General features: G+C 59.4%; 48 protein-coding genes, 1 tRNA gene and 1 rRNA gene. 29 read left to right on the plus strand and 21 right to left on the minus strand.

Translation table 11 applies throughout. The features are described 5' to 3' along the window. Positions 1 to 64: ribosomal RNA gene (locus BMZ36_RS12575) — 16S ribosomal RNA — on the minus strand; the annotation flags it as partial. A gap of 414 nt (positions 65 to 478) precedes the next feature. Here BMZ36_RS12575 and BMZ36_RS12580 point away from each other — a divergent pair. After that, positions 479 to 563: transfer RNA gene (locus tag BMZ36_RS12580), tRNA-Leu, on the plus strand. 80 nt (positions 564 to 643) lie between these two features. Then, positions 644 to 2311 carry an energy-dependent translational throttle protein EttA gene (gene ettA, locus BMZ36_RS12585; protein WP_091197256.1) on the plus strand — a complete coding sequence of 556 codons (1668 nt, stop codon included), beginning with the start codon at positions 644 to 646 and terminating at the stop codon, positions 2309 to 2311. Between the two features lie 216 nt (positions 2312 to 2527). On the opposite strand, the gene BMZ36_RS12590 is transcribed toward ettA, so the two are convergent. Further along, complete coding sequence (locus tag BMZ36_RS12590) at positions 2528 to 4207, minus strand: P-loop ATPase, Sll1717 family (RefSeq protein WP_091197259.1); 1680 nt, start codon at positions 4205 to 4207, stop codon at positions 2528 to 2530. Positions 4208 to 4406: 199 nt separating this feature from the next. On the opposite strand from BMZ36_RS12590, the gene BMZ36_RS14825 reads away from it, so the two are divergent. After that, positions 4407 to 4541, plus strand: coding sequence for a hypothetical protein (locus BMZ36_RS14825; RefSeq protein ID WP_281242254.1), 135 nt, complete (start codon positions 4407 to 4409; stop codon positions 4539 to 4541). A gap of 287 nt (positions 4542 to 4828) precedes the next feature. Here the strand turns inward: BMZ36_RS14825 and BMZ36_RS12600 are convergent, their stop codons facing one another. Together BMZ36_RS12600 and BMZ36_RS12605 are read right to left on the minus strand one after the other, a co-directional pair. Further along, the gene (locus BMZ36_RS12600) at positions 4829 to 5785 is read right to left on the minus strand and encodes an SPM autocatalytic domain-containing protein (protein ID WP_091197265.1); all 957 of its coding nucleotides are present in this window, start codon (positions 5783 to 5785) and stop codon (positions 4829 to 4831) included. Between the two features lie 606 nt (positions 5786 to 6391). Continuing rightward, positions 6392 to 6607 (minus strand): hypothetical protein, encoded by a 216-nt coding sequence (locus tag BMZ36_RS12605; protein WP_091197269.1) that lies wholly within the window; start codon positions 6605 to 6607, stop codon positions 6392 to 6394. A gap of 272 nt (positions 6608 to 6879) precedes the next feature. Between BMZ36_RS12605 and BMZ36_RS12610 the strand changes: the two genes are divergently transcribed. Next, complete coding sequence (locus BMZ36_RS12610; protein WP_091197274.1) at positions 6880 to 7443, plus strand: hypothetical protein; 564 nt, start codon at positions 6880 to 6882, stop codon at positions 7441 to 7443. Between the two features lie 386 nt (positions 7444 to 7829). Here the strand turns inward: BMZ36_RS12610 and infA are convergent, their stop codons facing one another. The 3 genes from infA to BMZ36_RS12625 all read right to left on the minus strand — a co-directional run bounded on the left by infA (position 7830) and on the right by BMZ36_RS12625 (position 9182). Next, a complete protein-coding gene (gene infA, locus BMZ36_RS12615; RefSeq protein WP_091197430.1) occupies positions 7830 to 8090 on the minus strand; it encodes a translation initiation factor IF-1 in 261 nt (86 codons plus the stop codon). Positions 8091 to 8199: 109 nt separating this feature from the next. Continuing rightward, complete coding sequence (locus BMZ36_RS12620) at positions 8200 to 8406, minus strand: cold-shock protein (RefSeq protein WP_091197279.1); 207 nt, start codon at positions 8404 to 8406, stop codon at positions 8200 to 8202. Between the two features lie 296 nt (positions 8407 to 8702). Further along, on the minus strand, positions 8703 to 9182 hold the full coding sequence (locus BMZ36_RS12625; protein WP_091197283.1) for a single-stranded DNA-binding protein: 480 nt from the start codon (positions 9180 to 9182) through the stop codon (positions 8703 to 8705). A gap of 255 nt (positions 9183 to 9437) precedes the next feature. Between BMZ36_RS12625 and BMZ36_RS12630 the strand changes: the two genes are divergently transcribed. The 4 genes from BMZ36_RS12630 to lgt are packed head-to-tail and all read left to right on the plus strand — an operon-like array spanning position 9438 to position 15927. Continuing rightward, positions 9438 to 10310: an ABC transporter substrate-binding protein gene (locus BMZ36_RS12630; RefSeq protein ID WP_245747926.1), complete on the plus strand. Its 873-nt coding sequence runs from the start codon at positions 9438 to 9440 to the stop codon at positions 10308 to 10310. Between the two features lie 9 nt (positions 10311 to 10319). After that, on the plus strand, positions 10320 to 12236 hold the full coding sequence (locus BMZ36_RS12635) for a sensor domain-containing diguanylate cyclase (RefSeq protein ID WP_091197288.1): 1917 nt from the start codon (positions 10320 to 10322) through the stop codon (positions 12234 to 12236). A gap of 56 nt (positions 12237 to 12292) precedes the next feature. Next, on the plus strand, positions 12293 to 15142 hold the full coding sequence (uvrA, locus tag BMZ36_RS12640) for an excinuclease ABC subunit UvrA (protein WP_177187882.1): 2850 nt from the start codon (positions 12293 to 12295) through the stop codon (positions 15140 to 15142). Then, entirely contained in the window at positions 15136 to 15927 is a 792-nt protein-coding gene (gene lgt, locus BMZ36_RS12645; protein WP_091197290.1) for a prolipoprotein diacylglyceryl transferase, read from the plus strand. Before uvrA ends, lgt begins: the two co-directional genes overlap by 7 nt. A gap of 305 nt (positions 15928 to 16232) precedes the next feature. Here lgt and BMZ36_RS12650 read toward each other — a convergent pair whose 3' ends face one another. Both BMZ36_RS12650 and BMZ36_RS12655 read right to left on the minus strand, forming a co-directional pair. After that, positions 16233 to 17369, minus strand: a complete 1137-nt coding sequence (locus tag BMZ36_RS12650) for a PilT/PilU family type 4a pilus ATPase (RefSeq protein WP_091197294.1) — start codon at positions 17367 to 17369, stop codon at positions 16233 to 16235. A 6-nt stretch (positions 17370 to 17375) separates the two neighbouring features. Beyond that, the gene (locus BMZ36_RS12655) at positions 17376 to 18419 is read right to left on the minus strand and encodes a type IV pilus twitching motility protein PilT (protein ID WP_091197299.1); all 1044 of its coding nucleotides are present in this window, start codon (positions 18417 to 18419) and stop codon (positions 17376 to 17378) included. A gap of 34 nt (positions 18420 to 18453) precedes the next feature. On the opposite strand from BMZ36_RS12655, the gene BMZ36_RS12660 reads away from it, so the two are divergent. The 4 genes from BMZ36_RS12660 to BMZ36_RS12675 are packed head-to-tail and all read left to right on the plus strand — an operon-like array spanning position 18454 to position 20873. Continuing rightward, positions 18454 to 19164: a YggS family pyridoxal phosphate-dependent enzyme gene (locus BMZ36_RS12660; protein ID WP_091197304.1), complete on the plus strand. Its 711-nt coding sequence runs from the start codon at positions 18454 to 18456 to the stop codon at positions 19162 to 19164. Continuing rightward, positions 19161 to 19979, plus strand: coding sequence for a pyrroline-5-carboxylate reductase (gene proC / locus BMZ36_RS12665; RefSeq protein ID WP_091197307.1), 819 nt, complete (start codon positions 19161 to 19163; stop codon positions 19977 to 19979). Before BMZ36_RS12660 ends, proC begins: the two co-directional genes overlap by 4 nt. 16 nt (positions 19980 to 19995) lie before the next feature. Then, positions 19996 to 20589, plus strand: coding sequence for a YggT family protein (locus BMZ36_RS12670; protein ID WP_091197310.1), 594 nt, complete (start codon positions 19996 to 19998; stop codon positions 20587 to 20589). Next, the gene (locus BMZ36_RS12675) at positions 20589 to 20873 is read left to right on the plus strand and encodes a DUF167 domain-containing protein (RefSeq protein WP_091197313.1); all 285 of its coding nucleotides are present in this window, start codon (positions 20589 to 20591) and stop codon (positions 20871 to 20873) included. Before BMZ36_RS12670 ends, BMZ36_RS12675 begins: the two co-directional genes overlap by 1 nt. Here the strand turns inward: BMZ36_RS12675 and BMZ36_RS12680 are convergent. Then, the gene (locus tag BMZ36_RS12680) at positions 20863 to 21273 is read right to left on the minus strand and encodes an FxsA family protein (RefSeq protein WP_177187883.1); all 411 of its coding nucleotides are present in this window, start codon (positions 21271 to 21273) and stop codon (positions 20863 to 20865) included. The two genes, BMZ36_RS12675 and BMZ36_RS12680, sit on opposite strands and share 11 nt — an antisense overlap. On the opposite strand from BMZ36_RS12680, the gene cutA reads away from it, so the two are divergent. Both cutA and dsbD read left to right on the plus strand, forming a co-directional pair. After that, positions 21272 to 21601, plus strand: a complete 330-nt coding sequence (cutA, locus tag BMZ36_RS12685) for a divalent-cation tolerance protein CutA (RefSeq protein WP_091197441.1) — start codon at positions 21272 to 21274, stop codon at positions 21599 to 21601. The genes BMZ36_RS12680 and cutA overlap by 2 nt on opposite strands. Further along, positions 21598 to 23193 carry a protein-disulfide reductase DsbD gene (gene dsbD / locus BMZ36_RS12690; protein WP_091197321.1) on the plus strand — a complete coding sequence of 532 codons (1596 nt, stop codon included), beginning with the start codon at positions 21598 to 21600 and terminating at the stop codon, positions 23191 to 23193. Before cutA ends, dsbD begins: the two co-directional genes overlap by 4 nt. Positions 23194 to 23333: 140 nt before the next feature. On the opposite strand, the gene gloA is transcribed toward dsbD, so the two are convergent. Genes gloA through BMZ36_RS12705 form a run of 3 tightly spaced genes read right to left on the minus strand, consistent with a single transcriptional unit; the run spans position 23334 to position 24787 of the window. Then, the gene (gene gloA, locus BMZ36_RS12695; RefSeq protein ID WP_091197325.1) at positions 23334 to 23741 is read right to left on the minus strand and encodes a lactoylglutathione lyase; all 408 of its coding nucleotides are present in this window, start codon (positions 23739 to 23741) and stop codon (positions 23334 to 23336) included. 30 nt (positions 23742 to 23771) lie between these two features. After that, a complete protein-coding gene (locus tag BMZ36_RS12700; RefSeq protein ID WP_091197328.1) occupies positions 23772 to 24464 on the minus strand; it encodes a class I SAM-dependent methyltransferase in 693 nt (230 codons plus the stop codon). A gap of 14 nt (positions 24465 to 24478) precedes the next feature. Next, positions 24479 to 24787 carry an ArsR/SmtB family transcription factor gene (locus BMZ36_RS12705; RefSeq protein ID WP_245747933.1) on the minus strand — a complete coding sequence of 103 codons (309 nt, stop codon included), beginning with the start codon at positions 24785 to 24787 and terminating at the stop codon, positions 24479 to 24481. Between the two features lie 284 nt (positions 24788 to 25071). On the opposite strand from BMZ36_RS12705, the gene gpmI reads away from it, so the two are divergent. From gpmI to BMZ36_RS12730, 5 genes are all read left to right on the plus strand, one after another. Beyond that, on the plus strand, positions 25072 to 26604 hold the full coding sequence (gene gpmI / locus BMZ36_RS12710; protein WP_091197332.1) for a 2,3-bisphosphoglycerate-independent phosphoglycerate mutase: 1533 nt from the start codon (positions 25072 to 25074) through the stop codon (positions 26602 to 26604). Beyond that, positions 26601 to 27896 carry a murein hydrolase activator EnvC family protein gene (locus BMZ36_RS12715; protein WP_091197336.1) on the plus strand — a complete coding sequence of 432 codons (1296 nt, stop codon included), beginning with the start codon at positions 26601 to 26603 and terminating at the stop codon, positions 27894 to 27896. The genes gpmI and BMZ36_RS12715 overlap by 4 nt, the downstream gene beginning before the upstream one ends. 19 nt (positions 27897 to 27915) lie before the next feature. After that, positions 27916 to 29346 (plus strand): S41 family peptidase, encoded by a 1431-nt coding sequence (locus BMZ36_RS12720; protein ID WP_091197339.1) that lies wholly within the window; start codon positions 27916 to 27918, stop codon positions 29344 to 29346. A gap of 143 nt (positions 29347 to 29489) precedes the next feature. Further along, positions 29490 to 29876: a hypothetical protein gene (locus BMZ36_RS12725; protein ID WP_091197342.1), complete on the plus strand. Its 387-nt coding sequence runs from the start codon at positions 29490 to 29492 to the stop codon at positions 29874 to 29876. A 67-nt stretch (positions 29877 to 29943) separates the two neighbouring features. Then, complete coding sequence (locus BMZ36_RS12730) at positions 29944 to 30726, plus strand: HesA/MoeB/ThiF family protein (protein WP_091197345.1); 783 nt, start codon at positions 29944 to 29946, stop codon at positions 30724 to 30726. A gap of 314 nt (positions 30727 to 31040) precedes the next feature. On the opposite strand, the gene BMZ36_RS12735 is transcribed toward BMZ36_RS12730, so the two are convergent. From BMZ36_RS12735 to BMZ36_RS14420, 3 genes are all read right to left on the minus strand, one after another. After that, positions 31041 to 31538 (minus strand): GNAT family N-acetyltransferase, encoded by a 498-nt coding sequence (locus BMZ36_RS12735; protein WP_091197349.1) that lies wholly within the window; start codon positions 31536 to 31538, stop codon positions 31041 to 31043. An 8-nt stretch (positions 31539 to 31546) separates the two neighbouring features. Further along, positions 31547 to 32179, minus strand: a complete 633-nt coding sequence (locus BMZ36_RS12740; RefSeq protein WP_091197354.1) for a glutathione S-transferase family protein — start codon at positions 32177 to 32179, stop codon at positions 31547 to 31549. Between the two features lie 95 nt (positions 32180 to 32274). Next, positions 32275 to 33795: a hypothetical protein gene (locus BMZ36_RS14420; protein WP_143086062.1), complete on the minus strand. Its 1521-nt coding sequence runs from the start codon at positions 33793 to 33795 to the stop codon at positions 32275 to 32277. Between the two features lie 359 nt (positions 33796 to 34154). On the opposite strand from BMZ36_RS14420, the gene BMZ36_RS12765 reads away from it, so the two are divergent. Both BMZ36_RS12765 and BMZ36_RS12770 read left to right on the plus strand, forming a co-directional pair. Then, the gene (locus tag BMZ36_RS12765; RefSeq protein ID WP_091197373.1) at positions 34155 to 34529 is read left to right on the plus strand and encodes a hypothetical protein; all 375 of its coding nucleotides are present in this window, start codon (positions 34155 to 34157) and stop codon (positions 34527 to 34529) included. A 33-nt stretch (positions 34530 to 34562) separates the two neighbouring features. After that, the gene (locus BMZ36_RS12770) at positions 34563 to 35198 is read left to right on the plus strand and encodes a hypothetical protein (protein WP_091197377.1); all 636 of its coding nucleotides are present in this window, start codon (positions 34563 to 34565) and stop codon (positions 35196 to 35198) included. A gap of 190 nt (positions 35199 to 35388) precedes the next feature. Here the strand turns inward: BMZ36_RS12770 and gatB are convergent, their stop codons facing one another. From gatB to gatC, 4 genes are all read right to left on the minus strand, one after another. Further along, a complete protein-coding gene (gatB, locus tag BMZ36_RS12775) occupies positions 35389 to 36831 on the minus strand; it encodes an Asp-tRNA(Asn)/Glu-tRNA(Gln) amidotransferase subunit GatB (RefSeq protein WP_091197380.1) in 1443 nt (480 codons plus the stop codon). Between the two features lie 146 nt (positions 36832 to 36977). Beyond that, positions 36978 to 37598 carry a LysE family transporter gene (locus BMZ36_RS12780; protein WP_091197383.1) on the minus strand — a complete coding sequence of 207 codons (621 nt, stop codon included), beginning with the start codon at positions 37596 to 37598 and terminating at the stop codon, positions 36978 to 36980. 138 nt (positions 37599 to 37736) lie between these two features. Continuing rightward, positions 37737 to 39188: an Asp-tRNA(Asn)/Glu-tRNA(Gln) amidotransferase subunit GatA gene (gene gatA / locus BMZ36_RS12785; protein WP_091197388.1), complete on the minus strand. Its 1452-nt coding sequence runs from the start codon at positions 39186 to 39188 to the stop codon at positions 37737 to 37739. A gap of 56 nt (positions 39189 to 39244) precedes the next feature. Continuing rightward, positions 39245 to 39532, minus strand: a complete 288-nt coding sequence (gatC, locus tag BMZ36_RS12790) for an Asp-tRNA(Asn)/Glu-tRNA(Gln) amidotransferase subunit GatC (RefSeq protein ID WP_091197395.1) — start codon at positions 39530 to 39532, stop codon at positions 39245 to 39247. Positions 39533 to 39690: 158 nt separating this feature from the next. Between gatC and BMZ36_RS12795 the strand changes: the two genes are divergently transcribed. The 6 genes from BMZ36_RS12795 to BMZ36_RS12820 all read left to right on the plus strand — a co-directional run bounded on the left by BMZ36_RS12795 (position 39691) and on the right by BMZ36_RS12820 (position 46270). Continuing rightward, positions 39691 to 40734 (plus strand): rod shape-determining protein, encoded by a 1044-nt coding sequence (locus BMZ36_RS12795; RefSeq protein ID WP_091197400.1) that lies wholly within the window; start codon positions 39691 to 39693, stop codon positions 40732 to 40734. A 90-nt stretch (positions 40735 to 40824) separates the two neighbouring features. Next, the gene (mreC, locus tag BMZ36_RS12800) at positions 40825 to 41721 is read left to right on the plus strand and encodes a rod shape-determining protein MreC (RefSeq protein WP_091197404.1); all 897 of its coding nucleotides are present in this window, start codon (positions 40825 to 40827) and stop codon (positions 41719 to 41721) included. Beyond that, the gene (gene mreD / locus BMZ36_RS12805) at positions 41721 to 42227 is read left to right on the plus strand and encodes a rod shape-determining protein MreD (RefSeq protein ID WP_091197408.1); all 507 of its coding nucleotides are present in this window, start codon (positions 41721 to 41723) and stop codon (positions 42225 to 42227) included. Before mreC ends, mreD begins: the two co-directional genes overlap by 1 nt. A gap of 65 nt (positions 42228 to 42292) precedes the next feature. After that, positions 42293 to 44182 carry a penicillin-binding protein 2 gene (mrdA, locus tag BMZ36_RS12810; RefSeq protein WP_245747928.1) on the plus strand — a complete coding sequence of 630 codons (1890 nt, stop codon included), beginning with the start codon at positions 42293 to 42295 and terminating at the stop codon, positions 44180 to 44182. Then, positions 44175 to 45290 (plus strand): rod shape-determining protein RodA, encoded by a 1116-nt coding sequence (gene rodA, locus BMZ36_RS12815; RefSeq protein WP_091197415.1) that lies wholly within the window; start codon positions 44175 to 44177, stop codon positions 45288 to 45290. Before mrdA ends, rodA begins: the two co-directional genes overlap by 8 nt. Positions 45291 to 45310: 20 nt before the next feature. Further along, positions 45311 to 46270 (plus strand): septal ring lytic transglycosylase RlpA family protein, encoded by a 960-nt coding sequence (locus BMZ36_RS12820; protein ID WP_177187884.1) that lies wholly within the window; start codon positions 45311 to 45313, stop codon positions 46268 to 46270. A gap of 177 nt (positions 46271 to 46447) precedes the next feature. Here BMZ36_RS12820 and BMZ36_RS12825 read toward each other — a convergent pair whose 3' ends face one another. Next, a complete protein-coding gene (locus BMZ36_RS12825; protein ID WP_091197423.1) occupies positions 46448 to 49267 on the minus strand; it encodes an EAL domain-containing protein in 2820 nt (939 codons plus the stop codon). A 182-nt stretch (positions 49268 to 49449) separates the two neighbouring features. Between BMZ36_RS12825 and aas the strand changes: the two genes are divergently transcribed. Both aas and BMZ36_RS12835 read left to right on the plus strand, forming a co-directional pair. Further along, positions 49450 to 51618: a bifunctional acyl-ACP--phospholipid O-acyltransferase/long-chain-fatty-acid--ACP ligase gene (gene aas / locus BMZ36_RS12830; RefSeq protein WP_091197427.1), complete on the plus strand. Its 2169-nt coding sequence runs from the start codon at positions 49450 to 49452 to the stop codon at positions 51616 to 51618. Positions 51619 to 51744: 126 nt separating this feature from the next. Further along, positions 51745 to 53027, plus strand: a 1283-nt coding sequence (locus BMZ36_RS12835) for a type VI secretion system Vgr family protein (protein WP_143086063.1), incomplete at its 3' end; no start/stop codon positions are given.

Genomic DNA, 53027 nt, shown 5'->3' on the forward strand with positions numbered 1-53027 from the left:
CGACTTGCATGTGTAAAGCATGCCGCCAGCGTTCAATCTGAGCCAGGATCAAACTCTTTAGTTGAAATACTAAGTGTTCGATCCATGCACAAAGTTATTACTGGCGATGACTCTTGCGAGCCATTCGCTGTATTTCTTGGTGCAGGTATCAATTTTGGTTACCCAATCAGATACCCACACTCATCGGTTGCATTCTGTTAAAGATCGTTGTTGTCCACCCGAAAAACCCTGTAAAATCAGTCCTTCGCGCTTCAAACTTCGCTGCGTCAGCAGCAGAGAGGCCGAACTATACCGACCCACCCCAAACCCGTCAACACCTTCTTCTCACCTTTATCGCCACAAAGTCGATAAACCCCTGATCCGCAAGGATTCATCAAAAACACTTCCCGCCCTCAAATCAGTGGATCGCTGCAGCGGCGGCTATAAAAAACGCGCGGGCTTGTATCTTGCACCAACAAAACCTAGAATCCGCCTCTCTGCCCGGGTGGTGAAATTGGTAGACACAAGGGACTTAAAATCCCTCGGCGCAAGCTGTACGGGTTCGATTCCCGTCCCGGGCACCATCATCCCCTTCCCCAAGCGCCCCACGCGCACGCCCTTTTGCTACACTTGCGCCATTGCCAACCACATACCTATATAAGCAATGGCCCAATATGTCATGTCCATGCTCCGCGTGAGCAAGATCGTCCCCCCGAAACGCCAGATCATTAAGGATATTTCCCTCAGCTTCTTCCCCGGTGCCAAGATCGGCCTGCTGGGCCTGAACGGTTCGGGTAAATCCACCGTGATCCGCATCATGGCCGGTGTGGATAAAGAATACGACGGCGAAGTGCAGCATCTGGCCGGCACCAAGATCGGCTACCTGCCGCAGGAACCGCAACTCGATCCGGAAAAGACCGTGCGCGAGGAAGTCGAATCCGGCATGGGCGATGTGATGGACGCGCAGAAGCGCCTCGAAGAAGTCTATGCCGCCTACGCCGAGCCCGATGCCGACTTCGATGCGCTGGCCGAAGAACAGGCTCGCCTCGAAGCGATCATCTCTGCCGGCGCGGGCGACAACACCGCGTTGCAACTGGAACTCGCCGCCGACGCGCTACGCCTGCCGCCGTGGGATGCCAAGATCGGCCACCTCTCCGGCGGTGAAAAGCGCCGCGTGGCGCTGTGCAAGCTCTTGCTCTCCAAGCCCGACATGCTGCTGCTCGACGAGCCGACCAACCACCTCGACGCCGAATCGGTCGAATGGCTGGAGCAATTCCTCGTGCGCTTCCCCGGCACCGTGGTCGCCGTGACCCACGACCGCTACTTCCTCGACAACGCCGCCGAATGGATTCTGGAACTCGACCGCGGACACGGCATCCCCTGGAAGGGCAACTATTCCTCCTGGCTGGAACAGAAGGAAGCCCGACTGGAGCAAGAAAACAAGCAGATAGACGCCCACATGCGCTCAATGAAGCAGGAACTCGAATGGGTGCGCCAGAACCCCAAAGGCCGCCAAGCCAAGTCCAAGGCGCGTCTAGCGCGCTTTGAAGAGCTTTCCAGCGTTGAACACCAGAAGCGCAACGAAACGCAGGAAATCTTCATCCCCGTCGCCGAACGCCTCGGCGACAAGGTGATCGAATTCAAGGGTGTTTCCAAGAGCTTTGGCGACCGCTTGCTGATCGACAACCTCAGCTTCAACGCCCCGCCCGGCGCGATTGTCGGCATCATCGGCCCGAACGGTGCCGGTAAATCCACGCTGTTCAAGATGATCGCCGGCAAGGAACAACCGGATTCCGGCGAAATCGAAATCGGCCAGACCGTGCAGATGGCCTTTGTTGAGCAGACCCGCGAAGGTCTGGAAGCCGACAAGACCGTCTTTGAAGATGTAGCCGCAGGTTCCGAGCTGGTGCAGGTGGGCAAATTTGAAATGAGCAGCCGTGCCTATCTGGGCCGCTTCAACTTCAAGGGCGGCGACCAGCAGAAGAAGGTCGGCATGCTCTCCGGCGGCGAACGCGGCCGTCTACATCTGGCCAAGACGCTACTCAAGGGCGGCAACGTGCTGCTGCTCGATGAGCCGTCCAACGACCTCGACGTGGAAACCCTGCGCGCGCTGGAAGATGCCCTGCTGGAATACGCCGGCACCGTGTTTGTGATCAGCCACGACCGCTGGTTCCTCGACCGGATCGCCACGCATATCCTCGCCGCCGAAGGCGACAGCCAGTGGACCTTCTTCGACGGCAACTATCAGGAATACGAAGCCGACAAGCGCAAGCGCCTGGGCGAAGAAGGTGCCAAGCCGAAGCGGATTCGCTACAAGCCGGTCACGCGCTGATTGGATTGATACTGGAAATGAAAAATGCCACCGGAAAATCGGTGGCATTTTTGTTTTGGCTGTCGTGCCGAGCTCGATCCAGAATCCTGCAGCATTGCCATGCAGGCCAGATAATCCGCAGGCGCCATCCGGCACATAATTACTGAAATCGGAATGGGCCGCGTTCTTCCGACCTACGCGCACATAGAGGCATCGGATATCAACTAAAAAACGTAATCACCCCTTAGCGACAAAAGATTGCTTATAAATTATTGGAACAACGTACTTTCTTTTTTTAATATCAACATTATTCTCTTTCACCTTAAGAAAACCAATAACCTCAAGAAAGGACAAAAACCCGACAAAATCCCCACTCAGAGAAGGCGCACTAATATTTTGACAAATCCATTTATAATCAAGCATAGATTTACCTTTTAATTTATCAACCAACTCAGAAAAATTTCTAGTCCATTTCTCATCCATTCGCACAACATTTTCAACATATTCTTTTTTTGCCGCGCAGTATGCACTATAAACAATTTCTTTACTAAAAATCCCCCACCCCCATCCAGTGCTTACTGGTTGAGTATGCGCATTTAAATCAGGATTTATTCTGTAGTATTCAATAGTCTCGCAAATTACTTTTTTAAGAAAAATTAGAATATGCCTAGGAGTACAAGCATCATGACCATCAAGAAAATGCGTTCTAATGAAATCTCTTATACTAATTGATTCTTTACCGCCACCTTCACAAGCATGCACAATTTTCTCATCAAACAAAATACTAAAAATCGCACAATCAATCTTATCAAAAAGTGAAGTAGACCTCTTTTTTACAAAAAACCTTCTCCAAAACAATGCCAACCTATACACAAACCCACTTTTATTTCTTGATGCACACACTTTATCATGCCAACGCAAATGCATATCAGACAAATCCGTTGACTCTGCAAGTTCCTCCAGCTTCCATATATTTGCATCAATCAAAGAAACAAAAAGCCTCTTTGCAATGAACGATGATATTTCTTCAGAGCTCCAACAAAGTTTCAATGTATTATCACTAACCTTATCTGGACCAAGAGACGAAAGATTAAGCCTGTGATATAGATCACTTCTAAGAAAAATCTTGAAACCTATACTACAACTCGACTGAAGGTCGTCTTCCACTTCCAACAAAGACTCAATATATTCTTTCTGCGTCTGATAATCTTCATTTGTTACAAATTTATCTAGCTTATCTATTATGACCAAAGCCGAATTACAACGATCACCCAAAGACCTTAGTATGTTATCAAAAACATTCTCAAGATTAATCTCCATTGTGGGCTTAGATCTACCCTTACCTTCTCTCCCAACCTCGACCTCAATCGGGGTTGAAGTAATTTTCGCTTTAATCTTAAAAGATATTGACGTACACAAATCTTTCAAAATTTTCGTTATTGATTTATCCCCATCTTCCACCCCAACCCTACTGAGAAATTCATTTAAATATTTTTCATTATTTGTCCGAGGAAACCCTTCAAGGGTAGAAATCTTCTTGCAAATTTGCTTGCAAATATGCAACTTCCAAACAAGTTGGTACAACAACCTTTTTGATATATTAGAGAAATATAACTCAGACAAGTTTCTTAACTCATCAAACTGGATCTGCTCCTCTACAGGAACCACCAATCTATCAACATAAGGGCCAAGAATTTTACTGTTCGACTTAAGCAACTTAAATAATGTACTTTTACCTGTACCATAAGGACCAATAATTATCGAGTGCCTATCAAGATTAAATTGATTTATTGCCTTTGTGGTAATAAATGTATTTTCAGTATTTTTATCTCTATGACCATCCGCATGACCTAAATCTATGAGGTGCAAATTTTCCTTTGGAAACGGGTCTTTCAGACTGTTTTTTACATTAGACATAATATATCAATTTTTAATTAAAAAAATTTGCTGAATCAAGAAATAAACCTAAACAAATTATTCTACATCATCACATCGCCACCGCCCCCGGCAGCCCGCGTAGGTGTCCGATTTGCGTAGCGTAATCGGACGCATGGCATAGGGCGAATACGCTACGCAAATCGGACCTACGGCCCTGCCGCGCAGGATCTGCGGCAATATGATGTACGCCAGCGCCAATGCGCCGCCTGAAATGCTTGCTGCGACTGGCCACCGGCCATGCAGCGCGATTTCCAGCAGCCCGGAATCCTTGCGTTTGCGCGCCATGCCCGGCCACCTCTTTGCGATTTTGTAAGCATTCTAGCCGTTTTAGAGAAAGCCGGACAAGACGTCTGTGAAACCCATGCCACTTGCCCCCATGCATGACGGTGAAATATCGAACCGGCGCACTGCAGGGCGGATCGTTGACCCGCGCTGAATCACGTCAATTGCTTTGGTTGGATGCCGGTTTTCACCGGAATACCCCTCCAAAAATCATTTCGCGTGCGCTTCGTGAAAACCACAAAAGCTCGCCAATAAACCTGTGGCTATTTTGCCAATGCAAAAAACGCCGCATTGCAGCGGCGTCTGGGGCTGGCGGCATCATGCCGCCAGATCGAGTTGCTGGATGCTGCCGGCTTGCCCTGCTTCGGTCAGATACACGCCGCTGGCGCGCAGCTTGCCGCGGGTTTGCTGCTGCTTGTCTTGCAGGGTGAAGTCGGCGCGGGCCTGATCCAGATAGATCGCGCCTATGCCCATGTCTTTCAGGCTGGCAAGCTTGTCCTGGCCGCTGTCGTCTTTCAGCCAGAGTTTGAGCTGGGCGTAGACGCTGTCGCCTTCGTCGATCCAGCCGTTGTGGTCGCCATCGTATTGGGCCAAATCAGCGAAGCCATCGCCGGAGGTGGCACCAAACAGCTCGCCACCGTCGCCGATCTTGCCGTCGGCATTTTTATCCAGCGCCAGAAAGGCGCTGCCAGCGTGCAGTTGGCTGATGGCTTCCTGATCGCCGTCGGCATCCAGATCGAAGTTGAAGGTTTGCCCAGCCAGCGAGGCGCTGGCGGCGGCGTAGTTGAGCACCAGCGGGTCGAGCATGGCGATTTCGCCGTGGGTTTCGCTGCGGCTGCTGCGCGCCAGTTCAATCTGGCTGGCAAAGCTGATCTCGCGCCCGTCGGCGGTCTTGACCCGGCCGCAGGCGCTGTAGCAGGCGGATTCGGTTTCGGTGATGACGCTATCGATGATGAGGGTGACTTTCCCGCCCAGCGGCTGCAGCGGCAGGGCATTGCCGCTGGGCGCGGCCGGTTTTGCCGCTGCGGCCGCTTGGCCATCCGGGGCTTTGCCCCGCTCTGCCTGGCATGCTGCGAACAAGAGCTGCATGAGCTTTTGCGCCAGCTTGAAGCGCAAAGATTGGACTTTTTGCTCGCTGTTTTCGGCGGCCGCCTGGCGCTCGGCGGCTTGCGCACGGAGGCTGGCATAGTCGATGTGGAAAGTGAGCTCGCTGATTTCACTGCGCTGAAAACTACGGGTTGCACCCAGTGCAACCTGGCTATCGATGATTTTCATGGTGGACTCCGGGAGTGAAAGACGATGCAAGCCGGCGGCAAAACCGCAGACTTACAAAGCATGTCTTGCATATCCCGTGCCGAGCGGAGTGTTGGCGCTGCAGATGCTTTTTTCACGACCGCAGGGGCGCAATGGTCTTGGAACCTGTTCATGATCTTTTACCGATCTCAGATAATGCCTGCGCCGCTATGACGGCTAAAGCATGGCCGGCTCAGCCATGAGAAATGCCACCCGCTTGGGGTAATGTCGTTCACTTAAGGATTTTTATGCGCCTGCGGCGCAGGGTTTACAGCCGGTTCCGCCCGGCAGACGGGAAAGGGATTTGTCTCGCAAAATCCCCTTCACCCCTAGGCGAGCCCACTCCGGCGCCCCTACGGGGTTCCCTGCGATGCTCGCAAGACGCGGCGGCTGCGCAACTCGGCCTGCGGCCTCAAACAGTGCTCGCCGAATTCCCGCGCCTTGCTGTGCTTCTCGGCACCGTCCAGGGCGGGGCGTGCTGCATACAGCGCTGATCAAGAAAAATGCCGCTCACTTTTCTTAAGTGAACGGCATTAAGGCTTTTTGGTTTGTGTTGCATGGGGGCTGTCATCGCCCGGCCGTCCGCCCTCACTTCGGCGAGGGGTTCCAGACCATTTGCTGGACGAGCTGCGACGACGCAGGTGCGCCGGATGGTGTGGTTCCGATCAGGTCGGCCATGACCAATGCCCAGCCGGCAACCAGAACAGCAGCACCCAGTAACTGGCGAGCGGATACACGGCAGAAGAATTTGCCGTAGCAAGCATTTACGGCATGTGTGCCGTGGTTATCCGGTTTGCGGTTCATGACGGTTCTCCTTTCCAGCCTTTTGCATCTTGATCTCATTCTGAGCCAAGCCTGTTGCCTTGTGAAATTGATTCTCATTAATTAGCCGATAACCTGTAACTATCAAACTGATGTTTCCAGCATGGAAGCTAAACGCTGCGGCGCAACATCCGGTTGACATCCAGCGAGGCAAAAATGTGCTGGCCCGGAAATTGCAAAAGAAAGGATGTGGCACGCGGCCTTGAGCAATAACGCCGCGACAACTCCCCCTAACTCATGCAAACAGGTGCTCCATGATTTTCGATACTTTTGAAAAAGACGGTCTGCTGTTGAACACCAACTTCAAGGAATCCGCGGGCAAGCCCGGCTATTCCGCCTATCGCGGCGATCTGGTTCTGGTGGAGGGCGAGGTGGCGGACGCAGCCGGCCGCCGCAAGCCGCCGGTGTCGGCAATGCGACAAGTTGTGGCGCTCGCCAATGGCGAAAAGCTGACACTTCTGATCGGTTCGCTGGACGAGTTGGCCGAGTTGCCGGCGCTGCTGGAAATGTATGCGGCCTATATCACGCCGGAAACACGGCTGATGCTGTTCGTGATCGATGCGGCCAAGAGTTTCCAAACCTGCATGGCCGGCATTCCGGTCGAGGTGGTTTCACTGCCGGAAGGGGCGGTCTGGACCGAGCTATGCGATACCCTGGGGCTGGAAAAAGGCGATTTCAAGGGCCAGAGCGGCGGGGAGAAGGTCATGACGATCTACTCCGCGCTGCTCGACCATCGCAGCAAGGCCCCGGAACTGGCTTGGGAAGAAGCCCAGGGCTTGGTGACGGACGCCAAGCGGCAAATCCACGGGGCGATTTGAACGAAAGAACCGCCAGCCCCAAGGGGCTATCTGGCTAATGTCGTTCACTTGAGTGATTTGTATGCGCCTGCGGCGCAGGGTTTAAGGCCGGTTCCGCCCGGCAAACGGGAAGGGGATTTGTCTCTCGCCCAATCCCCTTCACCCCCAGGCGAGCCCACTCCGGCGCCCCTGCGGGGTTCCCTGCGATGCTCGCAAGACGCGGCGGCTGCGCAACTCGGCTTGCGGCCTCAAACAGTGCTCGCCGAATTCCCTCGCCTTGCTGTGCTTCTCGGCGCCTTCCAGGGCAGGGTGTGCTGCATACAGCGCTGATCAAGAAAAATGCCGCTCACTTTTCTTCGGTGAACGACTTAGGGCTGCCTAGCCCCTTTTTGAAGAATAGGAAGCGGTCAGAAACGGCGACGCGGCGGCGGGGTGTAGCTGCCCCGCCCTTCGATATGGCGGAAAGTAATGCGCCCCTTGGTCAGATCGTAGGGGGAAAGCTCCAGCGTCACCTTGTCGCCAGCCAGAATGCGGATATGGTTCTTCTTCATCTTGCCGGCGGTATAGGCCACGAGCTCGTGGCTGTTTTCCAGTTTTACCCGGAAACGGCTGTCAGGCAGCACTTCCGTGACAACACCGTTCATTTCAATAAGGTCTTCTTTGGCCATCACGCTCATGGACTGCCCTTCGGGCAACCCAATCCTTGTATTGTTCAAATGAAAAATAAAAAAAGCCCGGTCAAGCCGGGCTCGGGTACAGACGTGAAGCCGCAGTTGCTTATTCAGCGATGCGGATATTCGAAGCCTGCTTGCCCTTCGGGCCAGTGGTCACGTCGAAAGTCACGCGCTGATTTTCAGCCAGTGTCTTGAAGCCGTTGCTCTGGATTGCGGAGAAGTGCGCGAACAGATCGTCGCCGCCTTCGTCCGGGGTGATGAAGCCGAAGCCTTTGGAGTCGTTAAACCATTTTACGGTGCCGTTAGCCATGTCATTAATTCCTGATATTGAATTTTAAAAAGGGGAAAGCCCCATTGGGGCGAGGATCAAGTAGAGCAGGAATGACGGACCAGAACAGGCGCAGACAAACTAGAAACCAACTCGAACTTCGCAGAACCGGACTCTGCGCTTAAAAGCAGGCGAATGCAAGGCTTTTTTTCGCCAACAGCGCAACGGAATGCATTTTCCGGGTTTTTTTGGGGGTTTTGGTAAAAAAACCGCTCAAAGCAGCTTATCAAAAAAGCCCGCGATTTCGCGGGCTCGGTGAAACTGCATGCCTGGGCACATCAGAACGGGATGTCGTCCTCGAAATCGTCGATCTTGCTGGCCGGGCGGGATGCCGGGGCACCTTGCGCCGGGCGGGAGGCCTGAGGGGCTGGCGTGTATTCCTGGTTGAAGTCGTCGCCGCCGGCCGGCATGCCGCCGCGCTCACCGCGACCGCCGAGCATCTGCATCTGGTCGGCAATGATTTCAGTGCTGTAACGATCCGCGCCGGTGTTTTTGTCCTGCCACTTGCGGGTTTGCAGGCGGCCTTCGACGTAAACCGACGAGCCCTTCTTGAGATATTGCTGGGCGATTTCGGCCAATTTCCCGTACATGACAATGTTGTGCCACTCGGTTTTTTCCTGCTTCTGGCCGGATTTGTCGGTAAAGCGCTCGGTGGTGGCGATGCTGAAATTGCACACCGCGCCGCCGGACGGCATGTAGCGGGTTTCCGGGTCGCGCCCCAGATTGCCAATCAACAAAACTTTGTTGAGAGATGCCATGTTCAGTTGTCTCCTCACATAATGACTTGGACGCGCAATTTGGCGCGCCTTCAACCTGCCGCAGTTTAGCAGACCATGTGCAAAATTCGGGGGATTTCATCGGCATAATCCGCCGTTCCGATTGAGCCCTTCTATCCCCCGAATAGAAAAAATGCCTGACGCAAATAACCGGACAACTTCTATGCTGACAATAAAGGCACCTTCGACCTCAAGAAAGAGACTCATTCAGAGGGGGCGCCGAATACAGGAGAGATCATGCGAGAAGCCCATCCCGCCGCGACCATGACAAGCAGCCGATTCTCCAAGCAAACATTCTTCTTGACTTGGCGTGCGCGACTTTTGCAAGTCTGCCTGTCCGGATTGATGCTCGCTTGCGCCTTGCCTGCTGCAGCAGAATCCAGCCGGCTGGAACGAGTCCTTGCCACGGGTTCGCTTCGGGTGTGCATCTGGCCTGAGTACTATGGCATCACCTATCGCCATCCCATGACCCGCGTGCTGTCCGGCATCGACATCGACCTCGCCCATGCGCTGGCAAGCGATTTGGGGGTCAAGCCAGCCTTCGTGGACAGCAATTTCACCAGAGTAATTGACGACGTGACCCAGGACCGCTGCGACATCGCCATGTTTGCCATCGGAATCCTGCCGCACCGCGCCGAGAAACTGCGCTTCAGCCAGCCCTACCTGCAAAGCGACATCTACGCGATCACGACCCGCTCGAACCGCCGCATCAAAACCTGGCAGGATATCGACAAGCCCGGTGTGATCGTGGCCGTAGCCAAGGGCACATTGCATGAACCGGTCATGAAGGAAAGACTGAAGCAGGCCGCACTTCTGGTCGTGGCACCGCCCGGCACGCGCGAACAGGAGGTCGAATCCGGCCGGGCCGACGTTTTCATGACAGACTATCCCTACAGCCGACGCATGCTCGAAACCACCGACTGGGCCAGGCTGATTGAGCCCGCGTCCACGTTTCACCTCACGTCCTATGCCTATGCCGTACAGAAAGGAGACGACACCTGGTACGCCCGAATCGAACGTTTTGTCCAGACCATCAAGCAAGATGGCCGGTTGCGGCAAGCAGCCAGAAAAAATGGTCTGGAACCGATTGTTCTGGACAGACCGAACTGAGAAACCGCCATGCTCGATTTCCGCGACCGCAAAATACGCCAGTTGTTCATCGCCTGCGTTGCCGGCTTCGTCACCCTCATGCTGGTCGCCAGCGGCTATGTTCTGGAACGCATGCAGCGCCAGAAGATCGAAAGCGGACTGGAACTGGTTTCGCTGCTGGCGGCTTCATTTGAAGACTATCTCACGCAGAGTTTCCACAACATTGACCTGACGCTACGCAACATTCCCGCCCTGCAGGAATCGACCCATCCCGGGCTGGATGTTTTCACGCTGGCCTTGCGCAACGCACCGCACCTGCGCTCCCTGTCCCTGCTCGACGGGCAAGGCCGCATCTATGCCAGCTCGAATCCCGGCAACATCGGCAAAATCGTCGATACCAGCCATTTCCTGCCGGTATCCGACATGCCCGGAGAAATCCTGCGGATCGGCCGGCCATGGTCGGGCCGGGACATCGCCAACGGCAAGGAAATCAGCCCTGCCCATCCCGCGGAACCGGACGAACTGGTATTTCTGCCCGTCATGCGCAGCGTTTCCATCAACAGGCAAACCTTCACACTGCTGGCTTCCGTCAACACAAACTACTTCATCAACCACTTCAGCAAACACGTTCACGCCCGGACCGGCTACGCCGAACTCATACGCATCGACCAGACGGTGCTTCTTTCCTCCAACGAGCGGCAGAAAACCGGTGCCTCGCATCCAGACTTCCTGCTCGATCTCGAAGCCCGAACCTCATATGGCACGCTGGAACACGACCTTGACGGTCGTCCGTTCCTGACGGCTTTTCATGCCTCGCGCAACTTTCCGTTCACCATGCACGTCCATCTGGAGCGCGACCGACTGCTTGCACAGTGGAACGAGCAATTGCGCATGATGCTGGCATTGATCGGTGCATCGGTCATCGCGGTCATCGGCATCTCGGTCTTCGTTTACAAGCGCCTGCTGCGCTCGGCCCGGATTCAGGAGGCTGCCGACGAACAACTGCGGCTCGCTGCACAAGTTTTCAAATCCAGCGCCGAAGCCATCTTCATCGCGACCGCCGACTGGCACATCTATTCGACGAACCGGGCCTTCACCCAGATTACCGGCTATGCGGCGAGCGAGGTCATCGGTCATTCGCCCGATCTGCTCTGCGCGGACAAGAGCGAATCCGCCCCCGGCCCCGAGTGGTCGACGGTCACAGTCAACTCCCCCTGGGTTGGCGAAGCGTCGCTGCGTCGCAAAAGCGGAGAAATCTATCCAGCCTTCCTCACCGTTTCTTGCGTGGCCGACGAGTCGGGCGTCGTGACCCACTATATCGGCGTTTTTTCCGACGCGACGGAACGCAAGGTCAGCGAACGCTTCCGCTTCCTGTCCGAACACGACTTCCTGACCGGACTGCCCAACCGCCGGCTGCTCCAGGACCGCTTCGACCAGGCCATCGCGCGCCTGCAGCGCCACGGCGGACGGCTGGCCGTGCTGTTTCTCGATCTGGACCATTTCAAATCCATCAACGATACCCTCGGTCACCACATTGGCGACTTGCTGCTGAAAATGGTCGCCGAACGTCTGCACGACAGCGTGCGCGCAACCGATACGGTCTGCCGGCAAGGCGGGGATGAATTCCTGCTGCTGATCGACGAAATCGAAGATGCCGAGGATGCACGCAGCGTCGCGGAAAAACTGGTCAGAAATATCGGCGTTACGTACGAAATCGAAGGGCACAGTCTTGAAGTCACCCCTTCCATCGGCATCGCGCTCTATCCCGACCACGGAGAGGATGCTTCGGTTCTGATCCACCGCGCGGACGTTGCCATGTACCAATCAAAACATCACGGACGCAACCATTTCCGTTTCTACCACTACGACATGGAGGCATCGCATCAGTTGGCTGCAGCCGGAAGAGTCGCTCAATCCGATGCAAAAACTGCCAAACAGCGATCCTGATTTGACGCCGCCGATCTGGTACATTCACGGGTTACCCGTAAAGCAGCCGCAGCACCATGACTTACCGCCCCACCCAGCCCGACCAGCCGATGATCCGAATCCGCGGCGCACGAACGCACAACCTCAGAAATGTGAACCTCGACATTCCGCGCGGCAAACTGGTGGTCATCACCGGGTTGTCCGGCTCGGGCAAGTCTTCACTCGCTTTTGACACGCTGTATGCGGAAGGCCAGCGCCGCTACGTCGAATCGTTGTCGGCCTATGCGCGCCAGTTTCTGCAGCTCATGGAAAAGCCCGACGTCGACCTGATCGAAGGTCTGAGCCCGGCTATTTCCATCGAGCAGAAGGCCACCAGCCATAACCCGCGCTCGACCGTGGGGACGGTCACGGAAATCCACGATTACCTGCGTCTCTTGTTCGCCCGCGTCGGCACGCCTTACTGCCCGGAGCACGGCCAGCCGCTTGCGAGCCAGACCGTGAGCCAGATGGTCGATCACGTGCTTGCGCTGCCGGAAGACACCAAGCTGATGATCCTGGCGCCGCTGATCGTCGGCCGCAAAGGCGAAAACGCCGATCTTTTCGACGAGCTGCGCGCGCAGGGCTTCGTGCGCGTGCGCATCGACGGCGAAGTATTCGAGCTCGACGAAACGCCGAAGCTCGACAAGAACAAGAAACACACCATCGAGGTCGTCATCGACCGCCTCAAAACCCGCCCCGACCTGAAACAGCGGCTCGCGGAATCGTTCGAAACCGCGTTGCGCCACGCCGATGGCCGCGCAATTGCCGTCGAGATGGACAGCAACCAGGAACACTGGTTCTCGGCGAAGTTCGCCTGCCCGGTCTGCTCATACTCGCTGCCAGAACTCGAACCGCGACTGTTCTCGTTCAACAACCCGATGGGCGCCTGTCCCAAGTGCGACGGCTTGGGACAGATCACCTTCTTCGACCCCAGGCGCGTGGTCGCGCACCCGGATCTAAGCCTCGCCAGCGGCGCGGTCAAGGGCTGGGACCAGCGCAACCAGTTCTACTTCCAGTTGTTGCAGGGGCTCGCTGCGCATTACGGCTTCGATGTCTACACGCCCTGGTGCGACCTGCCGGAAGCCACCCAGGTAGCCATTCTGCATGGTTCCGGCAAGGAGCAGATCGCATTCTCCTACCTCAATGAGCGCGGCTACCGGCAGGAACGCCTCCATGCCTTCGAAGGCATCATTCCCAACCTGGAACGCCGCTACCGGGAAACCGATTCCATCGCCGTGCGCGAGGAACTCGCCAAATACCAGAACAACCAGGCCTGTCCGCATTGCGGCGGCGCACGCTTGCGCAAGGAAGCGCGCCACGTGCGCGTCGGCGGGCAGAACCTGCACACGCTGTCGCAAATGGCGCTGCGCGACTGCGCCACGTTTTTCAACGAGCTGAAGCTCGAAGGCGCCAAGGCGCAGATCGCCGAAAAAATCGTCAAGGAAATCGGCAGCCGGCTCGGCTTTCTGGTCAACGTCGGGCTTGATTACCTGTGTCTGGAACGCTCGGCCGATACGCTTTCGGGCGGCGAGGCGCAGCGCATCCGCCTTGCGAGCCAGATCGGCTCCGGGCTGACCGGCGTGATGTACGTGCTCGACGAACCCTCGATCGGCCTGCACCAGCGAGACAACGACCGACTGCTCGGCACCCTGCGCCACCTGCGCGATCTGGACAACTCGGTGATCGTGGTCGAACACGACGAGGACGCGATCCGCGCCGCCGATTGCCTGGTGGACATGGGTCCCGGCGCGGGTGAGCACGGCGGCGAAGTGCTCGCCGTGGGCACGCCGCAAGACATCATGGACGAACCGCGTTCGATCACCGGGCAGTTCCTGTCCGGCGCGCGCCGCATCGAAACGCCCGCTTCCCGCCATGCGCCCGATCCGGACAGGTGGCTGTTTCTGAAAGGCGCGACCGGCAACAACCTGAAATCGGTCGATCTGGCGCTGCCGGTCGGGCTGATGGTCTGCGTGACCGGCGTTTCCGGCTCGGGCAAATCGACGCTGATCAACGACACGCTGCACAAGATCGCCGCACGCGACCTCAACGGTGCGAGCGAGGAACCGGCACCGTACGAGGCCATCGAAGGGCTTGACCACTTCGACAAGGTCATCAACGTCGATCAATCCCCGATCGGCCGCACGCCCCGCTCCAACCCCGCGACCTACACTGGCCTCTTCACCCCGATCCGCGAGCTGTTTTCCGGCGTGCCGATGTCGCGCGAACGCGGCTACGGGCCGGGGCGCTTCTCGTTCAACGTCAAGGGCGGGCGCTGCGAAGCCTGCCAGGGCGACGGCGTGCTCAAGGTCGAGATGCACTTCCTGCCCGACGTCTACGTGCCGTGCGACGTCTGCCATGGCAAACGCTACAACCGCGAAACGCTGGAAGTGACCTGGAAAGGCAAGAACATCACCGAAGTGCTGGAAATGACGGTCGAAACCGCACTGGAATTCTTCAGCGCCGTCCCGGCGGTCGCGCGCAAGCTGCAAACGCTGATGGATGTCGGCCTCGGCTACATCCGCCTCGGACAATCCGCGACCACGCTCTCCGGCGGTGAAGCGCAGCGCGTGAAGCTCGCGCTGGAGCTCTCCAAGCGCGACACCGGGCGCACGCTCTACATCCTCGACGAACCCACCACCGGCCTGCACTTCCACGACATCGACCTGCTGATGTCCGTGGTGCGCCGCCTGCGCGAGCACGGCAACACCATCGTCGTCATCGAGCACAATCTCGACGTGATCAAGACCGCCGACTGGATCGTCGATCTCGGGCCGGAAGGCGGCGCGGGCGGCGGACAGATCATCGCCTGCGGCACACCGGAAGACGTGGCGAACAACCCGGCCAGCCATACCGGCCATTACCTGAAACGAGTTTTGTATCCATGCTGATCCACCCGCAATTCGACCCCGTCGCCGTGCATATCGGCCCGGTTTCCCTGCACTGGTACGGGCTGATGTACCTCATCGGCTTCGCGCTGTTCATCGCGCTGGGCCGCATCCGCATCAAGCAGCACCCCGATTGCGGGTGGACCAACCAGGAGCTCGACGATTTCCTGACCTGGGTCGTGGCCGGCGTCATCCTCGGCGGGCGGCTGGGCGAAGTGCTGTTCTACCAGCCCGCCTATTACTGGCAGCATCCGGGCGAGATTCTGGCGATCTGGCAGGGCGGGATGAGCTTTCACGGCGGGCTGATCGGCGTGTTGCTCGCTGTGGCGCTGTTCGCGCGCAAGAAGGGGATTACTTTCCTGCAGGCCGGCGATTTCGTCGCACCGCTCGCGCCGACCGGGCTCGCAGCCGGGCGCATCGGCAACTTCATCAACGGCGAACTGTGGGGGCGAGTGGCCTCGCCCGACCTGCCTTGGGCGATGGTCTTCCCCAAGGTCGATGCACTGCCGCGCCACCCATCGCAACTCTACCAGGCCGGGCTGGAAGGCTTGGCGCTGTTCGTCATCCTCTGGCTGTTCGCACGCAAGCCGCGCCCCACCGGGCAGGTTTCCGCCGTGTTCCTCATGGGTTACGGCAGCTTCCGCTTCATCGCCGAGTATTTCCGCACGCCGGACGCCGGTATCTTCGGGCAATCGGACATCATCAGCATGGGTCAGTGGCTAAGCACGCCGATGATCGCGGCGGGGATTGGCTTGTGGGTGTGGTCGATCCAAAAGAAAACAGCCTGAGCCGGAAATACCGTCTACTTGAAGATTTTTTATGCGCCTGCGGCGCAGAATTTAGGGCCGGTTCCGCCCGGCTGACGGGAAAGGGATTTGTCTCGCCAAATCCCCTTCACCTCTAGGCGAGCCCGCTCCGGCGCCCCTGCGGGGTTCCCTGCGATGCTCGTAAAGCGCGGCGGCTGCGCAACTCGGCCTGCGGCCTCAAACAGTGCTCGCCGAATTCCCGCGCCTTGCTGCGCTTCTCGGCGCCTTCCAGGGCGGGTCGTGCTGCATGCAGCGCGGATCAAGCTACCTTTGGCAATACTGCAAATCTACACAATATCTAGGTGGTCGGTTCCCGAGAACACATCCCGGTTCTTGGAGTTGGAGCTTTCCAGCTTGATCTGCAAGCGCAGGTCGTTGACCGAATCGGCATTCCGGAGCGCGTCCTCGTAGCTGATACGCCCGGATTCGAAGAGTTCGAACAGGGCCTGGTCGAAGGTCTGCATGCCGATTTCGCGCGAGCGCTTCATGAGATCCTTGATCTCGTGCACCTCGCCCTTGAAGATCAACTCGGAGACCAGCGGCGAATTCAGCATGACTTCGACCGCCGCTACGCGCCCCTTCCCCGAACGATGCGGAATCAGGCGCTGCGAAACGAAGGCTTTCAGGTTGAGCGACAGATCCATCAGCAATTGCTGGCGACGCTCTTCGGGGAAGAAGTTGATGATGCGGTCGAGCGCCTGGTTCGATGAGTTGGCGTGCAGCGTGGCCATGCACAGGTGGCCGGTCTCGGCAAAGGCAATCGCGTAATCCATGGTTTCGCGGTCGCGGATCTCGCCGATCAGAATCACGTCCGGCGCCTGGCGCAGGGTGTTCTTCAGTGCACTCATCCACGAATCGGTATCCACGCCGACTTCGCGCTGGGTGATGATCGACTTCTTGTGCTCGTGCACGTACTCGATCGGATCCTCGATGGTGACAATGTGATCGTGGGCATTGTTGTTGCGGTAGCCGATCATGGCCGCGAGCGAGGTCGATTTGCCCGACCCCGTGCCGCCGACGAAGATCACCAGCCCGCGCTTGGTCATGGCGATGTCTTTCAGTACCGGCGGCAACCCAAGTTCTTCGAGCGTCGGGATCTCGGAATTGATCGTGCGCAGCACCATGCCGATGCGGCCTTGTTGGAAGAAGGCGTTGACGCGGAAGCGACCGAGATTGCCGGGGCTGATGGCGAAGTTGCATTCCTTGGTCGCCTCGAATTCCTCGGCCTGCCGGTCGTTCATGATGGCGCGCGTCAATTCCTTGGTGTGTTGTGCCGTCAGTATCTGGTTGGAAACCGGCGTGACCCGGCCGTCGATCTTCATCGCCGGAGGGAAATCCGCGGTGATGAAAAGGTCGGATGCCCCCTTGCCGCGCATGTGGCGCAGCAGGTCCTGCATGAATTTCGCTGCCTGTTCCTTTTCCATATCACTTTAACCCTTGAAATTGTCCTGATTGGCGGCACGGGTACGTGCTTCCGCCACCGAAACCACATTGCGCTGCACCAGGCTCAACAGGCACTGATCCAGCGTCTGCATGCCGTGCTGTTGGCCGGTTTGGATCGCGGAATACATCTGCGCCACCTTGTTCTCGCGGATCAGGTTACGGATGGCGGGGATGCCGATCATGATCTCGTGTGCCGCCACGCGGCCCGTGCCGTCTTTGGTTTTCAGCAGCGTTTGCGAAATCACCGCGCGTAGCGATTCGGACAGCATCGAGCGCACCATTTCCTTTTCCGCGGCCGGGAACACGTCGACGATCCGGTCGATGGTCTTGGCTGCGGAGCTGGTGTGCAGGGTACCGAACACCAAGTGGCCGGTTTCGGCCGCGGTCAGCGCGAGACGGATGGTTTCCAGATCGCGCATTTCGCCGACCAGGACCACGTCAGGGTCTTCGCGCAAGGCGGAACGCAGCGCGTTGGAAAACGACAGCGTATGCGGGCCGACTTCGCGCTGGTTGATCAGGCACTTCTTGGACTGGTGCACGAATTCGATCGGATCTTCCACAGTAAGGATGTGGCCGTAATCGTTTTCGTTGATGAAGTTGATCATCGCCGCCAGTGTGGTGGATTTCCCCGAGCCGGTCGGTCCGGTCACCAGCACCAGCCCGCGCGGGTTCTGGGAAATTTCCTGGAATATGCGCGGTGCATTCAGCTCTTCGAGCGTCAGCACCTTCGAGGGAATAGTACGGAACACCGCACTGGAGCCGCGTTGCTGGACAAACGCATTGACGCGGAAACGTGCGAGATTGGGGATCTCGAACGAGAAATCGCACTCCAGCGTATCTTCATACACCTTACGCTGTCCGTCGTTCATGATGTCGTACACCATATCATGCACGTCCTTGTGATCCATCGGCGGCAGGTTGATGCGGCGAACATCACCGTGCACACGGATCATGGGAGGCAACCCGGCCGAGAGGTGCAGGTCGGAGGCCTTGTTCTTGACGGCAAAAGCCAAGAGTTCTGCAATTTCCATTTATAATTCGTCCTCTTATCCGGTCAGGATCATTATGGCAACGTTATTCTCCGCATGGCAAGGCGTGCTGCAACGCATCGGGAAAGCTGCGGGAAAAGCCGGGCGCGTAACCACGGACGTCCGGCTTGTCGCAGTCAGCAAGACTTTCCCGGCCGACAGCGTTCGCGAGCTTTACGCACTGGGGCAGCGCGATTTCGGAGAGAACTATGTCCAGGAGTTCACCGAGAAACACGAAGCGCTGGCCGATTGCCCGGAGCTTGTCTGGCACTTCATCGGGCCATTGCAGAGCAACAAGACCCGTTCGGTCGCGGAACGTGCGCACTGGGTCCATAGCATCGAGCGGCTGAAAATCGCCGAACGCCTAAATGCACAGCGCCCCGCCGACCTTCCTCCCCTTCAGGTCTGTATTCAGGTCAACGTCTCAGGTGAGGCCAGCAAATCCGGTTGTGAACCGGAAGACGTTGTGGCATTGGCGCAAGCGGTTACCGCCCTGCCCAGACTGAAACTGCGCGGGCTGATGGCCATTCCGGAATCCACGGAAGACACGGACAAACTGGCCGGGCAGTTTGCGCTTCTGCGCCGGCTGCGCGATGATCTGAATACGCACGGGTTCGAGCTTGATACGCTGTCGATGGGCATGTCGGGCGATCTGGAGCTCGCCATTGCCGAAGGCGCCACGCATGTCCGCGTGGGAACCGCCATCTTCGGCGCACGCGATTACATAAAACAAGAGACACAAGCATGAAAATTACCTTTATCGGCGGCGGCAACATGGCAAGCGCCATGATCGGCGGCATGGTGAAACGCGGTTTCACTGGACGGCAGATCCATGTGGTCGATCCCGATGCGACCCGCCGCACACACCTGGAAAACGAATTCGGCATCAGCACCGCCGAGCCGGGAGCTCCGCTTCCCGCCAGCGATGCCGTGATCTTCGCCGTCAAGCCGCAGCAGTTCCGTGCTGTTGCCGAAGCCGTCGCCCCGTCGTTGGGCAATGCGCTGGTCATTTCGGTTGCGGCGGGGATCCGCGCCGAAACGCTCGCGCAGTGGTTTGCTCCCCAGCCGCGCATCGTGCGCGTCATGCCCAACACCCCGGCGCTGATCCAGTCCGGCATGTCCGGCGTTTACGCCGCCCCGGCTGTGACCGCCGACGATCGAGAATTGACCGAACGCATTCTCTCGGCCATCGGCGAATTCGTCTGGGTCGATGACGAAACCGACATGGACGGCATCACCGCGATTTCCGGCTCCGGCCCGGCCTATGTGTTCTATTTCATGGAAGCGCTGCAGGCTGCCGCACGCGCACAGGGGTTCAACCCGGAAACAGCCAAGAAGCTGGCTTACCAGACCTTTGCCGGCGCAGTGAAACTGGCTCAGGAATCCGAGGACGACATCGCCACGCTGCGCGCCAAGGTCACCTCCAAGGGAGGGACAACCGAACGCGCCATCAACGCCTTCGAGAACAGCCAGTTGCGCGCCACCATCATTGCCGCCGCAGCGGCTGCAGCCGCCCGCTCCAGGGAACTGGGCGAGGAATTCGGCCGAGACATGGAACCCTGAGCGGAGGGCCAATCACATGCTGACACTCCACAAGGCACTCAACTTCCTGATCCGCAACATCGCCGAGTTTTTCGTGCTGTTGCTGCTCGTCCGCTTCTACCTGCAGGCCGCGCGCGTTTCTTTCCGGCATCCGCTTGCGCACTTCGTGCTGGCGCTGACCAACTGGATCGTACTGCCCTTGCGTCGCATCATCCCGGCCGCAGGGCGTTTCGACACCACCAGCTTCGTGCTGGCGCTGGTTTGCGCCTTCCTGATGCACATCCTGTTGCTGCTGATCACACCCTGGCCGTTCATCCTGACCTCGCCCCTGTCGCTGGCAGCGCTCCTGCTGGCCGCGTTCGTCGAGCTGGTCAAGATGTCGCTCTACCTGCTGTTCGCCGCAATCATCGGCCAGGCGCTGATGTCCTGGCTTTCGCCCATCAACCCGCTGATGCCGATTCTCAATGCGCTGACCACGCCGTTCCTGCGCCCCCTGCGCCGTTTCATTCCACCCATCGGCGGTATCGACATCACCCCGCTGGTCGTGGTGCTCCTGATCCAGCTGGTGCTCAACGTACTGATCGGCCAGCTTGAGATCCTGATTTTGCAGCGTGTATTGATCGCCGCCTGATGGACTGGTTCACCCTCACCGCCGAGCGCATCACCCTGCACCTGCATGTGCAGCCCGGCGCCAAGAAAACCGAGGTCGCCGGCCTGCACGGCGATTGCCTGAAAATCAGGCTCGCCGCCCCGCCGGTCGACGGCAAGGCCAACGAGTGCCTGTTGCGCGCACTGGCGAACTGGTTCGATGTACCGTTGCGCCAGGTTTCGCTCAAGTCCGGCGAAACCTCGCGGCGCAAGGTCGTGGAAATCTGCGGAAGCCGGAAAAAACCGGAAGAACTGCTCAACGAATAAGCTTGTCGTCGTCGCGTTGTGGCTCGACGTGGTGGTATTCGCCTTCGATAACGCCGTCATCGACCGGCTTGGGCGGCTCGCTGCTGCCGCCCCACGGCAGCAGCAGGACAACGGCCATCACGTCGCTGAGCGGGCCGGGTATCATGAAGAACAGCGCGGCAAGGTAATAGCGCGCCACCCGGAACAGGGCTCGCGGCGTCAACGCGCCGTTGCGCAGGTCGCCGAACAGCGCCAGCATGACCGCCAGCTTGTGGTGGCGCAACATCAGCGCGCCCAAGAGGAAAGCGGTCAGCAGCCAGCAGCCAGTCCAGAAACCGCCAATTTCGCCGGCCAGCCAGAAAATGGAAAAAATTTCGGCGACCGGATAACCCAGCACCAACAGCAAGAACAGGTATGGCATGAAAAATTCCAGTGTATGGATCGTATTGTGCAACTGCCCGGACACCGCGACGGCCGACCGGCTGGCTGCCAGACTCATTGAAGCGCGACTCGCGGCCTGCGTCAATCGCCTTGCAGCGGTACAGTCGGTCTACCGCTGGGAAGGGAAAATCGAAACCGCCAGCGAAGTGCCCCTGCTGATCAAGACGACGCAGGAACGCTATCCGGCACTGGAAGCCTGGCTGGCTGCCGAGCATCCCTACGACGTGCCGGAAATCATCGCCCTGCCGCTCGCCGCCACCCTGCCCGCCTATCTGGACTGGGTCGTGCAGGAGACCTTGCCGGAATGAAATACGTTGCAGGTATTCGCCGACTGGGGCGCATATTTGGCTTTACCTTGGCCGGCCTCTGGCTGAGCCTGTCTGCCGCTGCATCGGCCCAGCCCACGCCACTTCCGCCCGAGCAGGCTTTCCGCGCCCGCCTGGTGCAAACCGGCGAGCGCACGCTGGAAGCACGTTTCGAGGTCGCGCCCGGTCACTACCTCTATCGGGACCGTTTCGCCTTCACACCAGCGGACCAATCCCTGCGGCTGCAAATCGACCGACCGCCGGGGCAGACAAAGAACGACCCGAGCTTCGGCCAAGTGGAAACCTATCCGCACCCGGTCACGATCCTGCTGACCGCCAAGCGTCCGCTGCCGCAAGAGCTCTCCATCGCCCTCCAGTACCAGGGCTGCGCCGAAGCGGGAATCTGCTACCCGGCGCAGACCGTCAGCCTGCGTCCGGGCGAATCCACGCCCGCCGGCCGGCCGGTCTCGCTACTGGATACGCTCGGCCCGCCCCCTGCAGGGGAAATGCCGCCGCCCCCTGCCCGCCACGGCTGGTTCGCCGGCAGCCTGCCGGCAACGCTGGGCATTTTCTTTGTTGCCGGGCTGGGACTCGCCTTCACCGCCTGCATGTACCCGCTGATCCCGATCGTTTCCGGCATCGTGCTGCGCGGCGCAAAACACGGGCAGCGGCGCGCACTGGGGCTGACGTTCGTCTACGTGCAGGGCATGGCGCTGACCTACACGGCCGGCGGCCTGCTGGCCGCAGCCAGCGGTGCGTTCCTGGCGGTCACGCTGCAACAACCGTGGGTCATCGCCGGTTTTTCGCTGTTTTTCGTCGCCATGGCACTGGCCATGTTCGGCATTTTCAGCCTGCAATTGCCAAACGCCTGGCAAAGCCGGATCAACAGCTGGGCCAACCGCCTGCCGGGCGGGCGCTTCGTTTCGGTTTTCGTCATGGGCACGCTGTCGGCCTTGATCGTCGGCCCCTGCATCGCACCGCCACTCGCCGCGGCGCTGGCCTATCTGGGGCAAAGCGGCGACCTGCTGCTCGGCGGTTCGGCGCTCTATGCCCTGGCACTGGGGATGGGAACGCCGCTGATGATCATCGGCATCCTGGGGTCGGCGGCCCTGCCGCGGCTCTCTCACCGCAGGCTGCACGGCATCCGCATCGTTTTCGGCATGATCTTGCTGGGAATGGCTGCCTGGATTGCACGCCCGCTCTGGTTGCACCGAAGCCCGGTACCGGGACTGGATTTCCGCCCGGTCGCCAGCAGCGCCGAACTGGACCGCGCCCTGCAAAGCGCGCGCGGCAAGCCGGTGCTGCTGGATTTTTATGCGGATTGGTGCACAAGCTGCCTGGAATTCGAGAAAAACACGCTGACCGATCCCGGCATCCAGAAAAAGCTGGGCGGGTTTGTTTTGCTGCGCGCGGACATCACGGCCAACACACCGGAACACCGCGCCCTGCTGCGCCGCTTCGGCCTCTACGGCCCGCCGGCGCTACGGTTCTTCGACCGGGACGGCAGGCCGTTCGGCGAAACAGTCATCGGCGCGCCAGACGTGACCGAGTTTGGCCGGCTCGTCGAGCAGGCAAAATTCCAAACCCTTCGTTGAACCACAGAGGCCAGAAAAACACGCCGTTGCGCTTTGAGATCGCATCTCCAGACAGCGCACACAAGGAACTGTCTTGCCTTTCTATCTGGACTCTGTGGCTCTGTGACTCTGTGGTGAATTCTTTCGCCTGGAGGGATGGGTCAGTTCCCCAAGCCCTTGCCCGCATCCTTCTTGTTAATCAGCTCAATCTTGTAACCATCAGGGTCCTGCACGAAAGCGATCACGGTCGTGCCGCCCTTGACCGGACCGGGTTCGCGCGTCACCACCCCGCCCGCGGCCCGGATCGCATCGCAGGTCGCATAGATGTCTTCGGCTTCGATGGCGATATGGCCAAAGGCCGTGCCCGGCTCGTACTGTTCAACACCCCAGTTGTAGGTTAGTTCGATCACGGTGCTGTCCGTTTCCTCGCCGTAACCGACGAAGGCCAGCGAATACTTGTACTCGGGATTCTCGCTGGTACGCAGCAACTTCATGCCGAGTATGCGGGTGTAGAAATCGATCGAGCGCTGCAAGTCGCCGACTCGGAGCATGGTATGGAGAATGCGCATTCTGTTTTATCCCTGTTGTTTCAAAAAGTTCTACTTGATGGCGTAAAAACCACCCTGCAAATAAGACAGCCAGAATTGCTCGGCCACGCCGAAACCGCACTCGGTCAAAAGAGCGAGGTGTTCGTCGCGCCGGATGGGGTGATAGCCCTTGTCGAATCGGCCGATGTGCGTCCGAACATCCTCCGGGCTGCGGCCTTGCGCCAGTTGCCAGGCGGCCCATCGCTGCAAGGCGATTTCGGTTCCCGCTTCGGTATCGGGACGAATGTTTTCAATCGTGATGTACAGGCCACCTTCCGGCAGCAAATCGAAACACCGTTTTGTCGCCAGCCGGCGCTGGTCGCAGTCGAAATAATGATGCGAAAGGATGGCAGTGATGACCTCCGGCTTCGGGCGATCATCCAGCGAGAGATTCTCCGTCCCCTGCGCGCCCAACACGCTGACCCGGTCGTGCGGATACTGGCCCAGCCGGGAGCGGGCGCGAGCCAGCATGCCCTCGGACGGATCAGCCATCAGGAACAAGGTTGCCGGAAAATCCGGCAGGGCTTTTTCAACCAGGATGCCATCGCCGCACCCCGTATCGAGCCACGTCCTGGCTTGGGGCTTGATGGCTTTGACCACACCGATGACTTCGGCGTACAGCGCATCGTAATAAGGCAGGGTCGTTCGTATTGCCTGCGTGTATTGGCTGGCCTCGAACGGTGTCGAATTGTCAGGAGAGGCCATACTCGCCACCCGACTCAGAAACCGGCAAACGAATCGCGTATGTGCGTCAGCACTTCCAGCATGCGCACGTCGGAAAGCCGGTAATAGATGCGATTGGCATCGCGGCGGGAGCGCAGAACGCCTTTCTCCCGCATCAACGCCAGATGCTGCGATATGTTGGACTGGGTCGTCGAACCAACCCGCTCGAAGATATCCTGTACGCTGATCTCCCTCTCGCCCAGCACGCAAAGGATTTTCAGCCGCAAGGGATGCGACATCGCTTTCATGGCACGGGAGACTTCTTCAATCTGCATGTCGTCCATGAATTTGTTGCGTTCCTGCATATCCACCCTTTGTCATCCTGGATGCGTTGTTTCTGGAGTTGGCCAGCCCGCGTCCTGCCGGCAATAGGGTAGAATACTACCGGCGAACATTTTCTGACCGCAACCAGTAGTCAGTCACGCAGGTTTGCGTGGATGCCGAGGCAAGCATCCGCGCCCCAGTCGCGCGAAGCGAACCGCAGCCATAGCACGGCTATGGCGAGGATGAGCGACAAAGCGAATGGGGATGCGGGGCGTACCGAACATAGCAGAATCTGCGTGACTGACTACTAAATCCGGAAGTCCCGATGAACACCACCGTAAAACCCGTACTGCTGCTTATTCTTGACGGCTACGGCCATCGCCCCGACACCAAGGACAACGCGATTGCCGCCGCCAGCAAACCCCATCTCGACCGCATTTTTGCCGAAAATCCGTGGACACTGATCAACGCTTCGGACAAATTCGTCGGCCTGCCGTCCGGGCAGTTCGGCAACTCCGAGGTCGGCCACCTCAACATCGGCGCAGGTCGTGTGGTGTTGCAGGACATCAGCCGCATCGACGTGGACGTTGCGGAAAAAACCATCGGGCAGAATCCGGTACTGAAAAACGCGATCGAAACCGCCATCCGGAACGACACAACCCTGCACATCATGGGGCTGGTTTCCGATGGCGGCGTCCATAGCCATGAAAACCACATCCACGCCCTGATCGAAGCAGCGGCAGAAGCTGGCGCACGCAAGATCGCCGTGCATGCCTTCCTAGACGGCCGCGATACGCCGCCGCGCAGCGCCGAAACCTATCTGGCCCGCCTGCAGGCCGTCTGCGACCGGACCGGCGCGCGAATTGCCACGGTGATCGGCCGCTACTGGGCCATGGACCGCGACAAGCGCTGGGAGCGGCTTGAGCCTGCCTACGCGGCCATCGTCGAAGGCCATGGGTTGTTCTATGCCAACTCGGCAGAAGAAGCGCTCAAGGCCGCCTACGCCCGCGACGAGAACGACGAATTCGTCAAAGCCACGGTCATCTACAACCCGGCTCGCATGGAAGATGGCGATGCGGTCGTGTTCATGAACTTCCGCGCCGACCGCGCACGCCAGCTCACCACTGCACTCATTGATCCGGCTTTCGACGGCTTCAAGGCCCGCCAGCCCAGGCTCGGCTATTTCTGCTCCGTCACCAGTTACGGCGACCAGTACGACTGCCCGGTGGCCTACAGCAAAGAGAAGGTCAAGAACGGTCTGGGCGAATACCTTGCCGCTCAGGGCCTGAAGCAACTGCGCATCGCCGAAACCGAAAAATACCCGCACGTTACGTTCTTCTTCTCCGGCGGCGAGGAAACGCCCGCGCCGGGAGAGGACCGCATCCTGATTCCCTCGCCCAAGGTCGCGACCTACGATCTGCAGCCGGAGATGTCGGCGCCGGAAGTTGCCACCCAGGTGGTTCAAGCCATCGAATCGAAACAATACGCGGCCATCATCTGCAACTTTGCCAACTGCGACATGGTAGGGCACACCGGCATCTTCGACGCCGCGGTCAAGGCCGTGGAAACGCTGGACGACTGCGTCGGCCGCTGCGTGACCGCGATGCAGGCCGCGGGCGGCGAGGTGCTGATCACCGCCGACCACGGCAACTGCGAACAGATGTTCGACCCCGTTTCCGGACAGGCGCACACCCAGCACACCACGGGGCTGGTCCCTTTCGTCTATATCGGACGCAAGGCCAGGCTGGCGCCGCAAGGCGAAGGCGCGCTCAAGGACATTGCCCCGTCGCTGCTCGCGATGATGGGGTTGCCCCAACCGGCGGAAATGACCGGAAAATCCCTGATCTCTTTCGAATGAACATCCAGCGACATTTCACGGCCCTGATCCTGGCATCGACCTGCGCCTTCACGGTGCAGGCCGCCCCCGCAGTATCGCAGGAAGCCCGCTCGGCCAAGCAAGCCGAACTCTCGCAATTGCGCAGCCAGCTCGGGCAACTCAAGAAAGACCTTGCCGCCAACGAGTCGCAAAAGGCCGAAGCGGCGGATGCGCTCAAGGATTCGGAAAAAGCCATCTCCGAAGCCAACCGCGTACTGACCAATCTTTCCGAGCAACGTGAGCTGACTGCTGCCGAACTCGCCGCACTGGAAAAGGACATCGCCCGCGCCCGCATCGGCATCCGCAAGAGCCAGGAACGACTCTCGCAGCTGCTGAAAAACCGCTACAAGGCGGGCCAGCTCGAAGCGTGGCGCCTGCTTCTGAACCAGCAAGACCCCAACCGCGTCAGCCGCGAACTAACCTACTACCGCCACCTCTCGCAAGCCCAGCTCAATCTCGCGCGGACGCTGGAGCGCCAGCTCGAAGAGCTGAACCGCCTGGCGCAGGAGATCCGCCAGCGCAACGATGCCCTGAAGCGCATTGCCCATGAAAAGCAGCAGGCCAAGGCGCAACTGGAAGAAGGCAAGAAGGAAAAAGCGCAACAAGTCGCCAAGCTCTCCAAGAAAATCAACGCCCAGCGCAACCAGATCCAGAAACTGGCCGAAGACGAAAAGCGCATGACCGCGCTGGTCGAACGCCTCAACGCACTGATCCGCAAGCAGGAAGCAGAACGCGTGCGGCTGGCGGCCAAAAAGAAAGCCGAACGCGAGCGACTCGCCCGTCAGGAAGCCGCACGCGCAGCCAAAAATGGCACCAAACCCAGCCCCAAGCCAGCGACCACCGTCAACGATGACCTGCCGGACGAATCCCAGTCGGGCAAACAATTCACCGCACTCAAGGGCAAGCTGCGCCTGCCTCTGCGAGGTGAGATCATCGGCCGCTTCGGCGCGGCGCGCAGCGAAGGCGCCACCTGGAAGGGGCTCTTCATCCGTAGCGCCTCCGGGCAAGCCGTCAAGGCCGTGGCCAGCGGCCGGGTCGTTTTTGCCGACTGGATGCGCGGTTTCGGCAACCTGATCATTCTCGACCACGGCGGCGGCTATCTCACCATCTACGCCGCCAACGAAAGTTTGCTCAAGCAGGTGGGCGACCCGATCAAGGCCGGTGACACGATTGCCACCAGCGGCAACAGCGGTGGCATGAGCGATTCCGGCGTATACTTTGAGCTAAGACAAAATGGCAAACCGCTCGATCCCATGGCTTGGGTCGGCGGATAACGGAAACGGGCATTCGAACATGGCAAACAAACTGCAAAAAGTTGCACTCCTCGCCGCCGGCGCCGGGCTGGGCGTCGCCCTCAGCATTTCCTACAACGTTTTCGCGGAAAAGGAGAATGCACAGGCACCGCTGCCCGTTGAAGAGCTGCGCGCCTTCTCCACCGTATTCGGCCTGGTCAAGCAAGCCTATGTCGAACCGGTCGAAGACAAGAAACTGATCAGTGAAGCCATCAAGGGCATGGTTTCGGGACTCGACCCGCATTCGACCTATCTGGATGCCTCGGCCTTCAAGGATCTGCAAACCAGCACGCAGGGTGAATTCGGCGGGCTCGGCATCGAAGTCAACATGGAAGACGGCCTCGTGCGCGTGGTCTCGCCGATCGAGGATACACCCGCCTACCGCGCCGGCATCAAGCCAGGCGATTTCATCGTCAAGATCGACGACACGCAAGTCCAGGGGCTGACGCTCAACGAAGCCGTTTCCAAGATGCGGGGCAAGCCCGGAACCTACGTCACGCTGACCGTGTTCCGCAAGGGCGAAGCCAAGCCGCTGACCTTCAAGCTGCGCCGCGACGTCATCAAGGTGCAGAGCGTCAAGTTCAAGCTGGCCGAATCCGGCTACGGCTACGTCCGCATCACCCAGTTCCAGGAACGCACCACGGAAGATCTCGTCAAGGCCGTCGAGGCCCTGTACCGCGAGAACAAGGGCAACCTCAAGGGGCTGGTACTCGACCTGCGCAACGATCCGGGCGGCCTGCTCAACAGCGCGGTCGGCGTTTCCGCCGCCTTCCTGCCGCAGGATGCACTGGTCGTCTACACCGAAGGCCGCTCGTCGGACGCCAAGATCCGCATGACTGCGAGCCGCAATTACTACCAGCGCAACAGCAAGGACGACATCCTCAAGGGCCTGCCGCAAGGCATCAAGAAAGTGCCGATGGTGGTTCTGGTCAACGGCGGCTCGGCCTCGGCTTCCGAAATCGTGGCCGGCGCCCTGCAGGATCACAAGCGCGCGCTGGTGATGGGAACGCGCACCTTCGGCAAGGGCTCGGTGCAGACGATCATCCCGATCGACGGCAAGACCGCGCTCAAGCTGACCACTGCCCGCTACTACACGCCGGGCGGGCGCTCCATCCAGGCCAAGGGTATCACCCCGGATATCGAGGTCGAAGAGGCCACGCTCAACGGCCGGGAAGAAAGCCAGTTGCGCTTGCGCGAGGCCGATCTGGACCGCCACCTCGAGAACCCGTCGGACAAGAGCAAAAAGGAAACCCCGGCGCCCAAGCCCAAAGCCGAAACCAAACCCGAAGCGAAAAAGGCCAGCGAAACGGACGAATTCAAGCCGCGTGAACTGGTCTCGAAGAGCGACTACCAACTGCAGCAAGCCTTCAACGCGCTCAAGGTCCAGCAGCTCTTCATCGGCAATGCATCAAGCCCGGCTGCAGCGAAATAACCGCAGGAACACCGGCCCAAAAAACCCCGCGATTTGCGGGGTTTTTTAATGCCTCCGACTGTCGGGAAACCGGAAACAAGATCATGCGGATTCGCCTCGGGAGGACTACCCTGTACTGGTAATTTCCCATGGGAGGATTTGACATGCCACGCTCGATACAACAGCTCAAGCATCGTGAAATCAGCCTTGCCAACCATTCCTGCGCCCAGGTCATCGAAGCCGCCCGTCGGCTGGAAAAAATGCCCGGTGTTTCCGCGCAAGCCGTCCCAGAGCAATGCCGTCTCGCCGTTCATTACTGGGTAGACGAATACATGCTGGCCGATCTTGAGCTCGCGCTGGCCTGCAGCGGGTTCCAGCTTGATGACAGCAGCCAGGCAAAGGCCCAGCGCGGCGAGATCCTGCACGATGAAGAAGCCGAACGCGAGCAACTGGATATTCCCTTGCGCCCCTCCTGCAAATCCTGCGGCGTGTTCGCCCGCCGTTTTGCCTCGCGCAAGGACGATCTTGGTTCGTTGCCTTTCCTGCAATAGTCCAATCAGACTCGATGGCAACAGGGCGTATAATCGCCCTGTTTCCGTTTTTACCCCTGCAAAACGAATGAACCTCTGCCCTTCCCGTTCCACCGCCGAGCTCGACGATGCCCGCCTGCTGCGTTACAGCCGGCATATCCTGCTCGATGAAATCGGTGTGGAAGGCCAGGAAAAAATCGCCGCGGCGCATGCTCTTGTCATCGGCGCGGGAGGGTTGGGTTCACCGGTAGCGCTCTATCTTGCTGCCAGCGGCATCGGAACACTCACCATCGTCGATGACGACGTGGTCGATCTCACCAACCTGCAACGGCAAATCCTGCATACGGCAGACCGCATCGGCCAGAACAAGGCGCAGTCCGCCGCCAGAACGCTCTCCGCACTCAATCCGGAAGCGCGAGTCAATCCAGTCAGCGTTCGCGCCACGGGGGAACAGCTTCTGGAACTGGTGGGCACTGCGGACGTGGTCATCGATTGCTGCGACAACTTCGCCACCCGCCATGCAGTCAACCGGGCCTGTTTCAGCCTTGGCAAACCGCTCGTTTCCGGCGCAGCGACGCGCTTTGAAGGGCAACTGACCGTCTTCGACCCGCGCCAGCCGCACAGCCCCTGCTATCACTGCCTGTTCGGCGAGGAAGGCGAACAGGGCGACGGGCCTTGTGCTACGTTCGGCGTGTTTGCGCCGCTGGTGGGCATCGTCGGCAGCATGCAGGCTGCGGAAGCGCTCAAACTGGTCATGGGGATCGGGGAATCGCCGGTCGGCCGCTTGCTGCAACTGGATGCCATGACGCTACGCTGGCGCGAATCGCGCTTCGGCCAAGACCCGGATTGCCCGGTGTGCACGCGGGCTTGACGCCGTTCACTTCAGAATTTTTATGCGCCCTGCGGCGCAGGGTTTAGTGCCGGCTCCGCCCGGCTGACGGGAAAGGGATTTGTCTCGCCAAATCCCCTTCACCCCTAGGCGAGCCCGCTCCGGCGCCCCTGCGGGGTTCCCTGCGATGCTCGCAAAACACGGCGGCTGCGCAACTCGGCCTGCGGCCTCAAACAGTGCTCGCCGAATTCCCGCGCCTTGCTGTGCTTCTCGGCGCCTTCCAGGGCGGGGCGTGCTGCATGCAGCGCTGTTCATGAAAGTGCCGTTCTGGCGGTCTGTGCCTCTGTGGTAAATATTTATTCAGAATTTCCAACCGAAAGCTGCCAGAACCCCACATCCACAAACCGCCCGAACTTGAAACCGACACCGGGGAAATGGCCAACCTTGGCGAACCCCATTTTCTCGTGCAGCGCCACGCTCGCCTCGTTCGGCAGCGCCAGACAACCGATTACCTCACGAAAACCCTTCGCCTTGATGGCTTCGAGCAAAGCGGCATAGAGGCGGCGCCCTCGCCCCTGGCCCGATGCATCCCCAACCAGGTAGATCGACGTTTCTACCGTGCCGTCGTAGGCTTTGCGCTCGCGGAATTTGCCGTAATAGGCATAACCGACAATCCGGCCCGCCTCTTCCAGCACCAGCCAGTCGAAGTGCTGCTGCACCTTGGCAATACGCGCGGCAATCTCGGCCGCGCTGACTTCGTCGTATTCGAAGGTAATCACGGTATCGCGGATGTACGGGTTGTAGATCGCTGCAATGGCTGCGGCATCATCCTGCGTTGCGGGGCGGATTGACATGGCGGGGCTCAGCGGTTGTTGGTCCAGGGCTCAGATTTGGCGGCAGCCACCCATTCCTGCATTTCGGGTAGCGCCAGGACGGTTTCAATATACGCCTGCGCCACGGATGGCAATGCGACGTCATAGGTCGCAAAACGGCTTGCGATCGGCGCATAGAAAGCATCGGCCCAGGTGAGTTGCCCGAACAGGAAGGGACCGGCTACGGTAAAACGGTTCCGGCACTCGGTCCAGATCGACACGATGCGGTCGATATCGGCCTGCGCTTGTGGCGAGATTTCAGCTTTCAAGCTGGCTCGGACATCCATGCTCAGCTCGCTGCGCAGGGATGTGAAGCCGGAATGCATTTCGGCGCAGATCGAACGTGCCAGTGCACGGGCGGCGACATCCTGTGGCCAGAGCTGTTTTTCCGGAAATTTTTCGGCCACGTACTCGGCAATCGCCAGCGAATCCCATACCTTGATTTCGCCATCAATCAGGAGCGGCACCTTGCCGGTCGGCGAATAAGCCAAGCGTTTGCTGCGCGCCTCCGGTTCGTACAGGTTGAGGACCGTTTCCTCGAAGGAAATGCCGGCCACCTTGAGACCGAGCCATGGGCGCAGTGACCAGGACGAGTAATTCTTGTTGCCAATAATGAGTTGCATCTTGAACCTCCCGGAAATTCTTCTTCCGTCATTCAAACATAAAGGCCGTCCCGCTCCAACGGGACGGCCTTTATCAGGCAAGCAAAACAGAAAAATTACCTGCGGGTTGCAGCCATGCGCTGTACTTCGGTACGCTCGCGGGCTATTTCACGGCCGAGGTGCTGGCATTCGGCCAGTGTCAACCCGTCGCGCGCCAGCATGTTGCGATGGTTGTTCAGGCGCGCTTCCATGGCGCTGAACTGCTGCTGTTCAGCCGGGCTGATGCGTCCGGCAGAACGCGCCCTTTGGAACTGTTGCCAGACTTCACCATGCACACGCTGATTGTCCTGACGGCACTGGCGAACCTGCGAATGACTGGCAGCCATACGCTGCACTGCGGCACGCTCGTTGGCAATTTCACGGCTGATATGCTGACACTCGGCCAGTGTCAGGCCATCACGCGCCAACATGTTGCGGTGGTTGTTCAGGCGCGCTTCCATGGCGCTGAATTGCTGCTGCTCGGACGGGCTGATACGCCCGGCGGCACGTGCTTGCTGGAACAGTTGCCAGACTTCGCCATGCGCACGCTGGTTGTCCTGGCGGCACTGGCGAACCTGCGAATGGCTGGCGGCCATACGCTGCACTGCGGCACGCTCGTTGGCAATTTCACGGCTGATATGCTGACACTCGGCCAGTGTCAAACCATCGCGCGCCAACATGTTGCGATGGTTGTTCAGGCGCGCTTCCATGGCGCTGAACTGCTGCTGCTCGGCCGGGCTGATGCGCCCGGCGGCTCGCGCCTGCTGGAACAGTTGCCAGACTTCGCCATGCGCACGCTGGTTGTCCTGGCGGCACTGACGAACGCGCGGGTCATGTGCGGGGGATGCTGCCATGCGCTGGACATGGGCGCGCTCGTTGGCCAATTCACGGCCGATATGCTGGCACTCGGCCAAGGTCAACCCATCGCGAGCCAGCATGTTGCGGTGGTTGTGCAAACGGGCTTCCATGGCATTGAATTGCTGTTGCTCGGAAGGATCGATCCGGCCAGCCGCACGCGCCTGCTGGAACTGCTGCATGATTTCACCGTGGACACGGCGGTTATCTTCGCGGCACTGGCGAACTTGCGCATGCTGATTGGGCGAAGCGGCCATCTGTTGCACTGCGGCCCGCTCATTAGCAAGCTCGCGGCTCAGATGCTGGCATTCGGCCAGGGTCAAACCGTCCCGACGCAGCATGTCGCGATGGCGATTCAGGCGTGCTTCCATTGCCTGGAACTGATGAGCCTCACGACGATCGATATTTCCCGACGCACGCGCCTGCTGGAATAGCTGCATCACTTCGGCATGGGCGCGTCGGTTATCTTCGCGACATTGGCGCACTTGCGCATGCTGATTGGGCGAAGCGGCCATCTGTTGCACTGTGGCCCGCTCGTTGGCAATTTCACGGCTCAAATGCTGGCATTCGGCCAGGGTCAAACCATCCCGACGCAGCATGTCGCGATGGCGATCCAGGCGTGCTTCCATTGCCTGGAACTGATGAGCCTCACGGCGATCGATATTTCCCGACGCCCGCGCCTGCTGGAATAGCTGCATCACTTCGGCATGGGCGCGCCGGTTATCCTCGCGACATTGTCGCACTTGCCGAAACTGATGATCCTCGGGGGGTTCTGCAAACGCACACGAGGAAAGCACGGCAGCAAAAACAAGACCCCATCCAGAAACATATTTTGGCATTTCATTTCTCCCCTGCCATTGACCAAGTTATTGAAAGCCGAGACAAACCGTCCAGCGATAAATGTTACTTTTACCAAAAGTGTTTTGGCAGTCAAGCCTACGCTCAAAATTCGGCGAAAAAATGCACAAAAGCCACCCAAACTAATTGGGCGGCCTTTGTTATTTCATCATACCCAGCGAAACCGACCGGGATCGAAAACTCATTTCCTTGAAGCCGACATCCGCATCACCGCATCGCGTTCACGGGCAATTTCTCGGCCAAGATGCTGACACTCCTGCAACGTCAACCCATCACGTTCCAGCATGTTGCGGTGGTTATTCAAGCGGGTTTCCATGGCACTGAACTGCTGCTGTTCTGCCGGATTGATTCGGCCTACCGAACGGGCACGCTGGAACATCTGCATCACATCGGAATGGGCTCGCTGGTTTTCCTGGCGACATTGCGGCACCCGGGGATCGCGCTCTTGGGAGCCAGCCATTCGCTGGACTGCGGCTCGCTCGTTGGCGATTTCGCGACCGATTTGCTGGCATTCCTGCAACCTCAATCCGTCTCGAGCCAGCATATCGCGATGCCGGTTCAGGCGCGACTCCATCGCATTGAATTGTTGCCTTTCGGACGGGCTGATGTGGCCAGCTGAGCGCGCGCGCTGGAACATCTGTAGTACTTCGGCATGAGCGCGCTGGTTATCGTGGCGACACTGTTGCAGTTGGGGATCATGCACCTGGGACGCCGCCATGCGCTGAACCGTGGCGCGTTCATGCGTAATTTCGCGGCCGATCTGCTGGCATTCCGGCAGCGTCAGGCCGTCTCTGGCCATCATGTCACGATGCCGGTTCAAACGCGACTCCATGGCGCTGAATTGCTGCTGTTCGGATGGACTGATCCGGCCGGAAGAGCGGGCACGAAGGAACATCTGCATCACTTCGGCATGCGCCCGCTGGTTATCCTGACGGCACTGATGAACGCGCGGATCGTGGGCCGGCGTGGCCGCCATGCGCTGGAGCGTTACACGCTCGTTGGCAATTTCACGGCCAATTTGCTGGCACTCGGCCAACGTGAGTCCATCGCGGGCAAGGATTTCACGATGACGCTGCAAGCGGCTTTCCATGGCCCGGAAATGCTGGGCTTCACCGCGATCAAGCCGGTGGGCCGCGCGGGCTTGCTGGTACAGATTCATTACATCGCCATGGGCGCGCTGGTTATCCTGACGGCACTGACGTACCTGCGGATCATGCGGCGGCGCGGCAAAGGCCACAGCAGAAGAAAGCACTGCAGCAACCACACAGCATTTGGCAATCAATTTTGACATTTGAAACCCCTTCAGGTTATCAACTTTATTTTGACCATGACGCAACGATGGGCATTAACCCTACAAGCAGTCTCATAAACAGTCCGCGCAGTGTCAAGCCAAACGCCGTTCATCCCCTGCAACACAAAAACAACCAGCCCGATGGGAAACCACCGGGCTGGTGCCATGCATTACCGATAAAACGGGCTTAACCGAGCTTCTTGCGCAAAATTTCGTTCACCACCGCAGGCGGCGCCTTGCCCTTGGCGGCCTTCATGCATTGACCGACCAGCGCGTTGAAGGCTTTCTCCTTGCCGGACTTGAATTCCTCGACCATCGCGGCGTTGGCGGCCAGCACGCCGTCGATCATCGCTTCGATCGCGCCGGTATCGGTTTCCTGCTTCAGACCGTGTTCGGCGATCAGTTCGTCGGCGGTCTTGGGGGATTCCCACATCCAGCGCAGTACATCCTTGGCCGATTTGTTGTTGATGGTGCTGTCGGCAATACGCTTGATCATCAGCGCCAGACGTTCGGCCTCGACCGGGCATTCGGCGATGGATTTTTCCTCGCGGTTCAGCTGCGCCGAGATCTCGCCCATGATCCAGTTGGAGGCGAGCTTTGCATCCGCACCGGCTGCCACCGTGGCCTCGTAGTACGCAGCAAGCGCCTTGCTGGCGGTGAGCGTGGCGGCGTCATACGCCGGGATGCCGTACTGGGACTGGAAGCGCGCCTGCATCGCGGCCGGCAGTTCGGGCATTTCACCCTTCACGCGCTCGATCCAGGCGTCATTGATCATGAGCGGCGGCAGGTCGGGATCGGGGAAGTAGCGGTAGTCGTGCGCATCTTCCTTGGTGCGCATCATGCGCGTTTCGCCGGTATCCGGGTCGAACAGCACGGTAGCCTGAACGATCTTGTGGCCGTCCTCGATCTGGTCGATCTGCCAGCGCACCTCGTAGTTGATCGCCTGCTCCAGGAACTTGAAGCTGTTGAGGTTCTTGATTTCGCGCCGGGTGCCGAATTCCTTCTGGCCCACCGGGCGCACCGAGACGTTGGCATCGCAGCGGAACGAGCCTTCCTGCATGTTGCCGTCGCAGATGCCGATCCAGGTCACGATGCTGTGCAGCGCCTTGGCATACGCCACCGCCTCGGCGGCCGAGCGCATGTCCGGCTCGGACACGATTTCCAGCAGCGGCGTACCGGCACGGTTCAGGTCGATGCCGGTCATGCCGTGGAAGTCTTCGTGCAGGCTCTTGCCGGCGTCTTCTTCCAGATGCGCGCGGGTCAGGTTCACGACCTTGTCGTACGCCTCGCCCTTGGGCGGCTCGACGCGGATCGTGATCGCACCGTGCTCGACCACCGGCAGCTCGAACTGGCTGATCTGGTAGCCCTTGGGCAGGTCCGGGTAGAAGTAGTTCTTGCGCGCAAAAACCGACTTCTTGTTGATGTCCGCACCGATGGCCAACCCGAAACGGATCGCCTTTTCCACTGCGGACTTGTTCATCACCGGCAGAGCGCCGGGCAGCGCGATGTCGACCACGGCGGTCTGCGTATTCGGCGCCGCGCCGAATGCGGTGCTGGCGGTCGAAAAAATCTTCGATTGGGTGGAGAGCTGGGCATGGACTTCCAGCCCGATCACGACTTCCCATTGCATGGTTTTATCTCTTTTCGATGCAGGGAGTAGGGAGTTGGGAGTAGTGAGTGGCCTCACTCTCGCTCCATCCGCACTCCACAAGGTTTGCTTGGTTAAATAATTTACACGGGGCGTGTATCTACTCCCTACTCTCCACTCCCCACTCCCTAATTTCGTTTGAACCCGGCCAGCAAAAGCCCCGCGCCGACAAACAGACCGCCAAACGAGCGGTTCAGCCAGCGGATATGCGCCGGATCGCGCAATGCCGACAGCACGCGTGCAGCGAGCAGCGTGTAGCCACTCATGACCACGGCATCGGTAAAGAACAGCGTCGCTGTCGCCTGCGCATACTGGATAAATTGCGGCGCTTGCGTATCAATGAACTGCGGCAATACGGCCAGCATGAAAATGATGCCCTTGGGGTTGCTGGCGTTGACCAGAAAGCCCTGCAAGAACAGTTGCCGGGGCGAGCGGACGCCGTCTTCACCCACTTCCATAGGCTTGGCTTCGGCACGAAATTGCTGAATACCCAGCCAGACGAGATAAGCCACGCCGAACCACTTGATCAGGTTGAACGCCAACATCGACGCGGCCAGAACCGCCCCCAAACCAAGCGCCACGATCACGACCAGCAGCAGAATCCCCATCTGCAGACCGAAGATATTCCAGATGCTTTTGCGATAACCGTAGCGCATCCCCGCGCTCATGCACGAAATCGCTCCCGCGCCGGGCGAGAGACTGATCAGCCAGGAAGCGGCAAAGAAAGCCAGCCAAGTCGAAAGCGTCATTCGAAACCTTTTTGAACCACAGAGACACAGAGAGCGGGAGAAAACTTGAAAATCCTGTTACTCAAAACCAGGAATTTTCATTTTGATTCTCTCCGTTTTTCTCCTCGTCTCCGTGCCTCTGTGGTGAATCTTTTGCCTTTACAGTGCCGGAGCCCGCGTATGCCAGTCGGTGACTTGCTGGAACCGGTGGGCGACGTTCAGCATCTTTGCTTCGCTGAAATAGTTGCCGATGATCTGCAAGCCCACCGGGCGGTCATTGGAGCCGAACCCGACCGGCACGCTCATGCCCGGCAAGCCGGCGAGGTTCACGCCCAGCGTGTAGATGTCTTCGAGATACATCGCCACCGGGTCGGCATTCTTCTCGCCGAGGTTCCACGCAGTATTCGGCGTGACCGGCCCCATGATCACGTCGCACTGGGCGAACGCTTTCTGGAAATCGTCGGCGATGATGCGGCGGATCTTCTGCGCCTGCAGGTAGTAGGCGTCGTAATAGCCGTGGCTCAGCACATACGTGCCGGTCAGGATCCGGCGCTTCACTTCCCAGCCGAAACCTTCGGCGCGGGTCTGCTCATACATGTCGGCGAGGCCCGAGTATTCGGCGGCGCGATGACCGTAGCGCACGCCGTCGAAACGGCTGAGGTTACTGGAGGCTTCCGCCGGCGCGATCACGTAATACGACGGGATCGCCAGCTTGGTGTTCGGCAGACTGATCTCGACCACTTCTGCGCCGAGCTTCCTGTATTCGGCAATCGCCGCGTCGATGGCCTTGGCGACATCGGCCGCCAGGCCTTCGGCGAAGTATTCCTTCGGCAGGCCGATTTTCAGCCCGGACAGCGGTGCGGCGAGATCGCGCGTGTAGTCTTCCTTGTCGCGCTGCAGGCTCGTGGAATCGCGCTCGTCGAAACCGGCCATCACGTTAAGCAACAGGGCGCAATCCTCGGCGGTCTGCGCCAGCGGGCCGCCCTGGTCGAGCGAACTGGCATAGGCAATCATGCCAAAGCGGCTGACCACGCCGTAGGTCGGCTTGATGCCGGTGATGCCGCAGAATGCCGCCGGCTGGCGAATCGAACCACCGGTGTCGGTGCCGGTTGCAACCGGCGCAAGGCGTGCGGCCACGGCCGCGGCCGAACCGCCCGACGAGCCGCCGGGCACGGCGTTCAGATCCCACGGGTTCTTGACCGGGCCATAGAAGCTGTTTTCGTTCGACGAGCCCATGGCGAACTCGTCCATATTGGCACGGCCAAGCGTCACCAATCCGGCCTTGCGACATTGCTCGACCACATGCGCATCGTAGGGCGAAATGAAATTATCAAGCATCTTCGAGCCACACGAGGTCTTCCAGCCTTGCTGGCAGAAGATGTCCTTGTGCACCAGCGGAACACCGGCCAGTGCACCGGCCTGACCGGCCGCGCGTGCGGCATCGACAGCCTGCGCTTCGGCCAGCGTTTTTTCGCGATCCACGCTAATCAGCGCATTGAGCTGCGGATTGAGCGCATCAATGCGCGCAAGATATTCGGTCGCCAGTTCGACAGCGGAGATTTCTTTTGCCGCCAATTGGGCAGCAAGTTGCTTCAGGGTTTTGTTCAACATGCGATAGCCGGAGCCGGTGGAATCCCTCCCCCCTTCTCCCTTCTCCCTTCACAAATTTATTCAATTACCTTCGGAACCAGGTACAGGCCGTTCTCGACGGCTGGTGCGACGGCTTGCCATTCGGCACGGCGATCCGGCGCAGTGGCCATATCCTCGCGCAGGCGCAACATCACGTCCTGGGCATGCGCCATCGGCTCGATACCGGTGGTATCCACGGCGCGCATTTCTTCGATCAAACCGAAAATCCGGTTCAATTGTTGCTGCGTTGCAGCAAGCTCATCATCAGTCACGGCAATGCGGGCAAGCTTCGCAATCCGCCGTACATCGTCAATTGTCAGAGACATGGCAGGTTTTCCCTGTTAAAACCTTCATCAATAGCAGTCTGCTAGGGTATCATACCGGGCTTGATTCTCACCACCCGCGCCCCAGGCACGGGAACCTGATTCCCTGCCGCAGGTCTCACCTCCGGCCTGCAACAACTGCAAAGAAAGAGATACTTGGAATGTTTGGATTTCTCTCCGGCTATTTCGCCAACGATATCGCCATCGACCTTGGCACCGCTAACACGCTGATCTACATGCAGGGCAAGGGCATCGTCCTCGACGAACCGTCTGTCGTCGCCATCCAGCAGGAAGGCGGCCCCAGCGGCAAGAAAACCATCCTTGCCGTGGGTGCAGAGGCCAAAAAGATGCTGGGCCGCACGCCGGGCAGCATCAACGCCATTCGCCCGATGAAAGACGGCGTGATCGCCGACTTCACCATTACCGAGCAGATGCTCAAGCAGTTCATCAAGAAGGTGAACCCGAGTCGCCTGTTCTCCAGCCCTCCCCGCATCGTAATCTGCGTTCCCTGCGGCTCGACCCAGGTGGAACGCCGCGCAATCCGCGAATCGGCGCTCGGCGCCGGAGCCAACAAGGTTGCATTGATCGAGGAACCGATGGCCGCCGCAATCGGCGCCGGTCTGCCGGTAGAGGAAGCGACCGGCTCGATGGTGGTAGACATCGGCGGCGGCACGACCGAAGTAGGCGTGATCTCGCTCGGCGGCATCGTGTATGCCAGCAGCGTACGTGTCGGCGGCGACAAGTTCGACGAGTCAATCATCAATTACATCCGTCGCAATTACGGAATGCTGATCGGCGAAACCACGGCAGAAGAAATCAAGAAGCGCATCGGCTCGGCCTTCCCCGGCGCCGAAGTGCGCGAGATGGAAGTCAAGGGCCGCAATCTTGCCGAGGGCATTCCACGCGCCTTCACCATCTCGTCCAACGAAATCCTCGAAGCGCTGACCGAGCCGCTCAACCAGATCGTCTCCGCAGTCAAGCAGGCGCTGGAACAAACCCCGCCGGAACTCGGCGCGGACATCGCCGAAAAGGGCATGGTTCTGACTGGTGGCGGCGCACTGCTGCGCGATCTCGACCGTCTGCTGATGGAGGAAACCGGCCTGCCGGTGATCGTTGCAGAAGATCCGCTGACCTGCGTGGTGCGCGGCTCCGGCAAGGCGCTGGAAAAACTCGACAAGGTCGGCTCGATTTTCACTAACGATTGATACAGACATGCGAAGGGGGAAGAGTGAAGGGAGAAGGGTAACACCCCTTACCTCATCACTCTTCCCCCTTCCCTGTCGCAACAGCGACCCATGCAATCCACCCAACCGGCGTTCTTCAAACAGGGACCCAAGCCAGCCACCCGGCTGGCTATTTTCGCTGTGCTATCGCTCGCGCTCATGGCCGGAGACACCCGTTACCACATGCTGGGCGTCATGCGCCAGCAAGTCTCGGTCGCCCTGTATCCGCTTCAATGGCTGGCCACGGCGCCTTTCACGCTGTTTCGTACCTCCCGGGATTTTCTGACCCGCCAGGCCGATCTGCTGGAAGAAAACCGGCAGCTCAACGATGCGCAGCTCTCCGCAACCGCGCTCGCCCAGCGCGTCAAGCAACTGGAGCAGGAAAACATCCAGCTGCGCGGCCTGAACGAAGCACAGCGCACCCTGCCCAAACCCAGCCAGCTAGCGGAGATTCTCTACAACAGCCGGGACGCGTTTGCCGCCAAGCTGATCCTCAACCGCGGCGAAACCCACGGCATCACGGCAGGACGGATCGTTGCCGACGCTTCGGGGCTGGTCGGCCAGATCGTGCGCGTCCAACCGATGACCAGCGAGATCCGTCTATTAACCGACAACAATCACATGGTTCCCGTCGTGGTAGAGCGCAACCAGCTCCGAACTGTCGTATATGGCCGGGGACGCGAGCAGGCGCTGGAAGTACGCAACATGGCATCCAATGTCGACATCCAGCCCGGCGACATCCTGGTCACTTCCGGCATCGACGGCCTGTATCCGGCGGGGCTGCCAGTCGCCAAAGTTGAAAACGTCGATCGCCAAAGCGCTTTCGCCCGTATTTTCTGCTCGCCGCTCGCCGGCATCGGACAGCACCGCTTCCTGCTCGTACTGGAAGAGGCTTCGCCACTCCCGCCTTATCCCACGGCAGCTTCGGCCCCCGCCGCTGCAGGCAAGAAAAAACGGAAGGGACACTGATGCCTGTTTCCAGTCAGATTCTTCGCCCCGTAGGAACGCACTTCATCGTTCTGACATTCCTGGCCGCACTGCTCGGCAACCTGTTGCCCTGGCAGGCTACGCTCGCCAATTTTGCGCCTGACTTCGTAGCACTGCTGCTGATCTACTGGACGCTGAACCAGCCGCGACGCATCGGCGTGGGCGTCGGCTTTCTGCTGGGCATCCTGATGGATGTTGGCGACGGCACAGTGCTGGGGCAGCATGCACTGGCCTATTCGGTCATCGCTTTCCTCACGCTGTGGCGCAACCGCCAGATCTCGGTTGCCCCCTTCTGGCAGCAGGCAATCAGCGCCTTCCTGCTGCTATTGCTGTCCCAATTAATCATGTATCTGGTGCGCTCGACCATGGGCGCTCCGTTCGTGGGATGGAGCTATTTTGCCGGACCGGTCATCGCAGCGCCTCTCTGGACGCCCTTGGCCAACCTGATGCTCATGCACCAGCGCATGGGAGCGCCTGAAGAACTATGAGCAGGCGGCTGTTTCGTTCCCGCCTCCTTTCCTCGCGAATCACGCCACGAACGGGGAACAGCGAGTTGCACAACCAGACTGAAACGCGCAGCGCGTTTCAGCTCCGCCTGATGGCTGCGGCGTTGTTCGTGCTGCTGGCATTCGTGCTGCTTTTCGTCCGTTTTGCCTGGCTGCAAGTCGTCAAGCACAAGGAATACATCACACTGGCAGAACAGAACCGCATCTCGCTGGTTCCCGTGCAGCCCTCGCGCGGCATTATCAAGGATCGCAATGGCGTAGTGCTGGCGCACAATTTCTCGGCTTATACGCTGGAGATCACCCCTTCAAAAGTCACCGATCTCGAAGACACGCTGAACCGGCTTTCCGGGCTCATTGAGATTCAACCCAAAGATCGCCGCCGGTTCAAGAAATTGCGTGAGGAAACCAAGGCTTTCGAATCGCTGCCGATCCGCTCCCGTCTGACCGATGAGGAAGTGGCCCGTTTTGCCGCCAACAGCTACCAGTTCCCCGGCGTGGAAATCAAGGCGCGGCTATTCCGCCACTACCCGCAGGGCGAAGTGGCTTCCCATCTCATCGGCTATATCGGCCGCATCAATGCCACGGACCTCTCCAATCTGGAAGCCAGTGGACAGATGCCCAACTACCGTGGCGCCGACCACATCGGCAAGATCGGCATCGAACAGCGTTACGAGAAAGAACTGCGTGGCATCGCCGGTCACGAGGAAGTGGAAATCGATGCCGGCGGACGTGCCATCCGCACGCTCCGGCACACGCCTTCGACGCCCGGAAAGAACCTGATCCTGTCCATCGACATCGAGCTGCAGAAAGTCGCCGAACAGGCATTCGGCGAGAACAAGGGCGCGCTGGTCGCAATCGAACCGGCAACGGGCGGGGTGCTGGCTTTCGTTTCCATGCCGGGCTACGATCCGAACCTGTTCGTCGACGGCATCGACCCGCAGAACTGGAACGAGCTCAACAACTCTCCGGAGAAGCCGTTGCTCAACCGGGCGTTGCGCGGGGAATACCCGCCGGGCTCCACTTTCAAGCCCTTCATGGCGCTGGCAGCCCAGGAAGGCGGCTTCCGCTCTGCCAGTGCGGCATTGCCGGATCCGGGATTTTTCAACTTCGGCGGTCATGTGTTCCGCGATGACAAGCCCGGAGGGCACGGTGTCGTAGACATGTACAAATCGGTCGTCGTTTCCTGCGACACCTATTACTACACGCTCGCCAACCAGATGGGGATCGAGAATATTGCCCAGTTCATGGCAACACTCGGATTCGGCAGCAAGACGGGCATCGACATCGAAGGCGAGCGCCCCGGCGTTCTGCCTTCCCCCGAATGGAAAAAGAAACGCTTCAAGAACCCGGCCCAGCAGAAATGGTTCGCCGGAGAAACGATCTCGATCGGCATCGGGCAGGGTTACAACTCCTACACCCCGTTGCAACTGGCCCATGCCACGGCGACACTCGCCAACCGCGGCGTCGAGTTCAAGCCGCATCTGGTGCAGCACATCGAAGATGCCCACAGCGGAGCCAAGACGCCCGTCGAGCCCAAGCCGAGCAAGACGCACGACTGGAAGCCCGAACACGTCAACGTGATCCATCGCGCCATGGCCGGCGTCAACAAGGAAGGCACGGGGGCACGCGCCTTTGCGGGCGCCAGCTACACCTCGGCCGGCAAGACGGGTACGGCCCAGGTCTTCAGCCTGAAGGGGGCCAAATACGTGGAAGGCCAGGTCAAGAAACACCTGCGCGACCACGCTTTGTTCATCGCCTTTGCTCCGGTCGAATCCCCCAGGATCGCGCTGGCCGTCATCGTGGAAAACGGCGGTTTCGGCGCCCAGGCTGCGGCCCCGATCGCACGCCAGGTGCTCGACTATTACCTGCTGGGCAAGAAAGTCAACCAGCCGGCCCGCGAGCTGCCGGACGAACCGGAGGAGCACGCCCATGATTAAGCACCTGTGGCAACGTTTCATCCGCAACATCGACCCCTGGTTGCTGCTGTTTACCGCGCTGGTCGTGCTCTATTCGGTGCTGGTGCTCTACAGTGCCTCCAACCGGGACATGAACCGTATCGTCAACAAGTTCGTTTTCTTTGGCGTGGGACTGGGCGGCATGTGGATCATCGCCAACATTCCGCAACAAATGCTGATGCGGCTGGCTCCCCCTGCCTACATCCTGGGCGTTTTGCTGCTGCTGGGCGTGGCGCTGTTCGGCGAGGTCACCTACGGCGCGCGGCGCTGGCTGAATATCGGCGTGGCCCGAATCCAGCCATCGGAAATCATGAAAGTCGCCCTGCCCATGATGCTGGCCTGGTATTTCCAGCGCAACGAAGCCTCGTTGCGCTGGAAAAACTATATCGTGGCGGCCGGCATCATGTTGCTGCCCGTCGCCTTCATTCTCAAGCAGCCCGACCTGGGAACCTCCCTGCTTGTTGCCGCAGCCGGCTTCTACGTACTCTATTTCGCCGGACTTTCGTGGAAACTGATCGGCGCCATGACCATCATTGGCAGCGGCATCGTCATTGCCATGCTGGACTGGGACACCTGCAACCGGGTACTGCACGAATACCAGTGCCAGCGCATCGCGACCATGCTCAACCCGATGGAAGACCCGCTGGGCTCGGGCTACCACATCATCCAGGGCACGATTGCCATCGGTTCCGGCGGCATACTGGGTCGGGGTTGGCTTAACGGCACGCAAACCCATCTCGATTTCATCCCGGAACGCACCACCGACTTCATTTTCGCTGTGCTGGGCGAAGAGTTCGGACTCTTTGGCAACATCATTCTGCTCATTCTCTATCTGCTCGTCATCGGCCGCGGACTGATGATTGCCGCGCGGGCGTCGACCCTGTTCGGTCGTTTGCTTGCCGGCTCGATCGCGCTTACATTCTTTACCTATGCCTTTGTCAACATGGGCATGGTTTCGGGTATTCTTCCCGTTGTTGGCGTACCGTTGCCATTGTTTTCCTACGGCGGTACAGCCATGGTTTCCTTGATGGCGGGTTTTGGCATCCTGATGAGCATCAACAAGGATCGCCAGTTGATGAAAGGGGGATGAAAATGGGCGCAGACAAAGGAATGGCAAAAAAGACCGCGGCCTGTCTGGCTACGGCGCTGCTCGCAGCCTGCTCCAGCACACCGCGTCAAAGCGCGCCTGTCGTCGTTTCCACAGGCAGCAAGCCGGCAACTTCGCCCGCCATTTCCGGTCAACCCTCGCCTTATTCCTGCAGCTACAACCCACCAGCCGGTGCCAGGGGCAATTTCTACAAGGACGATGGCCCGCTGGAATTGCCGGGAACACTGGAATTCGTTCCCGAACCGCTTCCGCGTACGGAACCGTTGCACCGCTGGGCCAACAATCCATACACGGTGCTCGGGCAAAAGTTCATCCCGCTCAAGACGCCGGGAGAGTGGACGGAACGCGGTATCGGCTCATGGTACGGCCGCAAGTTCCACGGCCAGAAAACATCGAGCGGTGAGACCTATGACATGTTCGGCATGACGGCTGCGCACCCTACCTTGCCGATCCCGAGCTATGCCCGCGTCACCCATCTGAAAAACGGTCGCAGCGTCGTTGTGCGCATCAACGACCGCGGTCCATTCCTCAAAGGACGAATCATCGACCTGTCTTTCCTCGCCGCCTGCCGGCTCGGCTATGCCGGCAACGGCAGCGCAGAACTGGAAGTCGTCAGCCTGCTTCCGGGAGAAAAGACACCTGCCAGTGCGGCAATTTCCTCCTCCGCGCCGTCCACGGCAATCACTGCTCCGGCAGAGCCGGTATTGCAGGCTGCCGTACCTGCGCGTCCGGGCTCCGTCTTCCTGCAACTGGGCGCTTTCAGTTCGCGCAGCAATGCGGAAAGTTTTCACGCCCACCTTGCGAGGGAGCTTGACGAAGCCCAGGCAAACCGGCTTGCCATCCAGGAAGCCGGAACCATCTACCGCGTACGGCTCGGCCCGTTCCCGGACCGGGCCACGGCACTCGCCATGGCAGAAAAACTCACCGGACAGAAAAACCTTCCGGCGGTCATTGCGCGCTGAGAACCTGATCGCAATCCGTAGCGAAAGGCCCGCTGCGGGATGAAGAGCAGAGAAGGCCTGATCAGTGCCACACAACACGACCGTGAACAGGTTCCAAGAAAAACCGTTGCCTGAAATGAACACAGCCCGTCTTGCCGGGCTGTGTTTCATTTCAATCCCAAGAATGCTGCATCGCTCTCACCGCATCAAACTCGGATGTTCGCGGGAAGGCCGGTCAAGGTAATAGCCCTGCACCTGATCGATGCCAATTTCCAGTAGCATGTTGAAGATTTCCTCGTTCTCCACGAACTCGGCAATCGTGATCTTGCCCATGTCACGGGCCATGGCGACCATGCCGCGGACGAAGACCTCGCTATCGTGGTTCACCGGCAAGTCGCGGATGAACAAGCCGTCGATCTTGAGCACATCGGCCTTGAGCTGCTTGAGATAGGCGAACGAGGAAAAGCCGGTCCCGAAATCATCCAGACAAACCGTGCAACCGGTGGCCCGCAACGCATCGATAAAACGCTGCGCATCGCGCATGTCCGAAACGGCAGCGGTTTCAGTCAATTCCACCAGCAAGCGACGCGGCTCGACTTGGCGCGAGGCCAGAAGCCTGCTGATATATTCCGGCAATCCCGGCTCATCGAAAGAGCGCCCGGAAATATTGATCGCGATGGAAGGGATTTCCTGGCGCAGACTCAAGAGATCGACCACCTGGTGCAGCACCCAGCGGTCGATTTCGATGATCTTGCCGGTCGTTTCCGCGTGCGGAATGAATTGCCCAGGCATGATGATCTCGCCGGGAGACTGGGCATCCTTCATGCGCACCAGCGCCTCAAGGTGCGCCAGACTCTTGTCTGCCGCATGATAGATTCCCTGGAAGTGCAGCTCGAATCCGTCGTGCTTCAGCGCATCGAGAATCCGGTCTTTCCACGACAGGCGGGCAATGACACTGCGCGACTGATCGGCCTCGCGCCGATACAGGCGCCACGTCGATTTGCCCGCCGACTTGGCCTGATACATGGCCGAATCGGCATGCGCCACGAGCTCGGCCGCATTGCCGGCATGCTGCGGAAACATGGCCACGCCAACACTGGTCGAAGGCCGCATGGAATGGCCGTTGGCCGAGAACTGCACCTGCGAAACGGTCATGACGATGCGTTCGGCAAGCCTGCTGACTTCATATTCGTTGCAGTCCGGCACCAGCACGGCGAACTCGTCGCCGCCCAGGCGCGCCAGTACTTCGTGACGGCGCACCTGATGGCCAACTTCCTTGGCGATCACCTGCAATAACTGATCGCCGACGCCATGCCCAAGCGTATCGTTGACATGCTTGAACTCGTCCAGATCGAAGAACAGCAACGCCATCGCCCCTTGGCGGCGGTCGGTATCCGATACCATGCGTTCCAGTTCCTGCTGAAAACGGTGCCGGTTGTAGAGCCCGGTCAAGGCATCGCGCTCAGCCAGATTGACCATGTGATCCGCCAACAGGCGTTCCTGTGTCACATCTTCGTAGATCCACATGCGTCCATTAGCCACGCCCTGCTGATCCAGCACCCGGTAGCAATGCTGGGTGATGATGCGTCCATCGTTCATGGTCAGTTCGCCGTGATCGATACGGGCGTCGGCCTGGATGCGGTCTTCAAGATAAGTGGTCAAAACATCGGAAACCATGGGACGGTTTTCGGCTTGCTGCAGCACCATGCCGATGGCGCGGCCAACCAGGTTTTGCGACTTGGAAACTCCCCACAATTCGCAAAAAGCCGGGTTGTGAAAAGCGATCCGGTTGTCATTGTCGACGAACAGCACGCCGAAACGCATGGCTGAAAGCAACGCCATCAGCCGGGCACGCTCGGTTTCTGCGCGCGCCAGATAGCTCTGTCCCAAGGAATGAATCTGCCGTAATTCGGCAACGGCCTTGCGCAGCGCCAGGCGATCATCCTTGAGCTCGGAGTTGTCGCGCAGGCTGGCACGCAACCCCAGATACTGGCCTCGCCCGTCGAAAAGCGGTTGCCACGCCAGCGAAGCCCAGAACAGCCGGCCATCGCGGGACTGTCCGCGGAACTCGAAATCCTGCGAGGTCGTACGGTTCTGCAGGGCGAACTCCAGCGCATCCGCCAACCTGCCCCGCTCTTCCGGCGTTGCAAGAATCAGCGGAAAATCGGGCAACAGCATGCATTCGTTGACAGCATATCCCGTCAGGCGGGCAATTGAGGCATTAACCCAGACGAGCTTGCCTTCCGGGTTCAGCCAGAGTTCGGCGCTGTAGGTATAGTCAGCGATGATGTGAAAACGTTCTTCGCTCTGCGAAAGCGCGACCACCCTGTCGCGGATGGAACGGGCCATCTCGTTGAAACGCTGAGAAAGCTGGACGATTTCATCGCTGCCGTGAGCGGTATCCATTTCCTTGTAGGTTCCGTTGGCTGCAGCTTCAGTGACGGCGATCAGGCGATGCAGGTGACGCGTCAACCAAAGCCCCGTCAGCATCAGCAACAAAACGGACAACACCAAGCCGCTGAACAGCGCGACTGCGCCCTGCCGGGCAAGGCTCGACACCCCTTCGCGCAGGATGCCGGTCGAAATTCCGAAACGCAATTCGCCGAGCTTTTCCCCGCCCTGACTAATCGGAGTAGCTGCATCGACCAGAGCGGGCAAGACACCCCGCTCCTTCAACTGGCGAATCTCCGGCAAGGGGCGCGAGATGTCCCAGCCGCGCGCGGCGATGATGCGACCGTTAGCATCGAGCAGAATCAGATAATCGATACCTTCCGGAGCCCGGATGCCGTCGAGCAAATCGGCTGCGCGCGCCAGATCACCCACGGAAAGCGGGGCCGCAAACGCCACGCTCAAGAGGCGCGACAGTTCCGCAACCCGCACTTCGGTCGCACGCGCCACAGTATCGTTCCAGACGCGGATCGTACTGAACAACAATGCAGCAAGAACCGCCCCCTGCAAAAGCACGCAGGCGACAATCAGGCGCGAACGCAACGAAGTAAGAAAAGGTATCTTCAACATTTAAAATCTGGGCAAAATCCGAAAGGTGTTCTGGTTATTCTAATTGTTTATAGCCCGCGGTAAGGAAACGGGTTGGGTTTCATTTTGCCCGATGTCGCCCATAACTGGAAACCACATCGAACCGCGATGCCGTCCGCAGTGGAAGTTGGTAAGATCGCCCGACAAGCACAAGTCAAACCACAATGAGCCAAATCCTGAAAACAATTCTGCGGTGGGCATTCCGGATACTGTTCCGTGTCGAAATACAGGGCCGCTGGCCCGATCCCCTGCCGCAACGGCTGTTGATCGTCGCCAACCACGAATCCTTTCTCGACGGCGTGCTGCTGGCGCTGTTCCTGCCGGCCAATCCGGTGTTCGTGCTGCACACCTGGGTGGCTCAGAGTCGTTTCTACGGCTGGATCATCCGCTTCGTCGACTATCTGGCCGTCGATCCCACCAACCCCATGGCCATCAAACAGGTCGTCAAACTGGTAGAAGCCGGCCGCCCCGTGGTGATCTTCCCGGAAGGACGCATCACTGTCACCGGCTCGCTGATGAAGGTCTACGACGGCCCGGCATTCGTCGCTGCGCATACCGGTGCCGATATCCTGCCCGTCCGCCTCGACGGCCCGAGCCTGAGCTATTTCAGTCGCTTGGGCGGAGGCCATCCGCGGCACTTCTTGCCCAAGCTGCGTCTGACCCTGATGCCGCTGGAAAAAATCGACATCCCGCCCACCGAATCGCCGCACGAGCGCCGCCGCCAAGCCGGCGAAGCACTGCGCCGGCTCATGCAGCACATGCTGTTCGCCTCGCGTCCGGCCGGCACGCTCTACGAAGCGCTGCTCGACTCCATCGCGGTCTGGGGACGCAAGCACCGGCTGATCGAGGACATACGGCAGATCGAACACTCCTACGGCGAATTCCTGAAAATGACGCTGGCACTCGGCCGGCTGGGCTGCCGGCTGGCCCCGAAAGACGCGCGCATCGGCGTGTTGCTGCCCAACGCCGTTCCGACGCTGGCCCTGATCACCGGCTTGGGCGCGATGCGGCGCATTCCGGCCATGCTCAACTACACGGCAGGGCAAGCCGGGATCGAAGCCGCCTGCGAGCTGGCTCAGATCAAGGTCATCATCACCTCGCGCGCCTTCGAGGAAGGCGCCAACCTGCATCACCTCACCCATGGATTGGCACGCAATTTCACCCTGCTTTATCTGGAAGACCTGCGTCCGCAGTTTTCTCTGCGCGACAAGCTCTGGCTGCTGTGCGCGCTCTGCGCCCCGCGCCGGGCCGTACCGTTCGGCCAGGCAGAAGAAGAAGCGATTACCCTCTTCACCTCGGGATCGGAAGGCACGCCCAAGGGCGTCGTGCTCAGCCACCGCAACCTGCTCGCCAACCTGGCGCAGATTCGCTCGGTGATCGCCTTCAATGCCAGCGACAAATTCCTCAGCGCCCTGCCGCTGTTTCACGCCTTCGGCCTGACTGCGGGCGCGCTGTTGCCGCTCCTGACCGGAACCCGTCTTTTTCTCTATCCGTCGCCGCTACACTACCGCGTGATTCCGGAACTTGCCTACGATCGCGATTGCACCGTGCTGTTCGGCACCAGCACCTTCCTCGGCCACTATGCCAAGCATGCCCATCCTTACGATTTCTACCGCGTGCGGTATGTGGTCGCCGGCGCGGAGCGGCTCGCCCAGCGCGTGCGGGAAACGTGGTTCGAGAAATTCGGCATCCGCATCCTTGAGGGCTACGGAACCACCGAAACGTCGCCGGTACTGTCGGTCAACACCCCGATGGCCTACCAAACCGGCTCGGTCGGCCAGTTCCTGCCGGGCATCGATTTCTGGCTGGAGCCGGTTCCGGATTTCCCCGAAGGCGGCATCCTGCACGTCAGGGGACCGAACGTCATGAAGGGCTACCTGCTCGCCGCTCACCCCGGCCGGATCGAGCCGGTAGCTTCATCCCGGGGCCCCGGGTGGTATTGCACCGGAGACATCGTCTCAATCGACGAAAACGGCTTCGTCACTATCAAGGGCCGTGTCAAACGCTTTGCCAAAATCGCAGGGGAAATGGTCTCGCTCGAAGCGGTCGAGAATCTGGCGCATACCATCGACCCGCTGGCCCTGCACGCCGCCTGCAGCCGCATGGACGAATCGCGCGGCGAATCGCTGATCCTCTTCACCACCAGCCCGCTCCTGACGCAGGAGCGCCTGCAGGCCACTGCCCGGCAACACGGACTGCCTGCGCTACTGGTACCGCGTGACATCCGGGTTCAGGATTCGCTCCCGCAACTGGGGTCGGGAAAAATCGATTACGTTGCACTGAAACAACGGATCGACAAAGGCTCAACGTTCCAGGATGGACATCCCGCGTGACCCTGGTCTGAATCAGTCACACACAACACATATCCGTAAACAAATACAAGGCCTACACCGCACAAATACTTTCTAACAGCAAAAGAATGAATTAATATTTGCGCAATTTTTGTCCAGATTGCGCCCATGCCTCCCCTGTCCCTCCCGGATTTTGCCTCTCTCTTCCAGCAAAGCGCCCGCCTGCTGACGCTCCGCCTGGAGGGTCTGGCCGGCGAGGACTTGCTGCCCCATACGTTGCAGGGCGAGGAAGGGCTGTCCCGGCTGTACCGCCATGCGCTGGTCTGCCTGTCCCCCGATGCCGGGCTGGAACTCAAATCCCTGCTGGGCCGGGCGGCGCGCCTGGGCATTTTGAGCGCCGACGGGGCTGAGCGAGTCATTTGCGGGTTGGTGACGGCGGCGGAGTATCTGGGCTCGGATGGCGGGTTTGCCCGCTATGGCCTGACTATCGAACCCGCTCTGGCTTTACTGGCTTTGCGGCGCACCAGTCGGGTGTTTCAGGACTTGAGCGTGCCCGACATCGTCCAGCAGGTGCTGGAGGAGCATCAGGCCGACAATCCGGCATTTACCTCGACCTTCCAGTTTTCCGCCGAAACCCGCCTTAGTTATGCCCCCCGTTCCTACTGTCTGCAATACCGCGAATCCGATCTGGACTTCATCACCCGGTTGTTGGCGGAGGAAGGGATCAGCTATACCTTCCGCTTCGATGATTCAGGCGAAACCCCAATCCATACGCTGGTGTTGTTCGACGATGTCTGGTCGTTGCCGGCTTGTTCACAAGCGGCGGTGCGTTTTCATCGCAACGATGCGACCGAACAGGCAGACGGGGTGACCGCGTGGCAATCCGTTCGCCGTCTGCAAAGTGGGCGCACGTCCCTGGCAAGTTTCGATTACCAGCCGGTTTCAACCGTACAAGCCGGCGAGGCGCATCTACAAAACCATGGGGAACAAGGCAATGCCGCGTTGGCGACGCTGGAGGACTACGATCCGCAAACGCTGTATTTCGGGCGCGATGCCGATGACCTCGCCCGTTATGCGCAGTTGCGCCAGCAGGCCCACGATCTGACGGCGAAGGCCTTTACCGGGGTCGGGGCGGTGCGGCAATTGGGCGCGGGCCAATGGTTCCGGCTCGACGAGCATCCGGCCCATGCCGGGGACTTGGCCGATGCGCGGGAATTCATCGTGCTCAGCCAGACGCTGACCGCACGCAACAACCTGCCGGATGAATTGAACCGGCAACGCTCCGCTCCATCTCCATCCACTGAATCCTCCCCACTGTTCGAGAACCGCTTTACGGCAGTTCGCCGTGGGGTGGCGGTGGTGCCGGGAGTCAGTGCCGAGGCAAGGGACAGTACGGTTGCGGGGAATGGTGATTTTGCGGGAAACGGCTTGATGCCGCTGGCCGTGCCATT

Source organism: Formivibrio citricus (genome assembly GCF_900115065.1).
GTDB classification, from domain to species: domain Bacteria; phylum Pseudomonadota; class Gammaproteobacteria; order Burkholderiales; family Chitinibacteraceae; genus Formivibrio; species Formivibrio citricus.

Bases quoted from the DNA above. Each gene is read 5' to 3' on its own strand.
- BMZ36_RS12740 (WP_091197354.1), bottom strand. From the start codon at position 32,179: ATGCAACTCATTATTGGCAACAAGAATTACTCGTCCTGGTCACTGCGC.
- gloA (WP_091197325.1), bottom strand. From the start codon at position 23,741: ATGCGCATTCTCCATACCATGCTCCGAGTCGGCGACTTGCAGCGCTCG.
- dsbD (WP_091197321.1), top strand. From the start codon at position 21,598: ATGAAATACGTTGCAGGTATTCGCCGACTGGGGCGCATATTTGGCTTT.
- BMZ36_RS12730 (WP_091197345.1), top strand. From the start codon at position 29,944: ATGAACCTCTGCCCTTCCCGTTCCACCGCCGAGCTCGACGATGCCCGC.
- BMZ36_RS12610 (WP_091197274.1), top strand. From the start codon at position 6,880: ATGATTTTCGATACTTTTGAAAAAGACGGTCTGCTGTTGAACACCAAC.
- BMZ36_RS12770 (WP_091197377.1), top strand. From the start codon at position 34,563: ATGAGCGCGCTGGTTATCGTGGCGACACTGTTGCAGTTGGGGATCATG.
- gatA (WP_091197388.1), bottom strand. From the start codon at position 39,188: ATGTTGAACAAAACCCTGAAGCAACTTGCTGCCCAATTGGCGGCAAAA.
- rodA (WP_091197415.1), top strand. From the start codon at position 44,175: ATGATTAAGCACCTGTGGCAACGTTTCATCCGCAACATCGACCCCTGG.
- BMZ36_RS12705 (WP_245747933.1), bottom strand. From the start codon at position 24,787: ATGCAGGAACGCAACAAATTCATGGACGACATGCAGATTGAAGAAGTC.
- BMZ36_RS12625 (WP_091197283.1), bottom strand. From the start codon at position 9,182: ATGGCATCTCTCAACAAAGTTTTGTTGATTGGCAATCTGGGGCGCGAC.
- BMZ36_RS12725 (WP_091197342.1), top strand. From the start codon at position 29,490: ATGCCACGCTCGATACAACAGCTCAAGCATCGTGAAATCAGCCTTGCC.
- BMZ36_RS12670 (WP_091197310.1), top strand. From the start codon at position 19,996: ATGCTGACACTCCACAAGGCACTCAACTTCCTGATCCGCAACATCGCC.
- cutA (WP_091197441.1), top strand. From the start codon at position 21,272: ATGAAAAATTCCAGTGTATGGATCGTATTGTGCAACTGCCCGGACACC.
- BMZ36_RS12765 (WP_091197373.1), top strand. From the start codon at position 34,155: ATGCTGACACTCCTGCAACGTCAACCCATCACGTTCCAGCATGTTGCG.
- gatB (WP_091197380.1), bottom strand. From the start codon at position 36,831: ATGCAATGGGAAGTCGTGATCGGGCTGGAAGTCCATGCCCAGCTCTCC.
- BMZ36_RS12620 (WP_091197279.1), bottom strand. From the start codon at position 8,406: ATGGCTAACGGCACCGTAAAATGGTTTAACGACTCCAAAGGCTTCGGC.
- gpmI (WP_091197332.1), top strand. From the start codon at position 25,072: ATGAACACCACCGTAAAACCCGTACTGCTGCTTATTCTTGACGGCTAC.
- BMZ36_RS12825 (WP_091197423.1), bottom strand. From the start codon at position 49,267: ATGTTGAAGATACCTTTTCTTACTTCGTTGCGTTCGCGCCTGATTGTC.
- mreC (WP_091197404.1), top strand. From the start codon at position 40,825: ATGCAATCCACCCAACCGGCGTTCTTCAAACAGGGACCCAAGCCAGCC.
- BMZ36_RS12700 (WP_091197328.1), bottom strand. From the start codon at position 24,464: ATGGCCTCTCCTGACAATTCGACACCGTTCGAGGCCAGCCAATACACG.
- uvrA (WP_177187882.1), top strand. From the start codon at position 12,293: ATGACTTACCGCCCCACCCAGCCCGACCAGCCGATGATCCGAATCCGC.
- BMZ36_RS12675 (WP_091197313.1), top strand. From the start codon at position 20,589: ATGGACTGGTTCACCCTCACCGCCGAGCGCATCACCCTGCACCTGCAT.
- mreD (WP_091197408.1), top strand. From the start codon at position 41,721: ATGCCTGTTTCCAGTCAGATTCTTCGCCCCGTAGGAACGCACTTCATC.
- lgt (WP_091197290.1), top strand. From the start codon at position 15,136: ATGCTGATCCACCCGCAATTCGACCCCGTCGCCGTGCATATCGGCCCG.
- BMZ36_RS12630 (WP_245747926.1), top strand. From the start codon at position 9,438: ATGCGAGAAGCCCATCCCGCCGCGACCATGACAAGCAGCCGATTCTCC.
- BMZ36_RS12655 (WP_091197299.1), bottom strand. From the start codon at position 18,419: ATGGAAATTGCAGAACTCTTGGCTTTTGCCGTCAAGAACAAGGCCTCC.
- infA (WP_091197430.1), bottom strand. From the start codon at position 8,090: ATGGCCAAAGAAGACCTTATTGAAATGAACGGTGTTGTCACGGAAGTG.
- BMZ36_RS12660 (WP_091197304.1), top strand. From the start codon at position 18,454: ATGGCAACGTTATTCTCCGCATGGCAAGGCGTGCTGCAACGCATCGGG.
- proC (WP_091197307.1), top strand. From the start codon at position 19,161: ATGAAAATTACCTTTATCGGCGGCGGCAACATGGCAAGCGCCATGATC.
- BMZ36_RS12590 (WP_091197259.1), bottom strand. From the start codon at position 4,207: ATGTCTAATGTAAAAAACAGTCTGAAAGACCCGTTTCCAAAGGAAAAT.
- gatC (WP_091197395.1), bottom strand. From the start codon at position 39,532: ATGTCTCTGACAATTGACGATGTACGGCGGATTGCGAAGCTTGCCCGC.
- BMZ36_RS12600 (WP_091197265.1), bottom strand. From the start codon at position 5,785: ATGAAAATCATCGATAGCCAGGTTGCACTGGGTGCAACCCGTAGTTTT.
- BMZ36_RS14825 (WP_281242254.1), top strand. From the start codon at position 4,407: ATGATGTACGCCAGCGCCAATGCGCCGCCTGAAATGCTTGCTGCGACT.
- BMZ36_RS12635 (WP_091197288.1), top strand. From the start codon at position 10,320: ATGCTCGATTTCCGCGACCGCAAAATACGCCAGTTGTTCATCGCCTGC.
- BMZ36_RS12605 (WP_091197269.1), bottom strand. From the start codon at position 6,607: ATGAACCGCAAACCGGATAACCACGGCACACATGCCGTAAATGCTTGC.
- BMZ36_RS12795 (WP_091197400.1), top strand. From the start codon at position 39,691: ATGTTTGGATTTCTCTCCGGCTATTTCGCCAACGATATCGCCATCGAC.
- ettA (WP_091197256.1), top strand. From the start codon at position 644: ATGGCCCAATATGTCATGTCCATGCTCCGCGTGAGCAAGATCGTCCCC.
- BMZ36_RS12780 (WP_091197383.1), bottom strand. From the start codon at position 37,598: ATGACGCTTTCGACTTGGCTGGCTTTCTTTGCCGCTTCCTGGCTGATC.
- aas (WP_091197427.1), top strand. From the start codon at position 49,450: ATGAGCCAAATCCTGAAAACAATTCTGCGGTGGGCATTCCGGATACTG.
- BMZ36_RS12720 (WP_091197339.1), top strand. From the start codon at position 27,916: ATGGCAAACAAACTGCAAAAAGTTGCACTCCTCGCCGCCGGCGCCGGG.
- BMZ36_RS12680 (WP_177187883.1), bottom strand. From the start codon at position 21,273: ATGCCATACCTGTTCTTGCTGTTGGTGCTGGGTTATCCGGTCGCCGAA.
- BMZ36_RS12820 (WP_177187884.1), top strand. From the start codon at position 45,311: ATGGCAAAAAAGACCGCGGCCTGTCTGGCTACGGCGCTGCTCGCAGCC.
- BMZ36_RS12735 (WP_091197349.1), bottom strand. From the start codon at position 31,538: ATGTCAATCCGCCCCGCAACGCAGGATGATGCCGCAGCCATTGCAGCG.
- BMZ36_RS12650 (WP_091197294.1), bottom strand. From the start codon at position 17,369: ATGGAAAAGGAACAGGCAGCGAAATTCATGCAGGACCTGCTGCGCCAC.
- BMZ36_RS12715 (WP_091197336.1), top strand. From the start codon at position 26,601: ATGAACATCCAGCGACATTTCACGGCCCTGATCCTGGCATCGACCTGC.